This window comes from Hyalangium versicolor, from assembly GCF_020103695.1.
Classification (GTDB): Bacteria; Myxococcota; Myxococcia; order Myxococcales; family Myxococcaceae; genus Hyalangium; species Hyalangium versicolor.
The window spans coordinates 57,672-104,087 of the sequence record NZ_JAHXBF010000039.1; the positions used below are offsets into that span (position 1 = coordinate 57,672).

Sequence of the window (46,416 nt, forward strand, 5' to 3'; positions counted from 1 at the left end):
CTGGCTTCCTCATCCAGGCACTCACAGGAGCATCCTGCACATGTTCGAACATCTGATCCGTCGTGTCCTTCCGCGGCCCTCCTCCTCAGCCCCGAGATCGAGCCGGGTGGAATTCCCCACCCAGACTCTGGGAGGCCATGGCATGAAGTTCCTGATGGGGGTAGGCCTTGTCGCGACCCTCGCCGTGGGATGTGGAGGCTCGGAGCTGGAGACCGAGGAGCCGTCCGCGCAGCAGAGTGAGCAGGTGCCCGGGGATACTCGGGAGAGCCTGGCGAACTCCTGCACGTACAAGGGCATGACCCCTCTCGCCTACGGCTGCCGCCCCGCCAGCCCCTCATGCCCCAGCGGCTGGTCCTATTATACGTACAGCAAGGTCTACAGGTGCTGCGAGGCCGGCATCTGCTACGACGAGTACGACAACCACCTGGTGGAGCTGTACACCTGCTGCTGACCCCGGCTCTCCCATGGGCGTCCCGTCGCCCGACACCCAGGCAACTCAGCGTGCCAGCTGCTGCAGAACGTAGTCGTAGAAACCGCTGATGTTGGTGAACGAGCCCACGACGTCGATGGCCCGGCCGCTCTCGCTGGGCACGAGGGCGCCCAACATGCCGGTGTCCTCCGTCACCACGGCCAACTGGAGCGTCTGGGGCGCTGCGTAGAGATCCGGCCGGGCGAGCCAGACGGCTGCCGTGACGTCCCACATGTCATAGAAACTCTCGGCCGCGACGAACTCGTAGCTCTGGTACGCGAGGTTGGAGGTCGGGTACCGCTTCGCGTTCTCGAGGAGCCGGCTCATGAAGGAGGCCGTGATCGCAGCGCTGTTGGTGATGTCGAGCGGGAACAACGTGATCGGGAACGTCGTGTTGCGGAAGACCCGGTCGGCCGCGAACGGATCCCAGAACACGTTCCACTCGGCATAGGGGTTGGCGACGCCGGGCGGCAGCGTCTGGGGATCGAGGTTGCCACCCACGTTGATGGCCCCGCCCATCCAGACGACGCGGCCGATCTTCGCGATCAGCGCCGCGCCATCCGCGCGATCGAGGAGCATGGCCAGCGGGGTAAATGGTCCCGTACAGAGCACGGTCACGGGCTCGGTGGCGCTCTGCAGAACCTCTCGCAGCAGGGCATCGCCGTCGCGATAGGGCGTCGCGAGGGGCTGCAGCGCTTGCAGCATGGCGAGGCTATCCTGCTTGATGCAGTCGCCGCGGTACTCCCAGGGAAAGGGGTTGTAGCCGCGGGCCGCCGAGAGCCCGAGAGGGATGTTGGTGCGGCCGATGAACTGCTGGATGCGCCAGGCGGCATTCATGGCGGGGGTCGTGATGCAGTCCCCGTTGACCACGACGATGGCACGCAGGTCAATGCCAGACATCGTGGTGAGCAGGATGGTCGCCATGTACTCGTCGATGGCGGCGTCGTGCAGGAGGACCACAGGGGTGGAGAGATTCGAAGTGCTCATGGAGTTCCTCGGGAGAAAGGGTGATTCGTGGAGTACGTGTTCGTGCTCAGAGTTGGAGCGTGTCGTCGGTGATGCCGATGGCGGCCTGCACCCGTCCCACCGTCGCGGGAGCCGTGATCTCCGGCCACCCCGTGTCCCCGCGATCGCGCCGCGCCGCCACGACGGCGTGCTTGACCGCGAAGAACACCGTGGCGGCAAGGACCAGCGGAGGCTCGCCAATGCCTTTCGACCCGTTCACCGAGGCATAGTCGAGCGGCAGCCCGGTCACCGGGTGATACCGTTGCATCTGGTGCAGACGTACGTTGAACACCAGCGGCACGGACTTGGTACCGGGCGGCTTGTAGTCCCAGGTGCCATCGGAATACAGCGCACCGTCGGGGGTGTACATCATCTGCTCCGTCAGCATCAGCCCCGCGCCTTGCAAGAACCCACCCTCGATCTGGCCGATGTCGAGGCACGGGTTGAGGCTCTGGCCGTTGTCGAACAGGATGTCGGTGCGCAGCAGCGTTGTCTCGCCCGTGAGCACGTCGATCTCCACCTCGGAGCAGGCCGCCGAATAGGTGAAGTACAGGAAGACTCGGCCATAGGGCTGGTCGCCCCCGATGTTCCCGACGTACGGGGCCTTGTAGGTGGCCTCCGCCTGCAGATCCACCCGCGCCCCGAAGGCGTTGGCCACCACCTTCCTCCACTGCGAGGGGTTCTCAGCCGTCCAGGCGGGCGTGTTCGAATACTCGCAGTACTGCAACAACCGCGCGCGAAGGGTCTGACACGCGAGCTTCACCGCGCTCCCGAACAGATCGGAGCCTGACGATGCAGCGGTGGGCTCCGAATTGGGAGCAGCTCCCGTCCAGGTGTCCCCGATGCGGATCAGGCTCATGGGGATCCCGAGTTCCTGGGCCGCGATCTGCGTCATCTTCGTGTTGATCCCTTGCCCCAGCTCGATGCCCCCGTGCTGCACCAGCACCGTGCCGTCGGCCGCATAGATAGACACATAGGCCGAGCCTTGCTCCAGCGTGCGGGGCTGGTATCCCACGCCGTACTTGAAGGGCATCAGGCAGATGCCACGCTTCTTCCAACGGTTCTTCTCGTTGAATGCGGTGATCTCCGCCTGCCGGCGATCAAACTCGCAATGGGTGCGCAGGTGGTCGTAGAGCGCGATGGCGTTGCAATACTTCAGATCCTGCGCGAAGTGCGTCTGTTGCCAGGAGTTTAACGTTGCGTTCTGGTACATGTTGCGTCGCCGCACATCCTCGGGCAGCAAGCCCGTGGAATGGGCCACCCGCTCGATGGCCTCCTCCACGGCCAGGATGGCCTGGAGCGTGCCAAAGCCTCGCATCGCGGTGTTGCTCGCGAGGTTGGTGCGCGCAACGGTGCCCGTCGTCCGGTAGGTGGGCACGAAGTAGCAGCCGTCTCCATTCTGCTGTGACAGGTCCATCACCGGAAAGCTGGCGTCGTACGTGCAACCGCCGTTGCTGACCATGTCCAGTCGCATGCCCTGGAGCTGGCCTTCGGGGGTGTAGCTGACGGCGAACGCACTCCGGTACGGGTGCCGCTTGCCGATCGTGGCCATGTCCTGGTTGCGTGTCAGCACCAACTTGACCGGACGCCGCGCCTTGCGTGCGGCCACCGCGGTTGCCGTCGAGAGCATGTACGGGCGGAACTGCTTGCCGCCAAAGCCACCGCCCAGCCGTCGCACGTACACCTGGATGTTGGCGGCGGGCACGCCGAGGATGCTCGCCGCGTATTGCTGGATACTCGCGGGTTGCTGCGTGGAGCTGTAGATCTCCATGTCGTCGCCCTCGCCGGGCACCACCATGCAGTTCTGCACCTCGAGGTAGAACTGCGCCTGCGCTTCGGTGCGCTGCATTCCTTGCAGCAGGGCCCCGCCCGGAAGCGGCTTGTCGGGACGGTCGAGCCATGCGACATCGCTGCCAGACCGCGTGATGCTCGGAATGTGATCGAGGGTCGGAAGGTCCTGGAACACCCCGGCCTGGTGGGGTTCGGCCAGCGCCTGCTCGATCTCGAGGATCGGCGTCTCCGCCTCGTAGGACAGGTATTCCTCTTCGAGGATCCGCGCGGCCGTCTGCGCCGCCCAGGAATCCTTCGCGAGCACGAGCGCGATGGGCTGCCCCCAGGAGAGGATCTTCCCGTCCTGCGCGAAGACCGGATCGTCCCCGCCCATTCCGATGAGGTTGTTGGGCCGCTGGAGCGGGTCCGTGCCCGCTGGAAGCTGCTCGGCTCTCAAGATGGGGACGTCGTCAATGGTCACGAGATCCACGACGCCCGAGACGCGAGCTGCGACGGCTGCGAGGGCGGCGGAGCTCCCTCCCCGCCACTGAAAACGGCCGCGAGCAATGCCAGACAGAACGTACGCGGCGACGAGCCCGTGCGGGGGAAGGGGAAGATCCGCGGTGTAGATCGCCTCGCCCGTGGTCTGCAGGAACGCCGTGTCCTTGAGGATCGGCATGCCCACCGGGCTCTCCTGTGGGTACACGTCCGTGATCTCGGTCCCGCGTGTGAGCGGACGCTCCTCGAGCCGGCCCGCGGAGGCGACGGCCGGCGATACCGGCACGCCCCTCTCTTCAGCCACGTAGACGTAGAACTTGTAGAACAGCGTTCGGCAGAGCGAGGCCCGGTACCCACGCGGCAGGAACTCCGTGCCGTCGTAATCGACGATGTGCGCGGCGACCTCGCGTTCGAGCACGGGGAGTACCGCGGCAAGGGTCCTCTCATCCCAGCGCTGGCCCTTCAGCGCGGCCTCGGTCGCCGAAGCGCGGAGCGGGAGTCCTGCCAGCCCGCCGAAGTACAGCCATGCGTCTTCCACGATGGGTGTGCCAGGGGTGAGCTGAACGCGGAAGGCGGTGTTGACGATGGGGTGGCTGTCCTCGTTGCGCATCCGCACCTTGTAGGAGCGGACGAGCTGGTTCGGGCCGGTCCAGGGCAGGTGGAAGTCCACCAGCACCGCGTCGTCCGGGAGTGCGCTGGGAGCAGGGAGCTCACTCACGGCAAAGCTGCTCCACCCGCCCGGATAAGTGGCCGAGGCCACGACACACACTCCGTTCAGCGCGGAGAACGTGAGGAGAAGGTCGGACGGGAAGGGGGCGGGTGTGTCCGCGCGGAGGCGGGCCATCATGATGTTGCCGCCGATGGTCCCCGCGCTGCGCACCTGGAGATTGGCGACGATGTCGAGGTGCCGGCGCAGATCGGACAGGCCTCGATAGCGGTCGACGGCTGTTGAGCCCGTGGTGCTTGCCGGGTTCGTCGTGTTGGCGTCGATCCACTCCAGCAGCTCCTGGAGCGTGGTGGCGGCGCCGACGTGCACGCCATTGGCATCGGCGGAGATGCCCCGGAGCCCGCGCACCGCGCTGATGTCGACGAGCACGTGAGGATCATTGACGTCGACCTTGTAGATGCCGACGTCGGTGTTCCCGCCGACCAGCTTGACCTGGGCGCGATCACCGCCATGTTCGCGCAGGATGGCCTGCACCCCCGAGATGTCCGTCGGACGGTGCCACTGGTACCCCCGGCCCTCGAAACGCAGGTCGAGCTGCGCGCGCACACGGGCCTTGAGCTCCTCCGGGAAGACGACGACGGCAGGCGTCTTCGCCACCTTCGGAGCCTGCCCGGCGGCGGGCTGGCAGGGATGGTTGGATCGGAAATCTTCGTGCTTCGCGGCGTCCACCGCGAACGTGCGCATGGCCTGGAGAATCGGGCGGAAGCCGGTGCACCGGCAGATGTGGCCGTCGAAGCGGTCCTCGATCTCCCGGGCGGTGAGCTTCTGGTCCTTCTGGAGCCCCGCGAACATGTTCATCACGAAGCCGGGCGTGCAGAATCCACATTGGGAGGCATTGCACGCACCGACCTCGTACTGCACCGGGTGGAGGCCGTCACGCACGTTGCCGATGCCTTCGACCGTCGTGACAGCTTGCCCGTCGAGCAGACAGACCGGGCGTAGACAGCTGTTGATCGGCCGGCTCGTCAGCGAGTCGGTGCCCGGGTCCCAGGTCGTGAGCGTGACGGTGCAGGCGCCACATCCGCCCTCCCCACACACCAGCTTGGTGCCGGTGAGCGCTGTTTCACGGCTCCGCAGGTAGTCCACGAGCAGGAGGGTGGGGTCCGGGTTGTCAATGACATGCAGCTTCCCGTTCACAGCAAACATGAGACGCCGCGAAGGGCGGGTGTCGGTCGTTTCCACGGCTTATCGGCCCTCGTCAGGGAGGTTGATGATGTCGAGGAAGCTTCGGTAGAAGGCGTCGGCGTTGGCCCACATCGCGACATCGATGGGAGGGCCGTCGGTGACCTGGACCAGCTGGCCCGAGGTGTCCTGCTCCTCGTCGAGTGTCTGCGCCACGTTGAGGTTCATCACCTGCGGGGAGACCGTAGGACTCGTGGAGCTCGCAAGACTGGGATCAACGAGGATCGCGGCTGCCAGCGGATCCCAGAAGAAGAAGTTGCCGCTCATGACGAAGCTGATATCGGCGGTGAGCGCGTCATGAATGAAGTTGGCGGCGCGCGACGTGTGGCGCTGGGCAAACCGATTGTAGAACGCCTTGTCGAGGGGGACGTTCTGGCTGGCGTCGAGGGGCACCAGCGTGATGGGCACTCCTGACCTGAAGACGATCTGCGCGCCCAACACGTCGAGGAAGATGTTCCACTCGGCGACTTTGTTGAGGTAGTTGGAATCGACGTCGTAGACATTGCCTGGGACGGAGATCGCTCCGCCCATCACGACGATGCGGTCGATCTTGGGCTTCACCTCGGGGTGGTCGCGCAGGAGCTTGCCGAGGTTGGTCATCCCACCGATCGCCAGCACCGTGACGGGAGTGGTGGCTGCCAGCAGCGTCTCCCGCAGGAATTGCACGGCTGGCCGGGGGTCGATGGGATGGGGGTTGGGGGGCAGGGAGAGCCCGAACAGTGTGTCGATCCCGTCACGGATCGAGTTGGGGAATTGGTTGGAGTAGATGAGCGGCGCGCTGGTTCCGCCTGCCACCGGCGTCTCCGGGCGCGAGGTGAGCATGAGCAGGTTCTTGGCGTTCACCTTCCCGGGGGTCAGGTGCGCGGCACCGCAACCGGTCGTCGTGATGCCGACCACGTCCACGTCCGGGTGCTTCATCAAGTAGAGGATGGCCATCCAATCGTCGATGTCGACGTCCGTATCGATGAGGACCTGTTTTCTGTTGTTCATGGAGGGCTCTGTGAGTGCTTGCGTGGCGACCGGGGTGGAGGGGAGGCGTCCGACAGAGGTGCTGGCCGTGATGCTGTGCACGTGGAATGCCCAAGGCGCTGGCAGCAACCTCGCTGGGAAAGAGGCGAGGCAGTCCGTCATCCGGGCCCGGCTCCTGTGTCATTTGACATGTCAGCTGCCGCCTTGACATGTCAGCGAGGGCTGAGCGGCTCCCGGCCCGTGCCAAGGCGTGCGCGAGTGCCTGGCTGCCCGCCGTCCCCGCCCGCACGCCTCCGCTGCCTCCCGCGAACGCAATGGGTACCCTTCATGGCAGCCGCACGGTGAGCGGAGGTCGCGGGCTCGATGGATGTCGCCGTGTCACAGGAGCAGCTCACGGCACCGGTGGTGCTGAGCGCTCGAGCCCTGGCCAAGGTCTACCGGATGGGCGAGGTTGACGTCCACGCGCTGCGCGGCGTGGACTTCGTGCTGAGGAAGGGGGAGCTCGTCGTCCTGCTCGGCGCCTCTGGGAGCGGCAAGTCCACGCTGCTCAACATCATCGGCGGGCTGGATGTGCCGACGAGCGGGCAGGTGAACTACCTGGATCATGACCTGACACACGCTACCGAGCGGGAGCTCACCCGCTACCGGCGTGAGCACGTGGGCTTCGTCTTCCAATTCTACAACCTCATTCCCAGCCTCACCGCGCGCGAGAACGTGGCGCTGGTGACGGACATCGCCCAGGACCCGATGCGATCGGAGGAGGCGCTGGAGTTGGTGGGGCTCGGAGGCCGGTTGGATCACTTCCCGGCACAGCTCTCGGGGGGCGAGCAGCAGCGGGTGGCGCTCGCGCGAGCCATCGCCAAGCGACCAGCGCTGCTGCTGTGCGACGAGCCCACGGGCGCCCTGGACGCGAAGACGGGCCGCGTGGTGCTGGAAGTCATTGCCCGCATCAACCGGGAGCTCGGAACCACTACGGTGGTCATCACCCACAACGCCCCCATCGCGCAGATGGCCGATCGCGTCGTCACGTTGATGGATGGGCAGGTGGCCAGCTCGCGCCAGAACACCGTCAAGCGGTCACCGAGTGAGCTGGAATGGTGAGATCGATCGACAGGAAGCTGCTGCGGGATCTGAGCCAGCTCAAGGGGCAGGTGGCGACGATCGCGCTCGTGGTGGCGGCGGGGATCACGGCCTACGTGTCCACCTTCAGTGTCTACCGCTCGCTCTCGGACTCGGCGCAGGCGTATTACGAGCGGGAGCGGTTCGCGGACGTGTTCGCCCAGCTGGAGCGCGCCCCCGACGCGTTGCTCGAGCGGCTGAACCTGCTGCCCGGGGTGGCGCAGGTGGAGGGGCGGGTGGTGAAGAACGTGCTGCTGGACATGCCCGATCTGCCCGAGCCGGTGACGGGGCAGCTTGTCTCCATCCCGAGCCGCGGTCCGCCCCTGCTCAACCAGCTCTACCTGCGCGAGGGGAGGATGGTGGAGCCCGGGCGGACCGACGAGGTGATCGTCAACGAGGCCTTCGCCACCGCGCATCACCTGGAGCCGGGTGATCGCATCGTGGCGGTGGTGAACGGCCGGCGCGTGGCACTGCGCATGGTGGGCGTGGCGCTGTCTCCCGAGTACGTCTACGCCGTGCCGCCCGGAGGCATCTGGGGCGACGACCTGCGCTTCGGCATCTTGTGGATGGACCGGGACGCGCTGGCGGCCGCGTTCCACATGGAGGGGGCCTTCAACGACGCACTCGTCCGGCTGAGCCCCGGCGCCAGCCCGGAGGGTGTGGTGGACGCGCTGGATCGGCAGCTGAAGCCCTATGGGGGGCTGGGGGCCTTACCGAGGAAGAAGCAGATCTCGTCCCGGTACGTCGCCTCGGAGATCCAGCAACTCTACGCGCAGGCCACCATCGTGCCGCTCATCTTCCTGGGCGTGGCGGCCTTCCTCGTCAATGTGGTGCTCTCCCGGCTGATTGGCACCCAGCGCGAGCAGATCGCCGCGCTGAAGGCGCTCGGCTACTCGGATCTGACGGTTGGACTCCACTACTTGAAGCTGGTGGCGGTGGTGGTGACGATTGGGGCGGTGCTGGGCACGGGAGTGGGGATGCTGGCGGGGCATGGGCTGCTGAACCTGTACCGGGAGAGCTTCCGCTTCCCCGTGCTGACGTTCGAGCTGGACCTGGGCATGCTGGTGGGCTCCATCCTCATCAGCTTCGCCTCGGCGGTGGTGGGGGCGCTCGCCGCCGTGCGCCAGGTGGCACGGCTGCCTCCCGCGGAGGCCATGCTCCCCGCGGCGCCTCCCACCTACCGGCTCACGCTCCTGGAGCGCAGCGGCTTCCATCGGCTGTTCACCCAGGCCGGCCGCATGGTGCTGAGGGATCTCGAGCGGCGCCCGTGGCGGCTGCTGCTCTCGTCGATGGGCATCGGGCTGGCGGTGGCTATCCTCATCGTCGGCAGCTTCTCCATCGACTCGGTTCGCTATCTGATGGGGGTGCAGTACGGGCTGATCCAGCGCGAGGCACTCTCGGTGTCCTTCTCCAAGAGCGTGCCGGACCGGGCCCGGCGCGAGCTGGAGCAGATCCCCGGAGTGCTGCATGCCGAGCCCCTGCGCATGGTGCCCGTGCGGCTGGTGGCGGGACCTCGGAGCTACGAGACGGTCATCCAGGGCATCCCCTCCGACGGAGAGCACCGGCAGGTGCTGGACGCGAAGCGGAGGCCTGTACCGCTGGAGGCCGGAGGGCTGATGCTCGGGCGCGAGCTGGCGCGGCGGCTGGGCGTCGGCCTGGGGGATCGCGTCCGCATCGAGGTCCAGGATGGGAGCCGCCCCATCCGCGAGGCCCGGGTGGCCTTCCTCGTGGACGACTTGATCGGCATCTCCGCGTACATGGAGATCAAGTCGCTGGATCGGCTGATCGGGGATGATCCCTCCATCACGGGCGCCACGCTCGCCGTGGACCCGGCGCGGATGGACGACATCTACGCTCGCATCAAGAAGCTGCCCCTGGTGGTGGGAGTCGGCCGCACGGAGCTCGTCAAGCGGCTGTTCGAGCAACAGGTCGCGAACGTGATGGTCGTGTTCACCGTGATGCTCGCGGGCTTCGCGGCGGCCATCGCGGTGGGCATCGTCTACAACAACGCCCGGGTCGCGCTGTCCGTGCGCGCTCGGGATCTCGCCAGCCTGCGGGTGCTCGGGTTCACCCGTCGGGAGATCTCCGTCATCCTTCTGAGCGAGATCGTCACGAGCCTGCTGCTCGCGCTGCCCTTGGGGCTGGTGCTCGGCCGAGGGCTCACCCTGGTGGTGGCGGGGACCGCCGTGGACACCGAGCTCTTCCGCCTGCCCGCCATCATCGATCCACGCACCTATGCCTTCGCAGTGCTCGTGGTGCTGGTGGCCGGCGTGGTGAGCGCGCTGCTCGTCCGTCGGCGGCTGGATCACCTGGATCTCATCGGCGTGCTCAAGACACGGGAATAGGGACCATGAAGAAGTGGCTCAAAAGAGCACTGCTCGCCCTGGGAGCCCTCGCGGTGGTGGCGGCCATCGCCTCGGCGTACCGGCCCCGACCCGTGCCGGTGGATCTGGCGGAGGTGACACGGGGCCTCTTCGAGGTGACGGTGACCGAGCCCGGCAAGACGCGGGTGAAGGATCGCTACACCATCTCCGCCCCAGTAGGCGGGCACTTGGAGCGCATCTCGTTGAAGCCGGGGGACGAGGTGCAGGAGGGCCAGGTGATCGCCCAGCTCGACTCGCTGACTCCGCCGCTGCTGGATGCGCGCTCGCGGGCCGAGGCGGATGCGCAGGTGCGCGCCGCGCAGGCGGCCCGGGAGCAAGCGGAGGCGGTGATGAAACGCGCGCAGACGGCGCTGGAGTACGCCCGCTCCGAGGTAGCGCGACACGAGCAGTTGGCGGCGAGCGGCAGCATCACCCGGCAGAGCCTGGAAGCGGCCCGTTTCGAGGAGCGCGGCCGCGCGCAGGAGCTGACCTCGGCGCAGTACGCCGTGCGCATCGCCGAGCAGCAGCTCAAGCTGGCGCGGGCGGCCCGAGGCCGGATGGAGCAGCGGCCCACCGCGTCCGAGCAGCTGGACCTCCACGCTCCGGTGCGAGGCTGGGTGCTGCGGGTGATGCAGGAGAGCGAGGGAGCTGTGACTCCGGGAACGGCGCTGATGGAGATCGGCGATCCGGAGGTTCTGGAGGTGGTGGTGGACGTGCTGTCGCAGGACGCAGTGCGCATCCATCCCGGAGCTCGCGCGCGGATCGAGAACTGGGGCGGGGACTATTCGTTGGAGGGGAGGGTGCGCAGGGTGGAGCCCTCGGCCTTCACGCGCGTATCCGCACTGGGCGTGGAGGAACAGCGGGTGAACGTGCTCATCACCCTCGAGGAGTCCGTGGAGCGGCGCAAGGTGCTGGGCGATGGCTACCGGGTGGAGGCGCGAATCACGCTCTGGGCCGACGATGACGTGGTGCAAGTGCCCGAGAGCGCCCTGTTACGCCAGGGCGAAGGGTGGGCGGTGTTCCTCGCGGAGAACAAGCGCGTGCGGCTGCGCGAGGTGAAGCCAGGCCAGCGCAACGGGCTCCAGGCGCAGGTGCTGGAGGGACTCAACCCGGGAGATCGGGTCATCGTCCACCCGGGTGACGACGTGAAGGACGGCGTGGCCTTCGTCGAGCGTTCCAAGCGCTGAGACGCGAGTGCTTGGGCTATCTGTCCCGAGTCGGAGCGCTTTCGCCAGAAACTCCCAGCGGCGGGTTCGATTGCCGCCGCCTCCATCCCGAGAAGCCCAGCATTCATAAGGTTTTGGAGATGGCGGGAAGGTCGCTCCAGGAAGCGTCATCGGTCCTGCTTCACTCTGGGTGCGTGCTATAGGCTGCCGGCCTCTTCAGGGATGCTCCCTCTTCACCCAGGATCTCCATGACGTCGTCCGCTTCACCTGCCCAGGGGCCGTTCGCCGCCGCACTTCGCCTGCTGTTGCTGGGCGAGCTCCTCGTCCTCACCTTGCAGATTCTCTTCGACCCGCTCGAAGCCCTCTATGTGAGGTTCCTGCTGTCGCCCGGGCAGAGCAACCGTGGGTTCTATACCGCGTACTCGGTCGTGTCCCTGCTGCCCAAGGGTCTCCTCGGGCTCGGCTTCCTGCGCCTGGCGTCTGCCCTGGAGAATCAGAAGGTGCGCCGCTGGGCCTGGATCGCGATCCTCCTCCTCGTGGTACAGGTGGTCGACACGCTCCGCTACATGGTCTTCCCCGTGAGGCTGAGTCTGGGGGTGCCGGCCCTGGCTGACACCACGAAGCGCGTGGGGCAGGGGCTGCTCCTTTCGAGCGGAGTGACGCTCGTGCTGAGCTTCTTCGAGATGCCGCGCGGCGGGCCCCTGAGCATCCTCGCCTTCGTGGCGTCGCTGGCCGGCCTCGTCTACGGGGTGCGCTTCCTCGTCCTGGTGAGCAGGCTGCGGCGCGAGATGGGCCCCCAGAGCGCCGCTCCCGCGGGCCCCTTGTTCGCCAATGCCTGAGCGGCTCTCAACTCCGGCTTGGCGCCCCCTCATGATGGGGGCCAGAAGATGGGGGGGTCACTTCAGGGCGTTGTGGAACCCAGGCTCGCAGCGAGATGATCGACAAAACTACGCAGCTTCAGCGACACATGTCGATGGGTTGGATAGATAGCATGGATCGCGAGATCCGATGTCCGGTGATCCGGCAGCAGAGCGACCAGATCACCGGACGCGATATGCGCGTCGAATACGAAGCTGGGCCCGTAGGCGATGCCGCTTCCGCGCAGGACGGCGGCAAGCAGCAACTGCATGTTGTTGGCCGTCATGCGAACCGGTCCATCGATGACGGTTGAGTTCCCCTTGGAATCGATGAGCGTCCAGTCGCCTGTCGAGATCGCGCCGCTGAATATCAGCCGTGGCAGTTGGCGAAGTTTCGCCACGGTCTGCAGCGGGCCGATTTGCGCGAGGAACTCTCGCGACGCGCACAACACCATGCGGCACGGCGCAAGCCGCCGAGCGACAAGATCGGTGTCGCGCAGCGCGCCGATCCGTATCGCCACATCGAAGCCCTCGGCCACGAGATCGACGTAGTGGTCGCTCAGGAGCACGTCGAGCGTGACACGGGGATGCCGCTCCAGAAAGGCGGCCATGACGCCGCTCAAGTGCATGGTTCCATACGTGACGGGCGCCGTGACGCGGAGCACGCCTCGAACAGTTCCTTGCGTGTCAGCCGCCTCGCGTCTGGCTTCTTCATACTCCTCCAGGATCCGCTTGCTGCGCGCATAGTAGGCACGCCCGGCTTCGGTGAGGACAAGGCTACGGGTGCTCCGCTGCATGAGCCGGACGTTCATTTCTGACTCGATCGCGGCAACGTGTTTGCCAGCCATCGACGCAGAGAGGCCATGACGTCGCGCGGCGGCGATCAGGCTCCCTTCCTCTACCGCCGCGACGAAGACGGACATGCTGGTCAGTCGATCCATGAAAGTCCATTCGATACCAGTGTTACCAGCTGGTGATAATCGAGAGCATATTATCGACCAGAAATAACGAACGTACGTTGCGCGCGCTGAGTCACGAGCTGCCCAGATCGAAAACCCATGACATCAAGGAGCGATCCATGCAGTACCCCGACACGCAAGTGTGCATTGCCGCAATGGAGTTGGCGCGCGACCACTCCCCGCAGTTCCTCTTCAACCATGTGATGCGCACCTTCGCCTTCGGGCGAGCCGCCGGAGCGCTGCAGGGCGCGCGGTATGATGAGGAGATGCTCTTCCTCGGCTCGGTGCTGCACGACCTCGGCCTGGTGGAGAAGTTCATCGGCGAGGATCGCTTTGAGGTCGACGGTGCGGACGCCGCTGCCGAGTTCCTGTCGAAGCAGGGCTACTCCGACCGGAAGATCGCCATTATCTGGGACGCGATCGCCCTGCACACCACGCCCGGCGTGCCGCAACGCAAGCAGCCCGAGATCGCCCTGCTCCAGCTCGGCGCGGGCATCGACATTGGAGCCATCCCGCGCTCGCTCGTAACGCCCAATAGCGTGGAGATCATCCTCTCCGAGTATCCGCGGCTCGGCTTCAAGAAGGCCATGCTGGAGGCCATGGGCACGGTCGTCCGGCGCAAGCCGATGACCGGCGCGATCAACCTCATGGGAGAGATCGGCCGAGTGCAGGAGCACCTGCCGATCCCCGGCTTCTGCGACATCGTCATGCACGCAGAGTTCGAAGATTAGGCCCGCGTCACCTTGATCGCCATACCGCGGCTAGCGCGCGCTGCCCGCCGGTGCCCCGAGGCGCTGCTCATAGGCTTCTAGCGTCCGCCGCCAGGCGGGCCGTGCCTCACAGCGCTCGCGGTAGGCGGAGACCTGGGGAAAGTCGTCGAGCACGCCCGCGTTGCGCACCTCGCGCAGCACCGTGGTCATCAGGATGTCGGCCACGGTGAAGGCCTCGCCGGTGAGATACGGACGCTCCCGAAGCCAGTCCTCGAGCGCTGTCAGATGGAGCCTGGCCCAATCCACCAGTGAGGGACGCCGCTGCGCGCCGGTGGGATCGGCGGCGCCGAGAAGCTCGATCATCGCGATCTGGAACAGTGGGGGCTCCAGGGTGTTGAGCGCGGCGAAACACCAGCGCGTCACCTGGGCGCGGCCCTGGAGATCCGCAGGCATCAATCTGCCCGTCTTCTCCGCCAGGTACAGCAGGATCGCGCCCGTCTCGGTGAGCACGAAGCCGTCGTCGTCGAGCACCGGCACCTGAGTGAAGGGGTTGAGGCGCCGGTAGCCCTCACTTTTGGTTTCCCCCGCGGGATGATCCAGGCCGTGCACGCGGTAGGGCACGCCGAGCTCCTCGAGCGTCCACAGGACACGCAAATCACGGGTGAGACCCACTACCTTCGAGTTGACGCGGCCGAAGCCGTAGAGCGTGAGCATTCCGGCATTGTTGGTGCCGTGTCCGCCCGCTGTCGAGGAGTTTGGCCATGCCCCTCAACCTTCCAGGGGCAGCTCCACCATGAACGTGGCCCCTCCGCCCGGCGTCTCCGCCATGGTGATGGAGCCCCCGTGCGCCTCCACCACCTGCCGGGTGAGCCAGAGGCCCACGCCCAATCCCCCATAGTTGTGGACGGACACTCCTCGCTCGAATCGCTGCCAGAGGCGCTCTCGGTCCTCGGGCGGAATTCCCATGCCGTGGTCCCTCACCCTCAAGAGCGCGCGTCCGTCCTGCCGCTGGATGCGCACCTCCACGGCTCTCCCCGGACCGAACTTCGCCGCATTGGACAACAGGTTCTGCACCACCTGCTCCAGGCGCACCCGGTCGAAGTGGCCCCGCACCGAGGGGGCGGCCTCGAGCATCACCGGACACTGCGCTCGCGCCAGCTCTTCGCGCATCCGCGCAACAACCTCGGTGACCAGCGCGGAGAGGTCCAACTCCTCGCGCCTCAACCGCAAGCTCCCGACGGCCAACTGAGATACATCCAGCAGCGTGTCCATCAGGGACGCCAGGCGTTGCACCTGCCGGCGGGTGATGAACAGGCGATCGCCCAACTGCGCCCGCGACTCGGCGCTCAGACCCCGCTCGATGAGCTCGAGTTGCAGCCCGAAGGCCGCCAGAGGCGTCTTCAGCTCGTGGCTCACCACCGACAGGAAATCATCCCGGGCCTTCACCGCCTCCTCGAGGCTCGCCTCTCGTGCCTGGTGAAACCCCATCTCCCTGCGGACCCGCGCCATCTCCAATTGCGTGCCGATGCGCGCCACCAGTTCGCGCGCCGAGAAGGGCTTGGTGAGGTAGTCATCCGCGCCAGCCTCCAACCCCTCCACGTTGGCTTCCTCGCCGGCCCGAGCCGAGAGCAGGATGACAGGGATGGCCCGCAGCCGGGGATCCGCCCGGAGGTGCTTCAACAGGCCAAACCCCCCCAGGCGGGGCATCATCACATCACTCAGGATGAGCTCGGGCGGACGCTGCTGGATGGCCTTGAGCGCCTCCAGCCCATCCTCCGCGGTCTCGACTACGAAGGACGACTGGAGCAGTCCCGAGATGTACATGCGCAGGTCCGCGTTGTCGTCCACCACCAGGATGCGTGTGGGGGAGGGAGTCACGGCGGGGACTCCCCGTGCGGAGCCTTTCTCCTCGGATCTTGGCAGCCAGCCCTCGATTTCCTGCAGGAAGGGGGAGGCGCGCCCGGCGCCCGAAGTGTCGGGCTTCCCGGGGAAGAGTTGCTCGCGGGGCAGGTGGGCACTCCCCCGCGGCACCTTGACGGTGAAGGCCGTCCCCTCGCCCAGGACGCTCGTCACGCCCACGCTGCCCCCATGCAGCTTCACCAGTTCCTGCACCAGACTCAAACCAATGCCGCTGCCCTCATGGCTGCGGGCCCATGCGCCCTCGACCCGATGGAAGCGCTCGAAGATGCGCGGCAGCTCGGCGCTGGGGATGCCAATCCCGGTGTCCCGCACCTCCAGACACACCTGTTCCTGCTCCGCGTGGAGGCTGACGCGAATGCTGCCCGCGGACGTGTACTTCATCGCGTTGGACAAGAGGTTGAAGACAATCGTCTCCCACATCTCGTGATCGATCCACACGGACTCGGGCAGGGGAGGAGCGTCAACGATGAGGTTGAGCTGGGCCCGCTTCGCGGTGGACTCGAACTGGCTCACCCGCCTGGCGGTGAAGGCAGACAGGTCCGTGGGCCGGAAGAGCCCCTGAATCCGGCCCGCTCCGATCCGGGTGAAGTCGAGCACGGTGTTGACGAGCTTGAGCAACCGGGTAGCGCTGCGTTGGATCAGCGACAGGCGCTCTCGCTGCTGTGGCCCCAACGGCTCGCTCGCATCCGCCAGGGCGTCCTCGACGGGGCCGAGCATCAGGGTCAGGGGCGTGCGGAACTCGTGGCTCACGTTGCTGAAGAAGGCGGTCTTCGCCCGGTCGAGCGCGGCCAGCTTCTCCGCGCGCTCACGCACCTCCTGCTGCGCACGGGCGCTCGAGGCGGCCGTGGTCACCGCTCCTGCCGCCAGCTCGAGGAAGCTGCGGTACTCCCCGGCCAGGGTGAGGAGGGGGCTCAGACCGACCACCAGGAAGCCGAGGGGGCGGTCACCCTGCGCGTACGACAGGGGCAACACCAGGGCCGAGCGGGGAGTCCCCATCCCCGTAGGGGCGGGCAGCGCCTCGAACCATTCGCCTACGTCGTCCACCACGGTGACCTGGTGGGAGCTGGCCGCCGACCCCAGGAGCCACGCGGCCCTGTTCGCGGAGGACTCCGCGCGCAGGTCCACCTGTTCGGGCACACCCGAGTGCTGGGGCTCCAGACCACAAGCGCCCAGGAGCGAGGCCCGCGTGCCCCCGGCATCCGTGAGGTAGAGCAGGGCGAAGGGGAGGTCCGCGGGGTTCTCCGCCAGCGCGGCGAGCGCGGCCCGGCATGCCTCCTCGGAGGATGCTGCTCCGGCCGACCGGTTCGAGATGGACTGAAGGGTGCGCAGGCGCCGCTGTCCGAGCACCTGCCCCGTGGTCTCCATTGCGGGCGTGTAGATCCCCACGATGGCGCCCGAGTCATCGCGCACCGGAGAGTAGGACCAGGTGAAATAGGCCTCCTCGACGAAGCCATTGCGCGCGATGGGCAAGGGCTGGTTCTCAGATCGGGTCGCCAGCCCCGTGCGCTCGATGCCATCGAACATGGGCGCGAGGAAGGGCCACAGCTCTGGAAACACCTCCGCCACCGGACCCAGGGCTCCATGCGGGTGCTTGGCGCCCATGATGGGGATGCCCGCATCGTTGTAGAGCTGGACGCGCTGGGGGCCCCAATAGATGAACATGGGGAAGCGCGTCGCCAGGCACATGCCCACCGCCGTGCGCAGCGTCTGCGGCCAGGACTCGATGGGGCCGAGCGGTGTCCGGGACCAGTCCTTCTCCAGGATGAGCCGTCCCATCTCGCTGCCGTCGTTCAGCGAGGCGGGCCAGGCTCCGACGGGCTGTGCACGCAGTGTCCCGCTCGCTTCATCCGACTTCGGTGTCTCGCTCATGGTGTCTTGGGCGTCGGGGTTGCCGTCGCCCCCACCTTATGCGCAAGACGTCCTGCCGGAAGGGCGGACTTCCTCGGCCTGTGGTGTGCAGGACGCTGCCACGAACTCAGACGGCGCTTCCTCTCTGTCCGTTGCTCAGAGTTGAGGGGGCTGGGAGGCAGGTAAGGATTCGGCCGCTGCTTGGGACGCATGGCTCCACAGCGCTCGTATTCGCCTGGGTGCTTCTTGAGGCAGCATGACACGGTGCTGTCTGTCTGGTTGCCCTCTCCAGGGCACAGTCTCAGGCCAATGTCAATTCAACAAAGATCTCAATGGTGCAATGTTGAGAGGCGGGCCTATGAACTGCCCCTCGGAAAGGCAGACTCCAAAAAAGAGCCAGCGCACGATCCATCCCTTCACCCTGGGCGCAAACCTGACGCACGTAGAGGCCATGGGCCCGAGGGACTCGGAATGATGGGGGTAATCAGAACATGACAAGCACCAATGGTTTTCTACGCGTTCCCCTGCGGCTTCAGGCCCTGTGCCTGGGCGCGAAGCAGAACGTGGTTCGCGCCATGGCGGATTACCGCCTGCTCCCCGCCGAGACGAGCGGCAAGCGTCAGCTCCGCTCGCCCAACCTCAGCGACCGCATCCTCACCCCTCCCTTCACCCAGGACCAGGAATTGCCCCCCGGCATCCACCTGCACTGGCTGATGCCAGACGCCCTCACCCAGGGAGAGCAGGACGGGGACTTCACTCGCTTTCCTTACGTCCCCAATCGCTGGCTCATCCTGCGCAGCGGCGGCGGTCAGCCCGAGAAACAGTGGGTGGTGGAGAGTGATTACCTGTACCCGGCAGGGGATGGCGACTTTGGCAGCGAGGCGGAGGCCCCCGTCAACGTCCAGGTGCTGCCCGATCCCGCCCCGGCCTCCGGCTACCGCTACCGCTTCCTCGGCCGCGCGCTCTCGCTCGAGGACTGGCGCAAGGCCCAGTCAGACTCCGGCCGCGAGTACCTGCCCGCGCTCACCTGCGTGGGCCAGGAGACCGCCGTGCGCGTGCTCGATCCGGTGCGCGCCTCCTTCGCCTCCTTCTACCCCAACTGCCGCACCGTCTTCGGTCTGCATGACGGCGACTCGGCGCTGCACACGGGCACCCCTCCCGCCGGGCTGCGCTACGACGTGCTCGGCTGGTACTCCGACGTCCAGCGCGACTGTCTGACGGCCCTGCTCACCGAGGCCACCACGCCCGAGGCGCTCCAGGCCCTCCTCGAGGAGCGCTTCGAGTGGGGCTGGACGGCCAGCTCCCTGCCCCGCGCCACGCTCTTCCATGCGCGGCTGTCCTTTGGTGCCGGCTCGCGCTCCCTCCGCACGCTGTCCAAGCCCCTGCTCGCCGTGGGCACCACCGAGACAGAGGCCCTGGCCGCGCACCTGGCTCACACCCACTCGCCCCAGTCCCCAGAGTCGCGGCGCACCATCGAGGAGCAGCTCGAGACGCTCCAGCTCGCCGATCGGCTCGAGGGCCACACGCTGGACATCGATGACCGCCTCCAAGAGGCGCGGCACGAGCGCGGCTTCGCCTCGGTCCAGGGCGGTCTGCGCTGGGCCATCCAGCCCCAGAGCGACACCACCACGGACGTCTTCGCCCAGTTCCGCCGCTCCAAGCCCCGCGCCCGGCGCACGCCTCCGCCCGCCTGGACGACGCTGCTCGACGCCCTCAACTCCCTCCAGGAGGAGTACCAGCGCGCCACCGACACGCTCGAGGATCTGCGCCAGCGCCTGTACTTCCGCTGGTGGGAGCTGCTGCCCTCCAAGGGCGCCAACACCAACTTCTACAAGAGCTACGTGGTGCCCGTGCGCCACCAGCTCACCTCCATGGGGCAACTCAGCCTGGAGCAGGACTCCCAGACGGGCGAGTGGCGCATCCTCCCCCAGCCCTCGCGCTTCGAGGTCGTCTCCCGTCAGCACACCTGGCTCAGCGACTATCTGCGCATCATCAACACCCCGGGCGTCTCGCTCACCTCGAAGACCGGCAGGCCCACCCCCTACGAGACCTGGGGCATCGAGTTCGAGAACTGCTGCGGGTTCGTGCTCCAGTCCAATCACACCGTCACCATCAAGCAGCAGGACCAGTCCTGGGAGATCAAGTACCAGGACGTCACGTACCCGGTGCGAGCAGAGGACTCGGGGCTCTTCCTGGAGATCCCCCCCGCAGCCACCTCCCTCGCCGTGCGACTCGCCGCGGCGCTCGACGCCGCGCAGTCCGCCGTGCGCGCCTACAACGCCACCGAGGAGGGCGCCGTTGCCCCCTACGTCCTGCGCCCCGAGCCCGAGGCCCCCTACTTCACGCCCGCAGAGCCGGTGGTGCTGCTCACCGGCGAGGCCGCCGCCGCGGACCTCTGGCGCGAGGAGACGGAGGACCTGCTGCCCTGCGAGCAGGCCGCCCTCACGCTGGACCTGGGGACGCTGCCCGCGGCCACGCTCACCGCGCTGACGGGCTACCTGAACGGACTGGGGCCCGAGGCGGGGCGGACGTGGACCCAGCCCCCCTGGAACCCCTTCCTGATGCACTGGAACGCGCACGTCGCCCCGTGCGGCCGCGCCGACAACGGAGACTTCAACTCCGAGCTGCTGCTCAAGCACTACCAGCTCGACCTCAAGGCGGTGGACCAGAGGCTCAAGCCCGGTGAGGAGTCCGCGATCTCCGACACGGACGACACGTACCAGGGCATCAGCCTGCTGTCGCCCTCCGCGGGCCCCCAGGTCGGTCAGCGAATCCTCCGCTGGCTGGAGAGCTCCCTGCTGCCCGACTACTACGAGGCGAAGAAGATCCCCGAGGAGCAGCAGGTGGAGGGCTACCTCGAGGCCCACTTCGACGAGGTCCACGCGTGGTTCAGCGAGAAGAACCCCAACGCAGACGTCAAGGATCCCATCTTCACCTCGCTGTGGTCCTACGCGAAGCTCCAGCAGACGCCCTGCCTCGCCCAGTCGCTGGGCAACCTCAACGAGGCCCTGCTGTTGCGCGAGTCCACGCTCCAGCTCAAGGTCAGCGATCCCACGGCCCTGGCCAACAGCGTCCACTACTACATCACCGAGACGGTGCGTGACGCCCTAGGCGACAGCATGCAGCGCCGGCCGCTCTTCCTGGACCGCTTCAACCCCCTGCGCGCCGGGGCCCTGACGCTCAATGGCCTGTGGCTGGTGGACACCTTTGGCCAGGCCCAAGAGGTCATCCCCCTGGACAAGCCTGACTCCGTTGCTGTTGTCACCACCACGGACCAGACGCCTCCCAGCGCGCTGCACCACGTGCTGCTGCCGCCCCGGCTCGTCCAGCCCGCGCGCCTGCGCTTCGAGTGGCTCCCCGCCACGGAGGGCAACGGCCAGCGCTCCAACGAGCAGCCCGGCACCAACCCCATCTGCGGCTTCGTGCTGGTGAACAACCTGGAGGGCTCGCTCGAGGTGTACGACGCGCAGGGCAAGGCGCTGGGCGAGGTGGACCGGGGCAAGATCTGGCGCACCGCCCCCGAGACGGGCACCGCCGTGAGGATGGACGCGCGCAGCCGGCCCCAGCTCTCCAATCCCCACCTGCAGCGCGTGGTGGACCACGTGCTGGACCAGGACGCGGACTTCCTGGAGCGCTTCCTCTCCACGCAGCGCACGGCGCTGGAGACAATTGATCCGGAGGCCTTCGCGGAGAACCCCAGCCGGGCGCTGCTCGTCTCCCGCCCCATGGCGGTGGTGCGCGCCTCCATGCGGTTGGAGCTCCAGGGCCCCGCCGCCTTCGATCCTACCGCGATGCAAGAGGGTGGGGGAGTGACCGACCGGGGCCTGAGCCAGCTTCAGATCCCCGTGCGCCTGGGCGAGTACCAGCAGCTGGATGATGGGCTGGTGGGCTTCTGGCTCGAGACGGACGAGGGCGCCTACGCCGACGACGGCATCTTCTACTCACCGCAGCTCAAAGGCCGCGAACACCCGCGTCTGCGCACCTACAAGGATGGAGAGACCGCCCTGCGCTTCACCGAGAAGCCCCTGGGGCCGGAGCGGCGGATGACGATGCTGCTGGATCCTCGGGGGCAGGTGCACGCGACGACGGGCGTGTTGCCCAGCCCTCAGCTCCGGCTGCATCCGGAGCACTACAGCCGGGCGCTGGGGGAGATGGAGGTGAACTTTCTCACCGCGCCCTTCCTGTCGGACCAGGGAGCGCTGCGGCTGCCCGTCCCCGAGGAGCCGGGCTACCTCTGGTCCTGGGTGGCGCAGGACGATCAGGGCCAGTGGTCGCAGACCACCAAGCTGTCGCCCCCCAATCCCCGCGCCTCCTTCTCCGCTCCCCAGGAACTGCGCGAGGGCTGGCTCATCCTGCGCAAGGACAAGAGCTCGGACACCTGAGGAGACACCACCATGGCCGAAGAAACCCAGAAGAAGCCCTTTGCCTTCGAGCTGGTCTACGAGATTCCTGGGGAGGAGACGCTGCGCAACGTCCTGCTCACCGAGGACCGGCTGCTGGAGCTGCGCGCCACCAACATCCTCATCCGAGATGATGAGGCCATCATCCTCAACCCGGTGACGAGCGTCGCTCCGGACAAGTTCCACTTCCTGCTCCAGCTCAGGACGGGCCTGCTCGCCCCGGGCACCATCACCTCTCCCGGCTCGGACTGGAAGGTGCTGCGCCAGGAGAACGCGGAGCTGAGGACTACGGACATCTATCTGGGTTGGAGCGGCGCGGCCAGGCGTCTGGAAGCGGGAGAGACGCTGCCCATCCCCCTCAAGGGCCTCTTCTCGGCCTCCGAGGCCCGCCCCAGCCTGCCCATGCTCCTGTCCTGGCCCGAGCCCGAGACGGAGGTGAGCACCACCGCTCTTCTGGGGATCGAGCCGCGCTTCCCAGGCCAGCCGGGAGAGTACGAGACCGAGGCCTACCTCATCCTCCGGAAGGTGCTGTGGGGCGGCAGGACACGCGTTCCCCTGCGGCTGGACGCGGTGGGCCCCTACCAGGTGCTCAACGTGGACAACCAGCCCAGCACGCTGGTGCTGCGCCTGGGCCACAGTGCTCCTCCGGGCAGCCAGGAGGAGGACGTGGTGTTCAACTACTCCTCCAGCCAGCCCACCCAGTCCTCCTCTCTCCAACTCGAAGTCCCCGTGGGCTCCGTCGCCAACAGCCCCCTGGCGCTGGCCACCGCGGACCAGGCCAACGGCATCAACCTCGCCATGACGGGCTTCACCGCGGCCAGGGGCGTTGCCAGCCCCGATGGCACCCGCGTCACCTTCAAGCTCACCCCCACTGCCACGAAGACGCTCAAGCCCGGCGAGTTCCTGGACCTGACCCTCACCAACGTGGTGACCGGACACCCCAGCGGCAGGGTGGAGGTGGACCTGACCTGGGCACAGGTACAAGGCTTCCGCGATGGCAAGCTCTCCTACCTGCTGGAGAAGGCTCCGCTCATCTTCGGGCGCGAGCACCCCGAGAGCATTGGCATCGGAGGGGGAACGAAGGCTGACGCTCGCGTAACCCTCAAGACCGATTCCAGTGATTACAGTGGTTATGGGCTCCAACACACGAACGGCACGGCGACCCTTGGCACCAAGGTCTCCACCCACTCTCTCTACCCGAACAAGAGTGGCGGCTGGATGGGAACCGCCACCAATCACTCCCTGCATTTCTTCACCAACAACGGCGATCCCCAGGTCACGCTCGACACCGATGGCCATTTCGGTATCGGAACCCTCACCCCCGCAGCTCCTCTGGATGTGAAGGGCAATGCCTACATCCACGATGGCAGTCTGGGTATTGGAACAACGAGCCCCGCAGCTCCGCTGGATGTGAGAGGCAATGCCGCCATCCAGAACGGCAGGCTGGGTGTAGGGACCTCGAGCCCAGCCGCTCCGCTGGATGTGAGAGGCAATGCCATCATCCAGAATGGCAAGCTGGGCATTGGAACCACGGACCCTAAAGCTCCGCTGGATGTGCATGGCAGCATCTTCATCAATGGGGTCAAGCCCTTTGATATCAAGAAGTTCAGCGCCAGTGGTCCCTCTGTTGCTACGAATTACAGTTCAGACATCTGGGTTCCGTGGGTTATGAGTCTCCAAACAAATAGTAACCCAAGTAATTCTTCCTCGAACGAACTGGTGTGGTCGTTCACCAAGACCAACAACCACTGGGTCCTAACCTGTCTCGTTGATGGCGTAGGAGCCAAATCTATCTCTGTCACCATTCTGTTCATGCGGCGTGAACTGGTCAACGACTTGACTTGATCGTCGCCCAGCTCTTCCATCTCTTCTCACGCTCCCTTGCGGTGAACCATGGCTGAAACCCGCGCTGGCATTGAAATCGATCCCAACACGCTCACGAGCATCCGTGCCCTCATCGCGGCCCTGGAGCAGCAGCTCGAGGTGGACTTCGTCCCGGGCTTCCTACGGACGCTCGACGAGACGCTTCCCCTCACCAGCGCCACCTTCAAGTTCGACTCCTCCAAGCAGAGGTATGAGCTTGGCATCGGGTTCGGAGTGAAGATCGGCGAGGACAGCGACGGTGAGGCCAAACACCTGGAGATCAGCATCAACATCGCGGTCAAGCCAGACAAGGTGACGGGCAACAAGCGGCCCGCGGAGTACGGAGGCAGCCTCAAGATCCCCATCGCGGAGAGTGGCCTGACCCACCTCCAGTTCGACGGTCAGTTCACCTCCAAGGCCGGAGACATGTGGGTCCTCCAGTGCAGCTTCATCGAGGAGCAGTCCCTGCCGCTGGGCGCCCTCTTCGGCGCCACCGCGCCCGCACTGGCCGCCCTCATCCCCCAGGAGCTGACCATCCCCCTCCAGCAGAGCCTCACCCTGGTCGTCGCCGGGCGCGTGGGCGCGTCGGGCGGCCGCGTCCGGCTGATCCTGGGCCTCGGTTTCCACACGAACGTCGACCTCGGGCAGTTCCCGCTGGTGGGCGTGCAGTTCAGCTCCGAGCAGACGCGGGCCTTCGTCACGCTGGAGCTGCTGGTGGCGACCCATGCGTTCACCCACAAGGAGCTCAAGGCCCTCAATGGGGTGCTGATGGAGCTGGGCTCGCCCCTGCGCATCCAACCGCCCAGCTCCACCCAGCAGGAGCTCACCTACGGCGTCTACGCGGGGCTGACGGCCGTCTTCGGGGCGCTGAAGTATGCGTGGTACACGCAGCTCAAGAAGCCGCGCAGAGGCTCCCGCTCCCTCTCCCGGAGCTTGCGCCGCCAGGTGCCGCGCAGCACCTCGGAGGACTTCCCCGTCACTCTGGGAGACAACGCCGCGTGGCTCGCCGTGGAGCGCTCCGTGGGCCCCATTCACCTGGCCAAGCTCGGCCTCGAGTACAGGGACGGCGCCATCTCCTTCACCCCGGAGATGATCGTCTCGGTGGGTGACTTGAAGCTGCTGCTCGAGGGCATCTCCGTGAGCCTGCCCCTGAGCTCCTCCGGCAAGCCCGCGTTCCAGGTGAACGGCTTCGGGCTGGAGTACGCGAATGACACCCTCAAGGTGGCGGGAGCGTTCCTGCGCTCGCCCAAGCAGGGCTATGACGAGTACGCGGGCATGGCCTCGCTCCAGCTCAAGCTCAAGGGCAGCGGCGTGGGGCTGGCGGCCATTGGCGCCTACGCGGATCACCCCGACACCGGCACGTCGCTCTTTCTCTACGCTTCGCTGAACGCTCCGCTGGGCGGCCCCCCGTTCTTCTTCGTCACGGGGCTGTCCGGAGGCTTTGGCTACAACCGGGATCTGCACGTGCCGCCCCTGGAGCGGGTGAAGGAGTTCCCGCTCGTCTCCCAGGCGCTGGACGGCACCGGCGGGTGGAACTCGGAGAACGCCAGCGAGACCGTCGCGGGCCAGCTCCGCAAGCTCTCCCAGTACATCCCCCTTCAGCCGGACACCGGCTTCCTGGCGCTGGGCGTCAAGTTCACCTCGTTCAAGATGCTGGACGGCTTCGCGCTGCTGACGGTGGTGCTGGGCAAGCGCTTCGAGCTGGGGATGCTGGGCCTGGCGCGGCTCCAGGTGCCCTTCTCCGGCTCCAAGGCGCTGGCGGTGGTGGAGCTGGCGCTCCAGGCGCGCTTCTCTCCGTCCGAGGGCGTGGCCATGGTGCGCGGGGAGCTCACGCCCTCTTCGTACATCCTGAACCCCAGTTGCCGGCTCACGGGCGGGTTCGCCTTCGCCACCTGGTTCGCGGGCCAGCACGCGGGGGACTTCGTGCTCACCATGGGGGGCTACCACCCGAGATTCAAGGTGCCCGCGCACTACCCCATCGTGCCGCGCGTGGGCTTCGAGTGGCGCCTGGGGAGCACCCTGAGCCTCCGGGGAGAGTCCTACTTCGCCCTGTGCGCGCACGCGGTGATGGCGGGCGGCTCGCTGGCGGCGGAGTTCAGGAGCGGCTCCGCGTGGGCCTCGTTCCGCATGGGCGCGGACTTCCTCATCTCCTGGAAGCCCTACGCCTACGACATCAGCCTCAGCCTGCACTTCAAGTTCGGCCTGGGGTGCCTCAAGGCGAGCCTGGGCGCGGACCTGCGCATCTGGGGGCCGGACTTCGGAGGGTACGCCAAGCTCAAGGTCTTCCTCTTCTCCGTCAAGGTGAAGTTCGGCAACCAGGGCTCGCCCGCGCCCAAGCCCATTGGCTGGGGCGATTTCCAGAGCTCCTTCCTGCCGGCGAGCAACGAGGTGTGCAACATCGCCGTGGCGGACGGGCTGACGCGGCAGGTGCAGCCCACCTCGGGCGAGGCGCTGTGGATCGTCAACCCCAAGGAGTTCGCGCTGACGACGGACACGCTGGTGCCCCTGAGCGCGGCCCACCACCCGGAGTCCAGCACGCCCGTGAGCGGCAAGGCGCTGGGCGTGGTCCCCATGGGGGTGAAGGCGGGCACGCTGGAGAGCACCCTGCGCGTCACCCTCACGCGAGACGGGGGGGACGTGGAGAAGGGCAAGTTCAAGTACACCGTCATCCAGCGCCAGATGCCCGCGGGGATGTGGGGAGACCCCAAGGTCCGCGGCTCCGGAAGCGATGAGCGGCTGAGCTTCCCCGGCGTCAACGACACGTCCTTCGTGAGCGACGCCCTGGTGGGCCTGCGCATCGAGCCGGGCGAGCCTCCCAAGGCTGGAGACACGGACGACCTGCCCGTGGCCGCCCTGCGCTTCGATCCGAAGATCTACTCGAATGCCTACGCCTTCGAGCCGCTGTCGGAGTTCCGCGCCATGCCGGGAGATGACGGGACGCTGCGCGCGGAGATCCGGAAGACGATTGCCACCCACGCCGCGAGGAACACGCTGCTGGAGGCCCTGGGCTTCAATCCCGCCGAGGACGTGGCGCTGAGCGCTGACGTGGTGGAGACGTTCGTCTTCGCCCCCCAGGTCAAGGCCGCTTGAGGAACTCCCACCCTTTCTGAATCTGTCGAGGAAGACACCATGCGTCTGCGAAGAACTCCGAGTCCGGATGCGAAGATTGAGTTCCTGGAGTTCCATCAGCCCAAGCTGGAGGCGGGCAAGTACGAGGTTTTTGTCGAGCAGAAGGTGAAGCACGCGAAGATCCCGGAGACCACCTATACGAAGAAGCTGAGCTTCGTGGTGCAGGCGGAGCGCTTCGGCCCCTTGCCTCCCAAGGACCTGCTGGCCGTGGCTCCTCCTCGGGACAGCGTGGGAGACCACTCCAACGCGCTGCCGCACGTCACCCTGCGGCGCAGCACCCTGCCCTGGGAGCGTTTCCCGGGACAGGGGGACGAGAACCGCTCGTGGCTGGCGCTGGTGCTGCTGCGGGACTCGGACTTCGAGACGGAGGCGGATCAGCCTCGGCTCCAGAGCATCAAGCTGAGCGAGCTGATCGCCACGTCCGAGAGCGTGCACTATCCCAAGCCCACCCTGGAGGAGGGCCAGCAGCCCACGGACGAGGTGACAGTCCTGGACGTGAAGTGGAAGGTGCTGAAGGACATCCTGCCCAAGGCCGAGGAGCTGGCGCTGCTGGCGCACGTGCACCAGAGCAAGTCCGCCAGCGGAGCGCTGGAGGGCGAGCCCGAGGCTACCGTCTTCTGCAACCGCCTGCCCATGGTGGACGGCAAGAGCACGGTCCACCTCGTGTCCCTGGAGAAGCGCTACAACACGAGCGGGCAGTTCGACTCCAAGGGGGCGGGCGACAACGACTGGGTCCGCCTGGTGAGCCTGGCCCACTGGTCCTTCTTCAGCGTGGATCCCGAGAAGGGCTTCAGCGGGCTGCTGCGCAACCTGGACCGCCAGCCGAGCACGCTGCAGCTCCCGGTGAACCTGCCCGCGGGCAGCCCGGCCGCGCCCTACGTGGAGCAGGGCTATGTCCCCGTGACGCACAAGATGCGCCGGGGGAGCAAGAGCGTGTCCTTCTACCGAGGGCCGCTGGTGCCGGGCGCGAACCCGGACAGCGTGTCACTGCCGGTGCGGTGCGCGGACGAGCTGGTGCGCTACGATCCGGCCACGGGGCTCTTCGACGTGTCCTACGCCGCCGCGTGGGAGCTGGGGCGACTGTTGACGCTGTCCAACACGCGCATCGCGCTCGAGCTCTACAACTGGAAGCGCCATGCCGCGCAGCAGCAGCGCGCGCAGCGTCAGCGGGCCGGGGCCGGGCGGCGGCTCCCGCTGCTGAGCATGCGCCCCGAGGAGCCGGGGATGCCCGAGGCGGTGTCCCAGTGGCTGGGGGATCTGGCCACGCTCAAGGGCCTGCCCTTCAGCTACCTCATCCCCGACGAGCGGGTGCTGCCCGCCGAGGGGCTGCGCCTGGTCCGGGTGGATCCGGTGTGGGTCGACTGCCTGCTGGACGGGGCGTACAGCATTGGCCGGGTGACGGAGGCGGACTGGGAGGAGGACCGTGCGTCGCGGTCTCGGCGCGGCCTGGGGGAGGTGCCTCGGGAGCTCAGCGGCTTCGTGATGCGCTCCGCGGTGGTGGCTGGCTATCCCAACCTGCTGGTGGAGGCGTACGCGCAGCGCGAGGAGGACGTGGGCTCCATTCCGGCCGAGGGGATGAACGCCGTGCGCGTGGACTCCCTGGCGGACGACGTGCTGATCGGGCTCTTCGAGGGCGAGCTGAAGACGGTGGACTTCTTCCAGGCTCCGGAGGGGCTGAGCTTCGGCCTGGACGTGCGGGAGGACACCTCTTCTGCCTTCACCAAGAACCTGAGGGATCGCTCCGGCTCGGGAACGGAGCTGATCATCAACCCGGTTCCCTTCCGCAACGCCGACAAGGGCATGGTCGACATGAAGGGGGTCGCGGATCTGATGAAGACCATGACGCATGCCACCGTGTTCACGGCCGCGCAGTTCGCGCTGCAGATGATTGAAGGCGGACCGAGAATTCGGTTCGTCGCCTCGGAGTGAGGCAGACTGAGCCAGGGACGCTCAAACCCCGCAGGACCCGCAAGGAGCCAGGACATGGCCGATGTACCGAAGGAGCTGAAGTACACCCGGGAGCACGAGTGGGTGCGCCAGGTAGAGGGGGGGCGCATCGTGGTGGGCATCACCGACCACGCGCAGCGGCAATTGGGAGATGTCGTGTATGTGGAGCTGCCCAAGGTGGGCGAGACCATCGAAGCCGAGAGTCCTCTGGGTTCCATCGAATCCGTCAAGGCCGTGTCCGAGTTCTTCGCTCCTGTCGGTGGAAAGGTGCTCAAGGTCAACGCGGAGGTCGTGGATGATCCCGAGCTCATCAATACCGAGCCTTACGGAGACGGGTGGCTCATTGAGCTCCAGCCCTCGGACGCCAAGCAGCTGAACGGGCTCATGGATGCGCAGGCCTACCTCAAGTACATCGAAGAGGAGGCGAACGGGTAGCGGGCGGCCGGCCCTCACCGTCAACAGCCTGCTTCGTTGCACACGACGCGCATCCCCTCTGCTCTCTCCCCTACCTGAACGGTTGTGGTAGCGTGAGCCTCCCTTGCAGGGAGGCCCGCCATGAGTGAACCCGCCATCAGGCCCGCTGTGGCCCAGGAGCGCAGGAGGCGGCGCCACAGCTCGGTGTCGCAGATAGGGCCGGGCACGGAGGTGGGCCCCTACGTGGTGGAGCGGCGGCTGGGAGCGGGTGGCTTTGGCACCGTGTTCCTGGCGCGGCGGGGTGAGCAACTGCACGCGCTGAAGTTCCTGTCGTTGAAGGACCACTCGGGCTGGGCTGAGCGCGAGGTGGTGGTGCTCAGTCGGGTTCGCCACGGCAACGTGGCCCGGCTGAGCGGCTTCTGGCAGTGGCCGGAGGCACAGCCTCGCTATCTGGTGGTGGTGATGGAGTACGTGGCGGGGAGGCGGCTGGACGAGTGGGTGGGCGAGGAGAACCCCACGGCGCGCCAGGTGCTGCACCTGCTGAGGGACATGAGCCAGGGGTTGGGAGCAGTTCACGCGGCCGGCGTGGTGCACCGGGATGTGAAGGAGGCCAACCTGCTGGTGAGGGCGGAGGACGGTGCGGCGGTGTTGGTGGATTTCGGCGTGAGCGGCTGCGAGCAGGCGGCCCCGGTGACGCGCGGGCCGATGCCGCCGGGAACCTGGGAGTACCGCAGCCCCGAGGCCTGGCGCTTCATGGAGGACCATGGCTTCCAGCACGGAGCGCGGTACCGGCCCAGGCCCGCGGATGACGTGTATGCGGTGGGGGTGGTGCTCTACTGGATGTTGACGGACGATGTGCCCTTCCCAGTGGAGAACCGTGGGGATGTGGAGGGGGTGCTCAGCCGGGCGCCGGTGCCGCCACACGAGCGCAACCCAAGGGTGCCGCGAGAGTTGAGCGAGCTATGCCTGAAGTTGTTGGTGAAGCAGCCTGAAGCCAGGCCGGACGTGGCGGGGTTGGGGCGAGGAGTGGACGAGTTGCTCGCGCGGCAGGGGCCGGAGTGGGAAGCGCCGCTGTGCGAGCCCGATGTGGAGCCACTTCTTCCCCCGGCGAGAGCAGAGGACGTGGACGAGGAGGAGAAATGGGCTCGGGTGCCTTCCAGGCCTCGGAGAGGCAAGCGGCCAGCCCTCCCGGTGGCGCCAGCTCCGGGCCGTGTGGCCGTGCCGCAGCAGCGGCCCGCACCGGACGGTGTTCCCGCTGCTCCCGTTGCCGCACCCATGCCGGAGGTCGCCTCCGCTGCTCCTGTCGTTGTACCCGTGCCGGAGGTCGCCTCCGCTGCTCCTGTCGTTGCACCCATGCCGGAGGCCGTCTCCGCTCCGGAGCTGCCAGTGGCCTTCGTCCAGTCTCCGGCTCGCCGGGCCTCGCCGTGGCGACGTCGTGCAACAGGGGCGGCAGGGGTGGGCCTTCTCCTCACGCTGGGAGGGCTCGCCGCGAGGTTTGTTTCACAGGGGCACAGGGTGAACCCGGAGCCCTCCGCCCAGAGCACCGCAGCCGAGGCGCCCGCAGCCTCGGACCTTCAGTTCGGGTTGGATGGAATCCTGCCTACGTGGGAGAGCGGTTGGAAAGTAGCGCCCCCTCTGAAACCACCCGAAGCTGAGCACGCAGCTCCTCTCGAAAGCGAGGAGGCTCCCACCGCGTCCGTGGCCGCTGGCGACACGGCGCAACAGCGTGAGGCTTCCGTGAAGACTGAGCAGCAGAAGCAACCCAAGCGCCTGGGGGCCGCGAAGAAGGCAGCGGCCCTGCTCATTACCTGCACCGCCCCCGCCTGCACCGGGCCTGGCGCGGAAGTACGTCCACCCCCGGTGACAGCCGAGCCGTGCCCGCCGGGCTCGCTCCAAGCCATGGAGCAGCTGGGCATCCGCATCGGCAAGCGAGCGGATGGGGAGTTCTCCTGGCACAAGGGAAGCGTGAAGCCCGTGCCCATCAAGGAGGGGTGGACGACACTGCGCATGCTCGAGGACTTCGGGCAGCTCGAGCCGCCGAATTTCCTGCTCTCGGGGCGAATCATCCTCTCGGAGAAGTGGGCGTACGGGCATTGGGTGCAGGCCACCAAGGATGGCAAGACGTACCCGGTCTGCCTGGAGTCGAACCAACCACGGAACGATGCGGGGGAAGTCGAGTCCACCGTGGGCGTTGAAGCGGTGCGCGAGTTCAAGTGAGGCTGCTCGAGCAGTGCCAGAGCGGCGGGGCGCTGAGGCGTGGTAGAGGCGACGTGTCAGGACACGTTGCCGCCTGCCATCCTAGGAGGTCACCTCGCCGTGCTCGCCGCCCTGCCGCTGTTGTCCGCCGTGCTCGCCGCCACGCCCGGGGTGGAGGCTGCTCCCAGTCCACCGGACTGTGAGGCCGCGCCCCAGCCTCTGGTGCTCTCCGCTGAGCTGAGCGCACCGCCTGTGTTGTGCCTCAGCCCGGAGGTGGCCACCAACCTGCTCTTCGACACGCCGCTGGCGCCTGGGGCGGTGGAGGTGCAGGCCACCGAGCAGGAGCTTCGGCTGGCACAAGGGCCTGGAGTGGTGGCACTGGTGCCCTCGGTACGCCTGCTGCCCGGCGAGTGGCGCAAGCTGACGGTGCGCTTCGGGGACGGGGCGGCGCCAGCCGTGGCCACGGTGCTGCTCTACGTGCACCCGGCCCGAGCGGCGCGGCAGGTGGAGGTGCAACGCAAGCCGCGCACAGTGGAGTCCTACCAGCGCGAGGTGGCCGAGCAAGAGGAGCAGGTGCGCCAGTGCCAGGAGGAGAATGCCCAACTGCGCGCCTCCCAGGGCAAGCCCGAGGGACTGCGGGGCTTGGTGAGCGTGGGGCTCATGGGTGGGGACTTGGGAGGCATTGCCTCCGAAAACCTCTCCTATCCCTCGCAGCGCTATACCGTGCGCAAGGGCAGTGCGTTGGATGCGAAGCGGGTGTGGAGCTACCGCTCCAGGATCCGGGTCGCGGTGGAGTTGAAGCTGCAACTCCTCTCCGGAGTGCAGCCCTGGGTGGCCGAGGGCGCCACTCTGGTGGATGCGCACGGGCGGGAGGTGCCGGTGCTCCCGCTCTGGCAGGCCGCACCGATTGCACTGGGATGGTCACAGAGCGTGGTGGTGGAAGCCGAGGCCTCCCCAAAGGACGCTCAAGGCACCTACACCCTCAAGCTCTGGGAGGCGGGTGGCGCGCGCAGCGTCACGGTGGAGGGCGTGGTGTTCCCTCCAGCACCGGGTTCAACCGCTCACTGACTCTGCTACCAATCCGGACGACATCCCAAAAGTGAGTCTGGCTCCTCCTGCCGGCACAGAAACCCCTCGGCGCAGACGGCAGGGCCTCGAGGGTCGCAAGCAGGGATGCACTTCCAGCCGTCACACACCTTCTCAGTGGAACAAGGAGGGTAATCCTTACCGCACAATTCGACGCACCAGAGCCACGCCTTGCCGGGCTGAGGCGGATCCGGAAGCATGTGGCAATTCTGGCCCTCGGGACAGGGCGTCTGCTGGCAGTTGGAGCCATACGCTTGCATGCACTGGGAAGAGCCCTCGCTGAAATGCAGGCACTGTTGGCCTTCGGGGCATCCTCGCTGCTCGCAGGTGGGCAGACACGCGGGCTCGGGCGTCGTGTCCACGCAGAAGAAGCCCTCAGGACACTCCTCTGGAGAGCCTGGGTGACAGGGGCGGGCCTGGGCACTGCGCATCGTTGGTGCACTGGCTATCCGTGCACACGCTGCGCCCGTACCGGTACGCATAGAGGCAGCCCAACGGTGGCTCGCACTCAGCGCTCGATTGGCAACCGCGCCCATACGTCATCAACCTCATCCTCCATACCTTTTCTCAGGTGAAGACCCCCCAACGCTACCAGTGCGGATCGCGCTGTGTCCACGTCACCGCACGTAGGTGCTGTTGTCCGCCGAGAAGGAGCGGTACCCCAAGGCGGGTGTGGTTCGCATCCTGAGCCAGGAATCCACGGACTTGAGGCCCTGGCGGCGACGCGTGGCACAAACCTGTTGGACAGTTGGACAGGTTCGGCTCGGTCGCTTCCGGCAGGTCCCCTCGCAAGCTCAGGTACCGATCGCGACCATGTCCAAGAACTCGTAAGACAGTCCAGTAGTCGCTGGGCCAAAGTTGCGCGTGCTATCTCCAGGGGAGGCAGTTTTTGAGCTCGTGAAAGCACTGGACCCAATAGTCAGTGCTGGCATAAAGCAGGCTTCGCCTGGAGACCGACATGTCAACCCTCCGCGCTGACATGTCAGCCGCGGGACTTGACATGTCAGCGTGGCCCCCATTTGGGCCCATTCCATAGCAGCTGAGCCTCGCGCCGAGAGGTTTGGCTTGGCCTCAAGGTTGCATTCGACGGCAATGAGGCACAGCCCTCGAAAGGTGAACGAATGGCTATCGACCCGGAAACGAACTCCAGTGCGCGCGCGATCAAATTCCAGACGGTTCAAGTTCCCACTGGGAAACCTCCGTCCGAGAAGGCGGTGCAGACAAAAGCAGTCGAGAGAGATGCTCAAGCAGCTGGCATTTACAACGACCTTTCCTCTCCGGTTGCCATTTTGAGAACGTACCCGAACGGAAATTGGATAGATGTGTTTTGTCTCCTGCCCTCCCAGGGGGTGGCCTATCCTTCTGACGAAACCGTGTATCTGTACGTGATCCAGGACACGTTCTCGTTCCTGAGTTTTTATGACAACAAGGGGTTTTACTACAATTGGCAGGGGCGTTTTCCCCCCGGTGTCAACACAAACCTTAGTACTGTCCTCTGACCCTCCTTTGGCCCGTGTCAGGAGTCACAACACGTGGGCCGCGCGAGCCTGCTCCAGCGTGTACTCCCGACCGACGGTGGTGGAGGGGCCCGTCTTCTGGATGAGCCACGCGCAGGAGCCCGGAGGCAGGTAGAAGTCCTCCCCGAAAGGAGCCAGCCCCAGGTGGAGCAGGTAGTCCTTGAGCATCTCAAAGGTGAAGCGGTCCCTCACCCGGCGCGCCTGGTACTGCTCCACCTGCTCGAAGGGGAAGGGCTCACCCGACTGCTCGAAGACCCAGTGGCCCCCGTCATTGGCAACCTCCAGGGCTCGCACATAGTTGTTGATCTTCCCCGGCTGCGCCGGGCCGAACAGATCCAGCATCACCGCGCCATAGCGGCCTTGATTCCCGCGCAGCGTGTGGGGCACGGCGACCACCCGCAGGCACTGGATGCTCAGCCACCGGGCCATGACGCTCATGGGGCTGGCGGCATCCGTCCCGGTCCACTGGTTGGTGACGTAGGCGGTCCAGGCGCTGCGCGTTGGGATGAACAGGCGCCGCTGTGTCTCCCCACCACTCAGGGGCAGCAGGCGGGAGAGGACTTGCTCCAGGGTGCCCGTGACGGGGAGCACCTCCACGGTGAAGCCATGGGACGTTGGCAGTCCTCTCTGCCACGTGGCGAAGGCTTGCGCCGCCTGCTCCGCACCGAGTTCCAGGAAGCCCATCTCCGACGTGACAGGCGCCCAGCAGTCGTCCAGCAGCAGTCCCTTCATCTCATGTGTCATTCAAGCACGCCTCATTCCTCAGGGGATGATCTGGATGACCTCGCCTTCCGGGTCGATGGCGGTGAGGCGCGACTGGTGGCCAGGGCCACGGCCCGAGTCGGTGAGTCGTACTCCACAGAGTAGCTCCTTGCCGGTTCCGGACTCGCCCAGCACTGTGACCGGGAAAGGGGAGGGCGCCACCCGCTAGAGGAACTCCACCAACTGCCGCACCGCCGGGTTCGTCCCACGATGCCGTGGAAGGCCGCCAGTGGCTGTCGCTGAGACAGCGGCTCGAAGAGCAGCTCGATCTCGCCCACGCGCAGGGCGGTGGTCAGCGGGAGCTCGGCCTCGAACAGGCGCACCCGTTGAGGAACGTCCCGTTGGTGGAGTTCAAATCCCGCACCCTCTCCGCGGCGGAAGAACACCAACTCCGGCATGAGACCTCCTCAGCAGGGCGACCCTCCCATGCGATGCGGTGAGCGGCGACTGCTGACGGCGTCAGAAGTGGCGATCGGGGTAGGGGCCCTCCAGAGAGATGCGGTGAGCGGCGACTGCTGACGGCGTCTGAAGTGGCGATCGGGGTGGGGCCTCGTGGAGAGTTGCGGCGCGTGAGAACTTCTGACGGCGTCAGAAGTGGCGATGGGCAGCACCGTCCGCGAACGCGGACGGTCGTAGTCATGAGCGGGGCGACTCACCCTCGACAATTCAACGGTTTATCAGGGCACGTCCGCGCGGCGTTTGGAGCTGTACCTCCGTAAGCGCTCGGAATCTCGCCTCTTTTTTTCGCACCGTCTCCCAACGCGGACGAAGCGTCCGCGGACGCGGACGGTCCCCGGCAGCCTGTTTTCGTAAGCGGCTGTTTTCACAAGCAGCCAGGGGTTGGCGCGCCATGTGCTTTGGGGCTGCTCAACCGCAACATCAAGCGGCCGGGACGCATGGTGCGTTCCCAGGGGGAGAAACACCCATGTTCAATCTGTTGAAGTTCAAGGATGTCACTCGCGCTGCTGCACAGGGCGTGGTCGCCAGCTCCGCCATCCCGGAGGACGCGACGCTGGAGCAGTTGGGCAGCGAGCTGCTGCAGCTGATGGCGCAGGGCAACAGCAACTACCACCGCATGGGGCAGCTCTACAACCACATCGTGGAGAAGCGGATGGCGGAGAAGGCGGGGTACAAGGACGCGCGGGAGTACTTCAGCAAGAAGCTGGCGGACTTGTCGCAGGCGACGCTGAGCATGTACGGGACGGTGGCGCGAGTCTTCAGTGAGCCCGTGGCGCGCCGCTTCGGCGTGACGTGCCTGAACCTGCTGCTGAGCTACAAGGAGGCAGCGGACGTGGAGGTGAACGCGGAGGAGCCGGGCCCCACGCCCATCGAGGTGCCGGATGAGAAGGGGCAGGTGAGCGTGCAGCCGTTCGGTGCGTGCAGCGTGGATCAGATGCGCATGGCGTTGCAGCGCAAGCGCAAGCCTGCGTCCACCAAGCCGTTGCCGTCCGAGTCGCTGGTGCTGGCCGAGCAGTACAGTGAGGCGGTGGCGCAGCGCTTCCCCAAGGGCACGGGCACGCTGGTCAAGGTGACGGTGCGCAACCAGAAGGGCAAGGCGGTGCTGGACATCAAGGGGATTCCCTTGGAGCAGGTGAGCAAGTTGGCCGAGGCGCTCGGGGGTGAGCTGCCTGCGGTCAGCGAGCTGCCGAAGCCGCTGTTGACGATCAGCTGATGGTCGTCTCGAAGGGGTGAGTCAGGGCCCCGCGTTCCCGAAGGAGGGGACGCGGGGCCTTTCTGCATTCACCTGAGGGGGAACCTGTATGCCCATTGTTGCGATTGCCACGCTGCGGCTCGGTTACGCCCGGTGCGTGAGCTGTTTCCCCATCTTCCTCGAGAGCATGCTGCGGCGGGAGCACAGCCAGCTGTGGTGTCCGTGGTGCCTGGAGCCGAGGCTTGGCACGCCGCACGGCACGGCGGACGCCGCCTCCTGCGAGTGCCGGTGGCTGACGCAGTGAATCGTCAAGGGCAATCCCGCTTCGCGTGCTTGGAGTGCCAAGCCCACCCAAGGATCGTTGCTCTTCCAAGAGTCTAAGTGATCCCCCGGAAGCGCGGGCCAGCGAAGACTGTCATCCGCCTGGGGTGCGTCACAACACGCGGGCGGCGCGGACTTCTTCCAGCGTGTACTCCCGCCCGACGGTGTCGAAGGGGCCCGTCTTCTGGATGAGCCACGCGCAGGAGCCCGGAGGCAGGTAGAAGTCCTCCTCGAAGGGAGCCAGCCCCAGGTGTCGTAGGTAGTCCTTGAGCATCTCAAAGGTGAAGCGGTCCCTGACCCGGCGCGCCTGGTACTGTTCTACCTGCTCGAAGGGGAAGGGCTCACCCGACTGCTCGAAGACCCAGTGGCCCCCGTCATTGGCAACCTCCAGGGCTCGCACATAGTTGTTGATCTTCCCCGGCTGCTCCGGGCCGAACAGATCCAGCATCACCGCACCATAGCGGCCTCGGTCCCCGCTTAGCGTGTGGGGCACGGCGACCACCCGCAGGCACTGGATGCTCAGCCACCGGGCCATGTAGCGCATGGGGCTGGCGGCATCCGTTCCCGTCCACACGCTGTTGACGTAGGCGGTCCAAGCGCTGCGCGTCGGGATGAACAGGTACCGCCGCTGCCTCTCCCCACTGGTCAGGGGCAGCAGGCTGGAGAGGGCTTGCTCCAGGGTGCCCGTGACGGGAAGTACCTCCACGGTGAAGCCATGGGACGTCGGCAGTCCTCTCTGCCACGTGGCGAAGGCTTGCGCCGCCTGCTCCGCACCGAGTTCCAGGAAGCCCATCTCCGACGTGACAGGCGCCCAGCAGTCGTCCAGCAGCAGTCCCTTCATCTCATGTGTCATTCAAGCACGCCTCATTCCTCAGGGGATGATGATCAGGATGACCTCGCCTTCCGGGTCGTTGGCGGTGAGGCGCGACTGGTGGCCAGGGCCACGGCCCGAAGTCGGTGAGTCGTACTCCACAGAGTAGCGACGGCCCTTGTAGTCGAATTGTAGATCCGGCCGATTGATTCCCACGCGTTCCTTGTTCTCCAGGTTGAGCTGCTGCTGGTTCACTCGGATGTTCTCGGCACCTAGCTTATCCAGGTACTCGATGTCTCTCTGGAGTTGCGCGTTCTGGCTGGGGCTGGGGCTGATGGGGCGGTCCGTCTTGAGCGGCCTTGGCACCGTCGGCTTGACGGTGGTGTCCTGGAGCAGGCGTGGGCCGACAGGTACCGGCGGTGTTGGGTTCTTGCCCGTGAGCGCTTGGACCAGTTCTGGAGAGGGCGCGAGGGTGCCCGGCGCCGGAGGGGGCGGTGCTGGCGCCGGAGCGGGTTCCGGAGCCGGTGCCACGGCTCTCGGCGGAGCGGGCGGAGCCTCCACCCTGCCAGGGCCTACCGGCTCCACCGGTTCCGGGACACCCCACCCGGGCACGGGCCGCGTGGCGGTGAGCAACTTGCCACTGGCCACTCCCACCGCCAGCGCCGTGAAGAACTCCTGGGCCGCGCCGAGCCTGGACATCTCCTGCTCGGTGAACATCTCCTGGCCGCTGCCCATCTGCCACCCACGCTCCAGCGCGAAGTGCAGTGGGTTGGAATCCCTGGCCAACCCATAGAGCCCCAGCGAGAGCTGAAGGGTGGCTGGGTGCGTCCACACGTAGTGTTTGACGATGCGCCGCCGGTTCTCCCAGTGGGCATACCCCTCGGCGGAGGCCGCTCCTGTGCCCAGCCGTCGTTCCATGTCCTCGGTCTGCTCAGGGGTGAGGCGCTCCGGCGTCACCAGTGGCCACATGCGGAGGGGCTCGGGCACTGTCTCCTCGCTCAGGGCCTCGGCGTATTGGCGCTCCCACCGGGACAGCGGGTGGGTCCAGTGCTGAATGTCCTCCCCAGGGCCCGAGGTCCACCAGAGCGCGACGTCCCTGGGTTTTCGCAGGAGCAGAATCTGCTGAATGACATCCCGCTCGCCGGAGGGGATGTGCGCCACCTCCGAAGGAGCGGGCGAGTACTCAGTCGTCCTCACCTCTGCCACAGACGTGGGGCTTGGGCCCTGTTGCTGGAAGGCACCGCCTGGACTCTGGGCGGACTGCTGGGCCCAGGGGCGCTGAGGCTGGGCGAGGACTGGCGCACGTGACGGTGCGCCGAAGCCGAAGAGGATGCCCACCCCGAGCGAGACGACTCCTTCCCCGTGCGCGAGTTGGGAGGGCGAGAACGCGTACACGCCAGCAAGGCCCACCTCCAGGCCAATGCTCCCCCGGATGGCGTGCACCCCGACTTCGCCCCCGGCGCGCAGCCGTGGAGACGACAAGGGGCGAGGGGTGATGGCTCCTCCACCGAGGGCCTTGAAGTACACGGGCCCCTCGCCCGTGAAGCGCGCCACCGCGTCCGTGGACAGCTCCCACGCTCCTGCGGAGGTGGGCTTGGGCAGCAACGTCAAGCGTGCCCCAATCCCCTGGCCTGCGTCCCATAGGCCCCACAGGCTCACGCTGTACGAGGTGCGCGGCGCCCAGGGGCTGCCCAGCGCGGTGCCCTGCGAGACTCCCGCCCCCACAACGGCCCGCATCTTGTTCGTCTCGTCAGAGGCGTGTGCCCCGGGCGCGACGAAGACAGCCAGTAGCCAGAGGGTGACAGCCGCACGGAACCGCGAGGTCTGACTCGCCAGCAGCATGTGTCACCCCTTCTTGCGAGGAGGTGATCAGGGTAGAGGGCTGCCACGGGGAAGAGGAGGAGCCGCCGGGTGGCGCCGTCCTTCGCCCCTCTCCACGTAGAGACGCGCCGCTGCGTCTGCCCTATCTGCTGGGTCGCTCGCCACGCGCCCAAGTCGTTGCGCTGCAGCACGTGGCGCCAGACTCTGCGTGACGACGATCTCCAAGGTCAGAGCCCCATCCCACGGAGCGGCCTTGTCCTCAGTGGGCTCCGTCTTCCTCCAAGCTAAGCCCTCACAGCTTGAGGCGCTTGAAGAGGGAGGAGCGAGCCAGCCCCAGCGGCGAAAGAACACCAACTCCGGCATGAGACCTCCTCGGCAGGGCGACCCTCCCATGCGATGCGGTGAGAGGCTACTGCTGACGGCGTCAGAAGTGGCGATCGGGCGGGGCCCTCCGGAGAGATGCGGTGAGTGGCTACTTCTGACGGCGTCAGAAGTGGCGATCGGGGTGGGGCCTCGTGGAGAGCCGCGGTGCGTGAGAACTTCTGACGGCGTCAGAAGTGGCGATCGGCAGCACCGTCCGCGAACGTGGACGGTCGTAGTCATGAGCTGGGTAGCTCACCCTCGACAATTCAACGGCTTATCAGGGCACGTCCGCGCGGCGTTTGGAGCTGTACCTTCGTAAGCTCTCGGGATCTCGCCTCTTTTTTTCGCACCGTCTCCCAACGCGGACGAATCGTCCGCGGACGCGGACGGTCCCCGGCAGTCTGTTTTTGTAAGCCGCTGTTTTCACAAGAACCCAGGGTGTGGCGCGCCATGTGCTTTGGGGCTGCTCAACCGCAACATCAAGCGGCCGGGACGCATGGTGCGTTCCCAGGGGGAGAAACACCCATGTTCAATCTGTTGAAGTTCAAGGATGTCACTCGCGGCACTGGGCAGGGCGTGGTCGCCAGCTCCGCCATCCCGGAGGACGCGACGCTGGAGCAGTTGGGCAGCGAGCTGCTGCAGCTGATGGCGCAGGGCAACAGCAACTACCACCGCATGGGGCAGCTCTATAACCACATCGTGGACAAGCGGATGGCGGAGAAGGCGGGGTACAAGGACGCGCGGGAGTACTTCAGCCAGAAGCTGGCGGATTTGTCGCAGGCGACGCTGAGCATGTACGGGACGGTGGCGCGAGCCTTCAGCGAGCCCGTGGCGCGCCGCTTCGGCGTGACGTGCCTGAATCTGCTGCTGAGCTACAAGGAGGCAGCGGACGTGGAGGTGAACGCGGAGGAGCCGGGCCCCACGCCCATCGAGGTGCCGGATGAGAAGGGGCAGGTGAGCGTGCAGCCGTTCGGTGCGTGCAGCGTGGATCAGATGCGCATGGCGTTGCAGCGCAAGCGCAAGCCTGCGTCCACCAAGCCGTTGCCGTCCGAGTCGCTGGTGCTGGCCGAGCAGTACAGTGAGGCGGTGGCGCTGCGCTTCCCGCGGGGCACGGGCACGCTGGTCAAGGTGACGGTGCGCAACCAGAAGGGTAAGGCGGTGCTGGACTTCAAGGGGATTCCCGTGGAGCAGGTGAGCCGGCTGGTCGAGGCACTCAATGGTGAGCTGCCTGCGGTCAGCGAGCTGCCGAAGCCGCTGTTGACGATCAGCTGATCGTCGTCTCGAAGGGGTGAGACAGGGCCCCGCGTTCCCGAAGGAGGGGACGCGGGGCCTTTCTGCATCCACCTGCAGGGGGACTCGTATGCAAGCTGCTGTGATTGCCACGCTCCACTTGGAGTGGAACCGAACGGCTGTCTAGCGGCTCATGGCCGGAGACTGTCTCCACCTCCGTCCCCCAGCCACACTCTTCGTTCCCTGTCAATTCAACAAAGATCTCAATGGTGAGCCGCCGGTAGGCAGGCCTATGAAGTGCCTCGCAGCTACCAGGAAGGGCAAACACTAGAGCGGGCGATCCAGCCCTGCGCCTTGGGCGCAAATGAGAACGAGTCGCAGATGATGCTTGGGGGTTTGCTTCCGCCAGTCGTCGCCCAGATTCAGGCGATGCCGTTTACCATCTCTCACAACCCGTAGCGGCTCTTCCCCGAGCACTTCCGGGGCCATGTCTGTGAATCAGTCAAAATCAGGACTGGAGTGCACTCCCTGGGGCAATACCCCTCGGAAGGGACGTTTGTTAGGCACTCTGAAAGCTACCTACCGCAAGGAATCAAACGAATGACTATCAAAACCACTCCGTCTGTCGAGACCGTCGAGGGCCCGGTTCAAGGCGCCCTCATCGAGCCAGGCGTCGTTGCTTACATGGGTATCCCCTACGCTGCGCCACCCACGGGGCAAGAGGGGCGCTGGCGGGCGCCGCGACCCGTCCAGCACTGGACCGAGCCGCGCCCCTCCGACGTTGAGGAGCCCAGAAGAACCGCGTCTTGCCTCCAGAATCAGCAGAATTGCATCCTGGTCGGCGGCGGCGATCCGGGCACCATGGATGAGGATTGCCTCTATCTCAACGTCTGGACGCCCGAGCGTGCGGCAGGCGCCTCGAAGCTCCCGGTCATGGTGTGGATCCACGGCGGCGCCTACATCATTGGCGCAGGCAGGCTGCCTGTCTATCACGGGGCGCCCCTGGTGAAGCGGGGAGTGATCCTGGTCACCCTCAACTACCGAATGGGCGCCCTCGGCTTCTTCGCGCACGAGGCGCTCGAGAAGGAGCGCCTCGAGAAAAATGAGCCTCGCGTGAACAACTTCGGGCTGCTCGATCAGATCGCGGCGCTCGAGTGGGTGCAGCGGAACATCGCGGCGTTCGGGGGCGATCCGGACAAGGTGACCATCTTCGGTCAATCCGCCGGCGCCAGGAGCGTGCTCGCGCTGTTCGCCTCACCGCTCGTCCGCGAAGGACGCGACAAACCCCTGTTCCACCAGGGGATCGCCCAGAGCGTGTACAGGTTCCCCGAGGCCAGCCAGACGCAGGCGCTCAATCGCGGCAAGAAGCTCATGGGCCTGCTCAAGGTGAGCGGGACGGACGTGACCGCCGAGCAGCTCCGCGGGCTGTCGGCGCGCGACATCATGAACATGGACGGCAAGCTCACCCCGCAGCAGCTCCAGGGGACGTCGAACTCTCCGGTCGCGATCAGCGGAGACTCCGTGCTGCCCAACGCGGCCGGGGTCATCGATAGCTTCCTGAAGGGCGAGGTGGCGGCATTGCCGCTCATCATCGGCAACACCAGCGATGATGGCAGCGTGGTGCTCGATGTCCCCGGGATAGACACGGGCTCCGTCCTCCTCCTGGCGGCGACTGGCCTGCCTGCGCCCATCCCGAATCCCGATGTCCCGAGGAACTACTACCCGGATCTCGCGTCGGAGGCAGGGGACGTCCGAAGCAAGGTCGGTCGCCGCCTGACGCGCGACGCGGTCTTCACCGTGACGACGTACAACATCGCAAAGGCGCATAGCAAGATCGCGCCCACCTGGCGCTACTACTTCGACTACACGGCGGAGAACCACCGCGCCACGGTCCCGGATGGGACACGTCACGGTGACGACGTCGCCTTCACCATGGACACGCTCGCCTACGCCCCACCCTTTCCGCCGGGCAAACCCAAGGAGCCGGTCGAGGTCACGGAGAAGGACCGAAGGGTGGCGGCCCTCGCCAATGAATACGTCGTCACGTTCGCCATAAGCGGCACGCCTTCAGCCGTCACGGGGCCCGAGTGGCCCCAGGACAAGGCAGGGCAGGACAGGACGCTCGTGCTGGGCGAGTCTACCCAGGTGAAGTCGGACTTCATGCAGCAGCACGTCGAGGCCGCGACCATGGAGAACATGGTCGCGTTCGACAAGGTCGGAAAGAAGATGGACAACATCATGGGCTGAAGTCTTTCCGTTCAAGATTGCCGGGCCTCTGGACCGCCTTCTTGGCCAGGGCCGCTGCCAGGTCCTTGGGCGTGTAGGGCTTCAGCAGCACCACGGCGTCCGCCAGGCCCGATTCCGCTGATGCCGCGTCGTCGCCGCTGGCGAAGATCACCCTCAAGTGCGGCCAGCGGGCGACCGCCTCACGCGCCAGCTCCGTGCCCGAGCGCCCCGGCAGCCCCACGTCGGTCAGGAGCACATCCGCCTGGCAGGTGGAGAGCGCGGAGAGCGCGCTCTCCGCGTCCTGGGCCTCCATCACCTGGTGACCCTGGTCCCTGAGGTACTCGGCGGTGCTTGAACGAATGAGCTCGTCATCCTCGACCAGCATGATCGTGAGGCGGCGTGGCATGTCCTCCGCCGCCGGGGGTGGGGCGGACGCCTCGGTCCGCTGCTGCTTGACCAGCCGATGCTGCGCCTCGTTGCCCAGCACGTGCCGCACCTTCCGGGCCAGGGCTTCGCGCGTGTAGGGCTTGGAGAGCAACTCCACGCCCGCGTCCAGCCGCCCATGGTGGACGATGGCGTTCTCGGTGTAGCCCGAGGTGAACAGCACCCCGATGTGCGGGAGACGCTCCCTGGCCTTGCGGGCGAGTTCCGGGCTCCGCAGCGGGCCGGGCATCACCACGTCCGTGAACAGGAGATCAATCGGGATTCCGCTCTCGATGACGTTCAGGGCGCTGGCCGCATCGCGGGCCTTGAGCACCCGGTAGCCGAGCTCCGAGAGGAGACTGACCGCGGTCTCCCGCACATCTTCGTCGTCCTCGACCACCAGGAGGGTCTCGGTTCCGCCGCGCACCGGCGTCTTGCTGATGTCGGTGAGAACGTCCTCGCTCTGGGCGGCGCGCGGCAGGTACAGCTTGAGGGTCGTGCCCTCGCCGACCTCGCTGTAGATCTTGATGTGGCCACCGGACTGCTTGACCAGTCCGTGCACCATCGAGAGCCCCAGACCGGTCCCCTTTCCCTCCGGTTTGGTGCTGAAGAAGGGCTCGAACACGCGCTCCAGGATGTCCGGAGGGATCCCGGTGCCGGTGTCGGTGACGGCGATCATCACGTATTGACCGGGCTTCACCTCCTCGTGCTGGCGCGCGTACGCGTCGTCCAGCAGGGAGTTACCCGCTTCGATTGTCAGCCGCCCGCCGCCCGGCATGGCGTCCCGGGCGTTGATCGCCAGGTTGAGGATGGCGTTCTCGATCTGATTCGGGTCGACCAGGGTGTTCCACAGCCCGCCCGAGACCACGGTCTCGATCTCGATGTTCTCGCCCAGCGCCCGCCGCAGCAGATCGTCCATGTTCTTCAGCAGGCGGCCCAGGTTCACCACCTTGGGCGCCAGCGGCTGACGACGGCCGAAGGCCAGGAGCTGCGAGGCCAGCTTCGAGCCTCGCGCCACCCCGGCCAGGGCGTTTTGCACGCGGGTCTCGGCCCGGGCGTTGCCGGCGATGTCCCTCGCCAGCAGTTGCAGGTTTCCGCTGATCACCTGCAGGAGGTTGTTGAAGTCGTGGGCGACGCCCCCCGTGAGCTTGCCGAGCGCCTCGATCTTCTGGGCCTGACGGAGAGCCGCCTCCATCTGCTGCCGTTCAGCTGTCTCCCGCCGCAGGCGCTCGAGCGCTTCCGCCAACTCGTCCGTGCGCGCCGCGACCCGCTGCTCGAGCGTCTCGTTCAGGCGCTGCAGTTGCTCTTCGGCGCGCTTCTGGTGTGTGACGTCGTAGCCGTCGACGAAGATGCCGGACACTTTGCCGTCCGGCGCCATGATCGGTTGATAGACGAGGTGGACGAAGCGCTCCTCCAGTGCGCCGCCGCGCGTGCGCTGGATCATCACCGGCATGTTGCGGCCCACGAAGGGCTTGCCCTTGGCATGGACCCCGTCCAGCAGCTCGAAGAAGCCCTGGCCCTCGATCTCCGGTAGGGCCTTGCGCACCGGGAGGCCAATCAGGTCGCGGTGGCCGACCAGCTGCAGGTAGGCGTCATTGACCAGTTCGAACACGTGGTCCGGGCCGGACAGGGTACACATGAAGCTGGGAGCCTGCTGGAACAGCGTGCGGAAGCGGTCGCGCTCCCGGGTGCGCAGTTCGACCTCGGAGGTCAGCTGCTCATTGGCCTGGCGCAGGAGCTCAGCCGCCTTCTGGCGCATCTCCACGGCCTCGGCCAGCGCCGCGGCCCGCTGGCGCGCGGCTTCGTGCGCCTCGGCGCTCGCCAGGCTGGACGCCACCTGTCCCACCAGGAGCTTCAGGAACGGCACATAGCTCTCATCCACCGGGCGGTAGGGGTTCAGCCCGACGATCATCGCTCCTCGCGGGCGCTCGCCCCCCTGGCCGACTAGCGGAACCACCGCGGTGGTGGTTGGCGGCTTGTCCCAGGCACCCGTCGGCAGGGCCTCGCGGTTGCAGAGGTCCACCGTCACGTTCGCCTCGCCGGCCCAGACGGAGCCCAGGTCCCAGATGTCGCCGCTGGGGGCCAGGGTCGCAGGCGCGCAGCCGTGGCCGGGCTCGATCCCGGTCGCGCAGGCCAGATGTCCCCGGCCCTCCTCGTCGAACAGATAGGTCAGGCTGAAGGGGAGATCGTGCAGATTGCCGCCGAGCCCCTCCCGGACGGCGTCGATCACCTCGGTTCGGCTCGAGGCCGGAGCGAGCCGCGAGGCCAGCTCGCGGAGCGACGCCAGGCGGCGCTCGCTGATCACCCGGTCCGTCTCTTCCGAGACGGCGCAGAACACCCCTTCCACCTTGCCGCTGTCGCCGATCAGCGGGCTATAGGAGAAGGTGTGGTAGGTCTCCTCGGGATAGCCGTTGCGGTGCAGGACCAGCAGCAGGGCCCGGTCCCAGGTCGACTCTCCCCGCTCGTAGACGGTCTGCAGGCGGTCCTTGATGTCGTCCCAGATCTCGGCCCACAGGAGCCGGGTGGGCATCCCGAGCGACTTCGGGTGCTTGGCTCCCAGTGTTGGCCGGTAGGGAGCCGCGCAGGAATAAAGTTTCAGTTTGCGGGTGCCCGAGATCGTGCCCATCAATGTAGGCATGGACCTGGAGGAAGTCATCGCGGCGAAGTACCAAGCGCTTGAGAGCGGACTTACAG

Annotated in this window: 29 protein-coding genes; 18 read left to right on the top strand and 11 right to left on the bottom strand. The window is 66.7% G+C overall.

Annotation, left to right across the window (positions count from 1 at the left end; all coding sequences use genetic code 11):
- Positions 1-142: 142 nt before the first annotated feature.
- Entirely contained in the window at positions 143-451 is a 309-nt protein-coding gene (locus tag KY501_RS47525; protein WP_224371832.1) for a hypothetical protein, read from the top strand.
- Between the two features lie 45 nt (positions 452-496).
- On the opposite strand, the gene KY501_RS47530 is transcribed toward KY501_RS47525, so the two are convergent.
- The 3 genes from KY501_RS47530 to KY501_RS47540 are packed head-to-tail and all read right to left on the bottom strand — an operon-like array spanning position 497 to position 6,641.
- On the bottom strand, positions 497-1,456 hold the full coding sequence (locus KY501_RS47530) for a nucleoside hydrolase (RefSeq protein ID WP_224371835.1): 960 nt from the start codon (positions 1,454-1,456) through the stop codon (positions 497-499).
- Positions 1,457-1,502: 46 nt separating this feature from the next.
- A complete protein-coding gene (locus KY501_RS47535; protein ID WP_224371836.1) occupies positions 1,503-5,615 on the bottom strand; it encodes a molybdopterin cofactor-binding domain-containing protein in 4,113 nt (1,370 codons plus the stop codon).
- Positions 5,616-5,654: 39 nt separating this feature from the next.
- On the bottom strand, positions 5,655-6,641 hold the full coding sequence (locus KY501_RS47540) for a nucleoside hydrolase (protein WP_224371838.1): 987 nt from the start codon (positions 6,639-6,641) through the stop codon (positions 5,655-5,657).
- Positions 6,642-6,995: 354 nt separating this feature from the next.
- On the opposite strand from KY501_RS47540, the gene KY501_RS47545 reads away from it, so the two are divergent.
- From KY501_RS47545 to KY501_RS47560, 4 genes are all read left to right on the top strand, one after another.
- On the top strand, positions 6,996-7,721 hold the full coding sequence (locus tag KY501_RS47545) for an ABC transporter ATP-binding protein (RefSeq protein ID WP_224371840.1): 726 nt from the start codon (positions 6,996-6,998) through the stop codon (positions 7,719-7,721).
- Positions 7,715-10,084, top strand: a complete 2,370-nt coding sequence (locus tag KY501_RS47550; RefSeq protein WP_224371842.1) for an ABC transporter permease — start codon at positions 7,715-7,717, stop codon at positions 10,082-10,084. Before KY501_RS47545 ends, KY501_RS47550 begins: the two co-directional genes overlap by 7 nt.
- A gap of 5 nt (positions 10,085-10,089) precedes the next feature.
- Entirely contained in the window at positions 10,090-11,289 is a 1,200-nt protein-coding gene (locus KY501_RS47555) for an efflux RND transporter periplasmic adaptor subunit (RefSeq protein ID WP_224371844.1), read from the top strand.
- Between the two features lie 227 nt (positions 11,290-11,516).
- Positions 11,517-12,107, top strand: coding sequence for a hypothetical protein (locus KY501_RS47560; protein WP_224371845.1), 591 nt, complete (start codon positions 11,517-11,519; stop codon positions 12,105-12,107).
- A gap of 62 nt (positions 12,108-12,169) precedes the next feature.
- On the opposite strand, the gene KY501_RS47565 is transcribed toward KY501_RS47560, so the two are convergent.
- Positions 12,170-13,066 carry a LysR family transcriptional regulator gene (locus KY501_RS47565; protein WP_224371847.1) on the bottom strand — a complete coding sequence of 299 codons (897 nt, stop codon included), beginning with the start codon at positions 13,064-13,066 and terminating at the stop codon, positions 12,170-12,172.
- Positions 13,067-13,203: 137 nt separating this feature from the next.
- Between KY501_RS47565 and KY501_RS47570 the strand changes: the two genes are divergently transcribed.
- Positions 13,204-13,815, top strand: coding sequence for an HD domain-containing protein (locus KY501_RS47570; RefSeq protein WP_224371849.1), 612 nt, complete (start codon positions 13,204-13,206; stop codon positions 13,813-13,815).
- Between the two features lie 30 nt (positions 13,816-13,845).
- Here KY501_RS47570 and KY501_RS47575 read toward each other — a convergent pair whose 3' ends face one another.
- Both KY501_RS47575 and KY501_RS47580 read right to left on the bottom strand, forming a co-directional pair.
- On the bottom strand, positions 13,846-14,508 hold the full coding sequence (locus tag KY501_RS47575; protein ID WP_224371850.1) for a glutathione S-transferase family protein: 663 nt from the start codon (positions 14,506-14,508) through the stop codon (positions 13,846-13,848).
- A gap of 54 nt (positions 14,509-14,562) precedes the next feature.
- Positions 14,563-17,583, bottom strand: a complete 3,021-nt coding sequence (locus KY501_RS47580; RefSeq protein ID WP_224371852.1) for a hybrid sensor histidine kinase/response regulator — start codon at positions 17,581-17,583, stop codon at positions 14,563-14,565.
- 470 nt (positions 17,584-18,053) lie between these two features.
- On the opposite strand from KY501_RS47580, the gene KY501_RS47585 reads away from it, so the two are divergent.
- The 8 genes from KY501_RS47585 (at position 18,054) to KY501_RS47620 (ending at position 34,096) form a co-directional block, all read left to right on the top strand.
- Positions 18,054-21,944 (top strand): hypothetical protein, encoded by a 3,891-nt coding sequence (locus KY501_RS47585; protein ID WP_224371854.1) that lies wholly within the window; start codon positions 18,054-18,056, stop codon positions 21,942-21,944.
- A 12-nt stretch (positions 21,945-21,956) separates the two neighbouring features.
- The gene (locus tag KY501_RS47590) at positions 21,957-23,807 is read left to right on the top strand and encodes a hypothetical protein (protein WP_224371856.1); all 1,851 of its coding nucleotides are present in this window, start codon (positions 21,957-21,959) and stop codon (positions 23,805-23,807) included.
- Between the two features lie 48 nt (positions 23,808-23,855).
- The gene (locus KY501_RS47595; RefSeq protein ID WP_224371858.1) at positions 23,856-26,915 is read left to right on the top strand and encodes a DUF6603 domain-containing protein; all 3,060 of its coding nucleotides are present in this window, start codon (positions 23,856-23,858) and stop codon (positions 26,913-26,915) included.
- Positions 26,916-26,954: 39 nt separating this feature from the next.
- A complete protein-coding gene (locus KY501_RS47600) occupies positions 26,955-28,883 on the top strand; it encodes a hypothetical protein (RefSeq protein WP_224371860.1) in 1,929 nt (642 codons plus the stop codon).
- 54 nt (positions 28,884-28,937) lie between these two features.
- Entirely contained in the window at positions 28,938-29,336 is a 399-nt protein-coding gene (gene gcvH / locus KY501_RS47605) for a glycine cleavage system protein GcvH (protein ID WP_224371862.1), read from the top strand.
- A 120-nt stretch (positions 29,337-29,456) separates the two neighbouring features.
- Entirely contained in the window at positions 29,457-31,532 is a 2,076-nt protein-coding gene (locus KY501_RS47610) for a serine/threonine protein kinase (RefSeq protein WP_224371864.1), read from the top strand.
- A gap of 99 nt (positions 31,533-31,631) precedes the next feature.
- Positions 31,632-32,579: a DUF2381 family protein gene (locus tag KY501_RS47615; RefSeq protein ID WP_224371866.1), complete on the top strand. Its 948-nt coding sequence runs from the start codon at positions 31,632-31,634 to the stop codon at positions 32,577-32,579.
- A gap of 1,139 nt (positions 32,580-33,718) precedes the next feature.
- Complete coding sequence (locus tag KY501_RS47620) at positions 33,719-34,096, top strand: hypothetical protein (protein WP_224371868.1); 378 nt, start codon at positions 33,719-33,721, stop codon at positions 34,094-34,096.
- Between the two features lie 24 nt (positions 34,097-34,120).
- On the opposite strand, the gene KY501_RS47625 is transcribed toward KY501_RS47620, so the two are convergent.
- Positions 34,121-34,858, bottom strand: a complete 738-nt coding sequence (locus KY501_RS47625) for a hypothetical protein (RefSeq protein ID WP_224371870.1) — start codon at positions 34,856-34,858, stop codon at positions 34,121-34,123.
- A gap of 18 nt (positions 34,859-34,876) precedes the next feature.
- A complete protein-coding gene (locus KY501_RS47630) occupies positions 34,877-35,038 on the bottom strand; it encodes a hypothetical protein (protein ID WP_224371872.1) in 162 nt (53 codons plus the stop codon).
- 763 nt (positions 35,039-35,801) lie between these two features.
- Here KY501_RS47630 and KY501_RS47635 point away from each other — a divergent pair.
- Positions 35,802-36,548, top strand: coding sequence for a hypothetical protein (locus tag KY501_RS47635; protein WP_224371874.1), 747 nt, complete (start codon positions 35,802-35,804; stop codon positions 36,546-36,548).
- Between the two features lie 88 nt (positions 36,549-36,636).
- Positions 36,637-36,831 carry a hypothetical protein gene (locus KY501_RS47640; RefSeq protein ID WP_224371876.1) on the top strand — a complete coding sequence of 65 codons (195 nt, stop codon included), beginning with the start codon at positions 36,637-36,639 and terminating at the stop codon, positions 36,829-36,831.
- Between the two features lie 129 nt (positions 36,832-36,960).
- Here KY501_RS47640 and KY501_RS47645 read toward each other — a convergent pair whose 3' ends face one another.
- Both KY501_RS47645 and KY501_RS47650 read right to left on the bottom strand, forming a co-directional pair.
- Positions 36,961-37,701, bottom strand: a complete 741-nt coding sequence (locus KY501_RS47645; RefSeq protein WP_224371878.1) for a hypothetical protein — start codon at positions 37,699-37,701, stop codon at positions 36,961-36,963.
- A gap of 18 nt (positions 37,702-37,719) precedes the next feature.
- Entirely contained in the window at positions 37,720-39,501 is a 1,782-nt protein-coding gene (locus KY501_RS47650; protein WP_224371880.1) for a hypothetical protein, read from the bottom strand.
- A gap of 867 nt (positions 39,502-40,368) precedes the next feature.
- Between KY501_RS47650 and KY501_RS47655 the strand changes: the two genes are divergently transcribed.
- On the top strand, positions 40,369-41,115 hold the full coding sequence (locus KY501_RS47655; RefSeq protein WP_224371882.1) for a hypothetical protein: 747 nt from the start codon (positions 40,369-40,371) through the stop codon (positions 41,113-41,115).
- Positions 41,116-41,673: 558 nt separating this feature from the next.
- Entirely contained in the window at positions 41,674-43,320 is a 1,647-nt protein-coding gene (locus KY501_RS47660) for a carboxylesterase/lipase family protein (RefSeq protein ID WP_224371884.1), read from the top strand.
- On the opposite strand, the gene KY501_RS47665 is transcribed toward KY501_RS47660, so the two are convergent.
- On the bottom strand, positions 43,310-46,252 hold the full coding sequence (locus tag KY501_RS47665; protein ID WP_309243057.1) for a response regulator: 2,943 nt from the start codon (positions 46,250-46,252) through the stop codon (positions 43,310-43,312). The two genes, KY501_RS47660 and KY501_RS47665, sit on opposite strands and share 11 nt — an antisense overlap.
- Positions 46,253-46,416: the final 164 nt, after the last annotated feature.

What these genes read in the sequence shown, in the direction of transcription:
- KY501_RS47635 (WP_224371874.1), top strand. Translation starts at nt 35,802, where the DNA reads ATGTTCAATCTGTTGAAGTTCAAGGATGTCACTCGCGCTGCTGCACAG.
- KY501_RS47655 (WP_224371882.1), top strand. Translation starts at nt 40,369, where the DNA reads ATGTTCAATCTGTTGAAGTTCAAGGATGTCACTCGCGGCACTGGGCAG.
- KY501_RS47540 (WP_224371838.1), bottom strand. Translation starts at nt 6,641, where the DNA reads ATGAACAACAGAAAACAGGTCCTCATCGATACGGACGTCGACATCGAC.
- KY501_RS47610 (WP_224371864.1), top strand. Translation starts at nt 29,457, where the DNA reads ATGAGTGAACCCGCCATCAGGCCCGCTGTGGCCCAGGAGCGCAGGAGG.
- KY501_RS47660 (WP_224371884.1), top strand. Translation starts at nt 41,674, where the DNA reads ATGACTATCAAAACCACTCCGTCTGTCGAGACCGTCGAGGGCCCGGTT.
- KY501_RS47595 (WP_224371858.1), top strand. Translation starts at nt 23,856, where the DNA reads ATGGCTGAAACCCGCGCTGGCATTGAAATCGATCCCAACACGCTCACG.
- KY501_RS47645 (WP_224371878.1), bottom strand. Translation starts at nt 37,701, where the DNA reads ATGACACATGAGATGAAGGGACTGCTGCTGGACGACTGCTGGGCGCCT.
- KY501_RS47580 (WP_224371852.1), bottom strand. Translation starts at nt 17,583, where the DNA reads ATGAGCGAGACACCGAAGTCGGATGAAGCGAGCGGGACACTGCGTGCA.
- KY501_RS47560 (WP_224371845.1), top strand. Translation starts at nt 11,517, where the DNA reads ATGACGTCGTCCGCTTCACCTGCCCAGGGGCCGTTCGCCGCCGCACTT.
- KY501_RS47550 (WP_224371842.1), top strand. Translation starts at nt 7,715, where the DNA reads ATGGTGAGATCGATCGACAGGAAGCTGCTGCGGGATCTGAGCCAGCTC.
- KY501_RS47530 (WP_224371835.1), bottom strand. Translation starts at nt 1,456, where the DNA reads ATGAGCACTTCGAATCTCTCCACCCCTGTGGTCCTCCTGCACGACGCC.
- KY501_RS47590 (WP_224371856.1), top strand. Translation starts at nt 21,957, where the DNA reads ATGGCCGAAGAAACCCAGAAGAAGCCCTTTGCCTTCGAGCTGGTCTAC.
- KY501_RS47625 (WP_224371870.1), bottom strand. Translation starts at nt 34,858, where the DNA reads ATGACACATGAGATGAAGGGACTGCTGCTGGACGACTGCTGGGCGCCT.
- KY501_RS47665 (WP_309243057.1), bottom strand. Translation starts at nt 46,252, where the DNA reads ATGCCCACCCGGCTCCTGTGGGCCGAGATCTGGGACGACATCAAGGAC.
- gcvH (WP_224371862.1), top strand. Translation starts at nt 28,938, where the DNA reads ATGGCCGATGTACCGAAGGAGCTGAAGTACACCCGGGAGCACGAGTGG.
- KY501_RS47640 (WP_224371876.1), top strand. Translation starts at nt 36,637, where the DNA reads ATGCCCATTGTTGCGATTGCCACGCTGCGGCTCGGTTACGCCCGGTGC.
- KY501_RS47575 (WP_224371850.1), bottom strand. Translation starts at nt 14,508, where the DNA reads ATGCTCACGCTCTACGGCTTCGGCCGCGTCAACTCGAAGGTAGTGGGT.
- KY501_RS47585 (WP_224371854.1), top strand. Translation starts at nt 18,054, where the DNA reads ATGACAAGCACCAATGGTTTTCTACGCGTTCCCCTGCGGCTTCAGGCC.
- KY501_RS47620 (WP_224371868.1), top strand. Translation starts at nt 33,719, where the DNA reads ATGGCTATCGACCCGGAAACGAACTCCAGTGCGCGCGCGATCAAATTC.
- KY501_RS47650 (WP_224371880.1), bottom strand. Translation starts at nt 39,501, where the DNA reads ATGCTGCTGGCGAGTCAGACCTCGCGGTTCCGTGCGGCTGTCACCCTC.
- KY501_RS47525 (WP_224371832.1), top strand. Translation starts at nt 143, where the DNA reads ATGAAGTTCCTGATGGGGGTAGGCCTTGTCGCGACCCTCGCCGTGGGA.
- KY501_RS47535 (WP_224371836.1), bottom strand. Translation starts at nt 5,615, where the DNA reads ATGTTTGCTGTGAACGGGAAGCTGCATGTCATTGACAACCCGGACCCC.
- KY501_RS47570 (WP_224371849.1), top strand. Translation starts at nt 13,204, where the DNA reads ATGCAGTACCCCGACACGCAAGTGTGCATTGCCGCAATGGAGTTGGCG.
- KY501_RS47565 (WP_224371847.1), bottom strand. Translation starts at nt 13,066, where the DNA reads ATGGATCGACTGACCAGCATGTCCGTCTTCGTCGCGGCGGTAGAGGAA.
- KY501_RS47600 (WP_224371860.1), top strand. Translation starts at nt 26,955, where the DNA reads ATGCGTCTGCGAAGAACTCCGAGTCCGGATGCGAAGATTGAGTTCCTG.
- KY501_RS47555 (WP_224371844.1), top strand. Translation starts at nt 10,090, where the DNA reads ATGAAGAAGTGGCTCAAAAGAGCACTGCTCGCCCTGGGAGCCCTCGCG.